Origin of the sequence: Enterococcus sp. SMC-9, from assembly GCF_021011285.1 — a bacterium.
Taxonomy (GTDB): Bacteria; Bacillota; Bacilli; order Lactobacillales; family Enterococcaceae; genus Enterococcus_C; species Enterococcus_C montenegrensis.
This window is the reverse complement of the sequence record NZ_JAILYE010000006.1, coordinates 57672-114656: the sequence shown is the minus strand read 5'-3', so window position 1 is coordinate 114656 and position 56985 is coordinate 57672. Positions and strand designations below refer to the sequence as shown.

Genomic DNA, 56985 nt, shown 5'->3' with positions numbered 1-56985 from the left:
TTGGGCTAATACTTGGTTTGGGTATAAAAAACCATCGGTTGTAATTAGTTGGACATTACGTCTAGGAAATAGCCGCGAAAGTAATGTTTGGACTAGGCGAGCAGTGGTTGATTTTCCCACCGCCACTGAACCTGCAATTCCGATAATAAAAGGTGGTGTTTTGACATAACGATGTAAGAAGAGACCTTTACTTAAGTTGAGTGATTCTGCTTCTTTCATATATAAATGAATCAAATGACACAACGGAATGTAAACATCCTCGACATCTTGCATCGATAGGCGGTCATTTAGACTCTTGATGCCATCCAATTCTTCTTGGGTTAAGGGCATATTGTTACTATTGTAAAATCCCTGCCATTCTTGACGGGAAATTTTGTAGTAATTCATTTTTTCCTCCATGAGCGACTCCTTTTGGCTATTTTTCAGAAAAAGCCAACAACATTTCCATAGCGGATATGACAATATGCGCTAGGACTTCGCGAACATTTTAACACATAATGGTCGCTATTATCAGTAAAAACACAAATAAATGCAGTTTAACGGTCTTTCTGCTAGTATAAAGATGGATGATATTTCAGGGCAAGCTGTAAAATAGGTTTACGTTGAATTTAAAAAAATTTTAAAGGAGCGAGGAACATGAAAAAAATTGTAATAATGGGCGATAGTATCGCAGCCGGTTTTTTTGAAGGGCAAGTCACAGACTTATTAAATGAATATGTGACAGATACACTAACAGGGATGGGCTTTCCAGATTATACGGTAGTTAATTTGGGAGAACGTGGTGCGTCAAGTGCTACAGCTTTGGAACAATTACCTAAAGCAGAAGCTGAAAATCCTGATTTTGTCGCAATTAATGTTGGCATTAATGATGCTATCAACAATCGTGAGAACGTGAAAGAATACGGCGAAAACTTGAAAAAAATGATTACGGCTTTTCCAGCTGAAAAAGTCATTTTAGTTGGCCCAAGCTGGGTAGATCTGACGATTAAAACCGCCGGAAATAAAGAAACACTCGTGAAATATATTGCAATGGCAAAAGATATCGCACAAGAAACTGGTGTGAACTACATTGATATGTATCATCATATGGAAGTTTACCCAGATCCAGCTGAATTTTTACAAAGTGATGGTTTACATCCATCAAAATTCGGGTATCATCTATTAGGAGCGCTAATTGCGCGGGATATTAAAAATAAACTATTAGGATGAAATTATGAGTGATCATTATTATACCAATCAACCCAATGCGGCCCACGACTTTGCTGAATTTGATTTTGAACTAAAAGGGCGCAGATTGCGCTTTGTGACCGATAGCGGCGTTTTTTCCCGCAATACAATCGATTATGGTTCGAGAGTTTTAATTGAAACCTTTACTGCTAATAATTTGCCAGCCGGAGCATTGCTTGATGTCGGCTGCGGCTATGGCCCGATTGGGTTGGCGATAGCGGCGACAACCGATCGCTTTGTTGAAATGGTGGATGTTAACGAGCGGGCAATTGACTTGGCATGTGGCAATGCGAGCCGCAATCAAATTGAAAATGTCGACATTCATGAAAGTGACATTTATGCAGACGTAAAAAAGACAAGCTATGCTGCAATTTTAAGTAACCCGCCAATTCGTGCCGGTAAAAAAGTTGTTCATGCTATCTTAAGCGATGCCTATTCCTTACTTATGCCAGGCGGCACATTGACTGTGGTCATTCAAAAAAAACAAGGTGCTCCTAGCGCCGAGAAAAAAATGCAAGCAGTCTTTGGCAACTGTGAAATTTTAACAAAAGACAAAGGCTACTATATTTTGCAAAGTGTAAAAGAAGATTAATGAATAAAAAGCAACTTTTCCCAGGAAAATTTAAATGGGAAGAGTTGTTTTTTTGCTGTAAAAAAAATAAACTTTTTCCTTGCTCTGAAACGAGTTTCATACATTATGCTCTAAATGTAGTTGGAAGAAAGCAAAGAAAGTGCTTTTTTATAATGTTAAATATGAAACAAAAAATAGGGGGAATGAAAGATGTTTACGTATGTGAAATTAACTAAAAATGGTTGTACCCAGCTTTATTATGTGCAAGTGGAAGTCTCAGCGGGAAAACTTAATTTACATGATGTCAGCGGCCTACAAGCACGCCAAATTTTATCTGAGAAAATTTGTGATTTAGATTGGCAAGTTTTTGATGAATATTATGGGGGACGACGTTTTTCATTTGGCAAAGATGAGATGAGTTGCCAAGTTTATGAAGCGGGGCTTGCTGTGATAGACTATTTATATAATCAATTACAAGTAGCTGTATAACAGGTAAGAGACGAGGTGGGAAAAGTGGCAAACATTCGCGATATTGCAAAACTAACGGGTTATTCGGTGACGACCATTTCACGGGTGATCAACAATCATCCCTATGTGGCCGAAGATAAGCGACAAAAAGTTTTGCAGGTAATGGCAGAGCTGGATTATAAACCGAATCGGACTGCGCAAAATTTAAGTAAAGGCCGGACGCGTAATGTGGGGGTCATTGTCCCTTTTGTAGATCATCCTTTTTATAATCAGTTATTAAAAGGCATTATGCGGGCCGCTTTTGCCCACCAATATAAAATTACATTACTGCCAACTAATTATGATAAAAAGCTAGAAAAAAGTTATTTAGAAGAGTTAGCAGCTAAAAGTTTTGACGGGTTAATCGTGACAACCAGAGCCAATCACATGGATGTTTTTTTACCTTATCTTAAAAAAAATAATATTGTTTTTTGTGAGGCTTCTGGCTTAAAAGAAATCAGTTATGTTGCCATTGATTTGGCTAAATCATTAAAAGAAAGCATCCTCTACTTAAAAGAACAAGGTGTGAAGCGCTTGGGGTTAACGCTAGGGCGCAGTAAGCGCATAAGTGGTAATTCTATTTTAACCATTGAACAAAGCCAAAAATACTTTCCTAATTTTTCAGCAGACAACATTTTTTGGGACTGTATTCATGCTGAAGACGGCATTCAAGCGGCAGAATTTTTTAAAGAGCAAGCAGTGGATGGAATTATCACCAATGGCGATGAAGTCGCTGCGATGATTTTAGCGCAATACCCTTCAGATGCACAGCCTTTGGTCATTGGTCGGGAAAATTTATTGGTGAGCCAACTCCTTCATTTTTCAACCGTTGATCATCAATTAAAGCAATGTGGCAAAGCAGCCTTCCAACTTTTTTATGATGAAAAAAAGCGCAAATAACAATTCCACATCAGTTGATAATTCGATAAAAAAGACCTCTGTAGTTTTTTCTATAGAGGTCTTTTTAGCTGCTGAAAATTTTGGGAAAAGTTTTTCATTACTTTATTTCCATGAGGTAAAAAGACATCAGAAAATTTGTCGCAAGAATAATTCACCCGCTATTTTTTTAAAGTAGATTTTGGTACACTAGGGCTTGTGGGGGGATTAAAATGAAGATGACCATTAAACAAATTGCGGAAATGGCAGGGGTATCTGTGACAACGGTTTCGCAAATTTTAAATAATAAGGGGACGCGCTTTAGTAATGAAACCAGGCAACGGGTTTGGGATATCGTAAATAAATATCACTATAAGCCTGATTTTTTTGCGTCTAATTTGATTAATCGTCGCTCAAAAACAATTGGGATGATTATTCCAGATGTGACAGATTTTTTCTTCTCAAAAGTAGTCGAAGGGGCAGAACGTTATGTTAATCCGCTTGGCTATATGATTATTTTGTGTAACTCCCAGCAAAGCCAAGAAAAAGAGATTACGTATTTAGAAGAACTTAGTCACCGTTCAGTAGACGGGGTTTTGTTTGCAACGCCGCATTTATTGCCAAGTGGCTATGAAATTGGGAGCCCAATTTATCACAACATGCCGACGATTTTAATTGATCGCGGGATTAACCAACGCAGCAATGGCCGTTTAATTGTCAAAGATTACGAAGGTGCTTATCAAGCCGTAAGTTATCTTATCGCACAAGGGCACCAAAACATCGGTATGCTAAAAGAAAGTACCGGCTATTACCAATTGCAAGAGAGGTTTAATGGGTATCGTCATTGCTTAAAAGATCACGGTATCGCCTATAAAGGACGCTATGTGGTAGAAAATGAGTTAACAGTAGCTGGTGGTTACCAAGCTGCTAAGGAACTATTGCGACAAAAAGAATTAACAGCTATTTTTTGTAGCAATGATTCGATGGCAATCGGCTGTTACCAGGCAATTTATGAATTAGGAAAAAAAGTGCCAGAAGATATTTCGGTGATTGGATTTGATGGCTTGAATTTGACGGAATACGTGACACCTCCGTTAACTACCGTTTTGCAACCAGCTTTTGATATTGGTTTTTACGCCGCTAAATTTTTAGTCGACGCAATCGAGTTTCCCAAACGACGAATTCCGAATAAAGTATTTGATACTAAATTAATTATTCGTGAGAGTGTGATGACCTTGACAAGTGAGGAGTAATACAGTATATTGCTCCTGTAAGCGCTTTAACAGGTTGGGGTTTATTAGGTAAACTGTTTTACTAAAGTGGTTTACCAATTGAATTATTGTTGTATAATAACACTGGACTTAAGGAGGAAAAGGCATGCGAATGGTCGATTTAATCGAAAAGAAGCGTGATGGTCAATTGTTATCTAAAGAAGAAATTGACTTTATTATTACAGAATACACAAAAGGTGATATTCCAGATTATCAAATGAGCGCTTTGTTGATGGCGATTTATTTTACAGATATGACAGATGAAGAAATTACGAACTTAACTTTAGCGATGGCACATTCTGGAGAAGTTATCGATTTATCTTCAATTGAAGGAATCAAAGTAGATAAACATTCTACCGGTGGGGTGGGAGATACTACTACTTTGGTGCTCGCACCACTGGTGGCAAGTGTGGGAGTTCCTGTTGCAAAAATGTCTGGTCGTGGTTTGGGCTTTACTGGCGGAACGTTAGATAAATTAGAGGCCATCCCAGGTTTTAAAATTGAAATTTCAGACGAAGAATTTATTAAAATCGTAAACGAAAGTAAAGTGGCTGTGATTGGTCAATCAGGTGATTTGGCGCCAGCGGATAAAAAACTTTACGCTTTGCGGGACGTCACTGCAACCGTCAGCTCGATTCCGTTAATTGCCAGCTCAATTATGAGTAAAAAAATTGCTTCTGGTGCGGATGCCATTGTTTTAGATGTTACGACTGGTGATGGTGCTTTTATGCGGGATATAAAAGACGCACGGCGCTTGGCCCACACGATGGTGCGCATCGGCAATTTAGCCAATCGTCAAGTAATGGCGGTTGTTTCGGATATGTCACAACCTTTGGGTGAGGCAATTGGAAATAGCTTAGAAGTCGTTGAAGCGATTGACACGCTAAAAGGCGCTGGACCGGCTGATTTAGTAGAAATGTGTTATGCATTGGGCAGCCAAATGGTCGTGTTAGCCAAACAAGCTCAGACGCTACAAGAAGCGCGGAAAATGTTAGAAGAAGCACTGACTTCTGGTAAAGCACTAACAAAATTCAAAGAGATGATTAAAAACCAAGGCGGAGATGAAACCGTCGTAGATGAGCCAGAACGTTTACTAACTGCCCAATATGAAATAAAATTGCCAGCTAGAAAAAGTGGTGTTGTCACAAAATTAGTAGCCAATGAAATCGGTATTGCAGCAATGCTTTTAGGGGCAGGTCGTAAGACAAAAGAAGATGAAATCGATTATGCTGTCGGTTTAAAATTGCACAAAAAAATTGGTGATAAAGTTGCAGAAGGTGAGGCACTACTGACCATTTACAGCAATACAGAAGATGTTGCCGCTGTAGAAGCGTTACTTTATCAAAATATTGAAATTGGCGCGACGGCCACTGAACCTCCGCTAATTCACGACATCATCACGAAATGATTGCCTTTTCAAGAATCATTTTTTGAATTGCGAGATACATGGTAAAATAGTCATAATAAAAGTTTTTAATTAAAATTTTGATTTATTTTATAGTTCAAAGAAAATTTAGCAATTAAAATATTTAGGGAGTTGTACAAAACATGGAATTAAATCGCATGATCGATCATACAATTTTAAAAGCAGACGCAACACAAGAAGATGTGTTACGTATTATTGAAGAAGCAAAACAATACCATTTTTATTCTGTCTGCATCAACCCAACTTGGGTAAGTTTTGCGGCAGAACAGTTAAAAGGTGAACCGACAGCTGTTTGTACGGTGATTGGCTTTCCTTTAGGGGCAAACACATCAGAAGTTAAAGCCTATGAAACAACAGATGCCATCAATAATGGTGCAGATGAAGTGGATATGGTAATCAATATTGGTGCGCTAAAATCTGCCCAATTTAAAAAAGTTCAACAAGATATTGAAGCGGTGGTAAAGGCAGCAAAAGATAAAGCATTAGTTAAAGTGATTATTGAAACAGCGCTACTAAATAACGAAGAAATTGTAAAAGCTTGTGAATTAGCTAAAGCAGCGGGAGCAGATTTTGTGAAAACTTCAACTGGTTTTTCAACTGGGGGGGCTGTGGTAGAAGACGTACGCTTGATGCGTCAAACAGTCGGACCAGAAATGGGTGTGAAGGCTTCTGGGGGCATTCATAATGAACAAGAAGCAATGGCAATGGTAGAAGCGGGTGCTAACCGGCTGGGTACTTCGGCTAGTGTAGCAATCGTGACTGGCTCCCAAGGCGGCGGCTACTAAAATTTGGACAAGTGAAACAAGATATTTCGATTGAATTTACTAAACGTCAATTACGATTACAATAGGTAAATTTGAGGTCAGGTGGAAAAATGAAAGCAAAAACAGAATGGATTAACGTGGCAACCGAAGCTTTAGATAAAGCCTACGTGCCTTACTCACATTTTCCGGTGGGTGCGTGTTTAGTCACCAAAGCAGGAAAAATTTATCAAGGTTTGAATATTGAAAATGCTTCTTATGGGCTAGCAAACTGCGCCGAACGGACTGCCTTTTTTAAAGCCGTATCAGAAGGCGAAAGAGAATTTAGTCATTTAGTAGTAGCAGGACATACACCAGAACCAATTTCACCATGTGGCGCTTGTCGGCAGGTGATGGCAGAATTCTGTTCACCAGAGATGCCCGTGACGTTAGTTGGCGATCATGGTGTGACAAAAGAAACCACAGTAGGAGAATTATTACCATATTCTTTTACCGATAAAGATTTTGACTAGTAACAACTGGTCGCTAAAACATGTTCATTCAGTCAATAGACTGTTGAAAAAAACTTACTTTTAGGGGGCTTTACAGAAATGAAAAAAGCAAAATTATTTGGTCTGGCAACAGTTGCGTTAGCATCCATTATGTTGTTAGGTGCCTGCGGTGGCGGCGGAAGTAACAGTACAGACAGCACTGGTGGCGGTTCAGATAAGGGCACAGATGCAAAACATAGTGCTGCAATCGTAACTGACATCGGCGGAATCGATGACCGTTCTTTCAACCAATCAGCTTGGGAAGGTTTACAAGCTTGGGGTAAAGAACACAATTTGAAAAAAGGTGTGGGTGGTTTTAACTATTTCCAATCAAACGACGCATCTCAATACACAACAAACATTGACAATGCCGTTTCAAATGGTTTCAAAACAGTCTTTGGTGTAGGGTATTTATTAACTGATTCAATCGGACAAGCAGCAGATCAAAACCCTGATAATAATTTCGTTATTATTGATAGTGTTATTGATGGCAAAAAGAACGTTGTTTCTGCAACATTTAAAGACAACGAAGCTTCATATTTAGCAGGTTATGCTGCAGCCTATACGACAAAAACAAATAAAGTCGGCTTCATCGGTGGTGAAGAAGGTGCTGTAATCGATCGTTTCGATGCTGGTTTTACGCAAGGGGTTAAAGATGCAGCGAAAAAATTAAACAAAGAAATTACAATCGAAAACGAATACGCTGCTTCATTTAACGATGCCGCTAAAGGTAAAGCTTTAGCAGCAGCAATGTACCGTGACGGCGTAGACGTAATTTTCCACGCTTCTGGCGGTACTGGTGCTGGTGTCTTCTCTGAAGCAAAAGAATTAAACAAAAAATCTACTGAAGCAGAATTAAAAGACAAAAAAGTTTGGGTTTTAGGTGTGGATAGTGATCAAGAAGCAGAAGGTAAATTCCAAACTTCTGATGGTAAAGACGATAACTGTACATTAGCTTCTACACTTAAAGGTGTAGGTGCTGCGGTACAAGATATTTCTAACCGTGCTTTAGAAGACAAATTCCCTGGTGGCGAACACTTGGTATATGGTCTTAAAGACGGTGGCGTTGACTTGACTGAAGGTTTCTTATCAGACGACGCAAAAGCAGCAATTAAAGAAGTTAAAACTGAAGTTGCTGACGGCAAAATCGAAGTACCAGAAGTACCAAAAGACGTTAAATAATTTATTTTTCAGGTCTTGTCTGTTTGACGGGCAAGACCTGATTTTTCAATTGATTTCTTTAAAGGTGAATTTGGCTTTACGTACATGAGGTAAAAAAATTCAAATCCAGCTTTAAGGAAAGCAATTTCCTAGCGGCAGCGCCGCAAAAATTTTTGCATTTATAGATAACGTATTCAATTTTACAAGTTGCGCAAGACGAAAAGTAAGGATGTGAAAAAATTTGGCACAAGAAGAGAAATATGTCATTGAGATGCGGCATATCACCAAAGCTTTCGGCGATTTCAAAGCCAATGACGATATCAATCTACGGGTCAAACCAGGCGAAATTCACGCTCTCTTAGGCGAAAATGGTGCCGGTAAGTCAACATTGATGAATGTTTTGTCAGGATTATTAGAACCAACTTCTGGTGATATTTTCATGAATGGACAAAAAGTAAATATTACCAGTCCGACGGCTGCCAACAAATTAGGTATCGGAATGGTGCACCAGCATTTTATGTTAGTGGATGCTTTTACTGTGACAGAAAATATCATTTTAGGTAGTGAACCAACAAAAGCTGGCGTGATTGACCGCAAAAAAGCGCGAGCAGAAATTATGCGCGTTTCAGAGCAATATGGTTTGGCTGTTGATCCAGACGCTTATGTCAGAGATATTTCGGTGGGGATGCAACAACGGGTGGAAATTTTAAAAACGTTGTATCGTGGTGCCGAAGTATTGATCTTTGATGAACCAACAGCGGTATTAACGCCACAAGAGATTGATGAATTAATTACCATTATGCATGGCTTAGTCAAAGAGGGTAAATCGATTATTCTAATCACCCATAAGTTAGATGAAATTAAAAAAGTGGCGGACCAGTGTACTGTTATTCGTCGTGGTAAAGGAATTGGTACCGTAACAGTTAAAGATGTTACCAGTCAAGAATTAGCTGATATGATGGTAGGCCGCGCAGTTTCCTTTAAAACACCGAAGAAAGATGCCAATCCACAAGAAGTTATCTTGTCGGTTGAAAATCTAGTGGTCAAAGAAAGCCGCGGTTTAGAGGCTGTGAAAAACTTAAGCTTGCAAGTTAGAGCAGGTGAGGTTTTAGGGATTGCTGGTATTGATGGAAACGGTCAATCAGAATTGATTCAAGCGCTAACGGGTTTACGCAAAGTTGAAAGTGGCAAAGTCTTTTTAGACGGCGATGATATCACCAATAAAAAACCGCGCCAAATCGTGGAAAAAGGCGTAGGTCACGTACCTGAAGACCGCCACAAATATGGCTTGGTATTAGAGATGACATTAGCTGAAAATATGGCGTTGCAAACGTATTACCAAGAGCCTTTAAGTAAAAACGGCTTTTTGAATTATGGTGAAATCAATGAAAAAGCGCGAGATTTAATCAAAGAATACGATGTGCGAACGACAAATGAATTGGTTCCAGCCAAAGCATTGTCTGGTGGTAATCAACAAAAAGCCATTATCGCCCGCGAAATTGATCGAAATCCAGACTTGTTAATTGTTGCTAACCCAACGCGCGGTTTGGATGTTGGTGCGATTGAATTTATTCACAAACGCTTAATTGAACAACGGGATAAATTTAAGGCTGTTTTATTAGTTAGCTTTGAACTAGAAGAAATTCTAAATGTTTCCGACCGAATTGTTGTGCTACACGCTGGGGAAATTGTCGGGGAAGTTACACCGCAAGAAACGAGCGAAAAAGAACTTGGTTTATTAATGGCGGGCTATTCTTTAGAAGAAGCACGGGCAGAATTAGCCAAAGAAAGCACACAAGGGCAAACGGAGGAAGTAGGTGAGGCAGTTGAATAATCGTTCTGAAAAAATCAGAAATCTCCTCGTACCGGTTATTGCGGTTTTACTTGGGTTTATCATAGGTGGCATTATTATGGCGGCCTTTGGTTTTAATCCGATTGCCGGTTATAGTCAAATGTTGAAGACCGCCTTTTTAAATCCGCAAACAGGTGCGATTAACCCGCGGAATATTGGGGAAATTTTTGTAACGGCGGGTCCGTTAATCTTCACAGCATTAGGGTTTTCGGTGGCAAATTCAGCCGGCTTTTTCAATATTGGTCTTTCGGGTCAGGCTTTATGTGGCTGGGTTGCTAGTATTTGGGTCGCTTTGGCCCTGCCTGATGCGCCCAAAATCGTAGTTTTACCTTTAGCAATTATTGTTGGGGCTTTAGCTGGTGCAATCGCAGCGGCAATTCCTGGTATTTTACGCGCCTTCTTTGGTACAAGTGAAGTAATTGTAACCATTATGATGAACTATATTTTGCTTTATACAAGTACCCATATTGTCAACAATGTGATGGACGAAAAATTGATGAGTAACAAAGGGGTCACAAAAATGATTGGTGCAAACGGTTCGTTACGAACGGACTTTTTAACCAATATTTCCAATCATTCTCGGTTAAACATGGGGATTTTCTTAGCTTTGATTTTCTTGGTGTTGGTTTATTTCTTAATGAAGAAAACGACATTAGGTTATGAAATTCGCTCGGTTGGTTTGAACCCATTTGCGTCTGAATATGCCGGCATGAGTAGTAAACGGACGATCATTGTTTCAATGGTCATTTCTGGTTGTTTAGCTGGTCTTGGTGGTGTGGTTCAAGGTTTAGGTACATTCCAAAACTTCTTTATTCAAGGAACCTCTCTATCCATTGGTTTTGACGGAATGGCGGTTTCGTTACTAGGAAGCGGCAGTTCAGTAGGGATTTTATTGTCAGCATTACTGTTTAGTGTCTTGAAACTTGGCGGACAAGGGATGCAAGTTGCAGGTATTCCATCAGAATTGGTGGATGTGGATATTGCCATTATCATCTTCTTTGTCGGCATTAGCTTTGTTATTCGCTTTGCATTAGCAAAATTCTTTGGGCCTAAAAAAGAAGTTGCTGTCGTAACTGAAGTGGAAGCTAGTCCAAGCGACCAGGATGAAGAAGGAGGGAAAATCTAATGAGTATTGATTTAATTGCCTCAATTTTAACCCAAACCTTGATTTATTCCGCTCCTTTAATCTTAACTGCATTAGGTGGAGTTTTCTCTGAACGCAGCGGGATTGTAAACGTTGGTTTGGAAGGTATTATGGTAATGGGGGCCTTCACCTCTATTGTCTTTAACTTGGAAATGTACGATCAATTTGGCGCAATGACACCGTGGCTGGGAATTTTAGTCGGAGGGTTAGCAGGGATTGTCTTTTCATTATTACACGCAGTGGCAACGATTAACTTTCGCGCCGACCATATTATCTCTGGTACTGTTATGAACTTAATGGCGCCAGCTTTGGCAGTCTTTTTAGTCAAAGCTATCTATGGTAAAGGACAAACGGATAATATCAGCGGAACACTTGGTTATTATAGTTTTCCAGTCTTAAAAGACATTCCAGTTATTGGAACAATTTTCTTTAAAGATACGTTTTTACCGGCATATGTTGCCATTTTGATTGCTGTTTTAGCTTGGTTTATTATTTTTAAAACAAAATTTGGTTTACGTTTGCGTTCAGTGGGTGAACATCCTCAAGCTGCAGATACGCTAGGAATTAACGTGTATTTAATGCGTTATTCGGGAGTGTTGATTTCTGGCTTTTTAGGCGGAATGGGGGGCGCGGTTTTTGCGCAATCTATTTCTGGTCGTTTTGCCATTACAACAATTGCTGGACAAGGTTTCATTTCCATGGCGGCAATGATCTTTGGAAAATGGAATCCACTGGGTGCGATGGGAGCGGCGTTATTCTTCGGCTTTGCCCAAAACATCAGTATTGCCGGTGCTAAATTGCCGATTATTTCATCAATTCCAGATGTCTATTTGCAGGCAGCACCGTATGTTCTAACAATTTTAGTGTTGGTAATCTTCTTAGGAAAAGCATCAGGTCCCAAGGCCAACGGTACCAATTATATTAAATCAAAATAGTTTGTTTAAGGGTGGGACTAAGGGACATTGTTGCTTTGTCCTGCTCTTTTTCTATGGATTCAAAAAGTTGTTTATAACTGCCAAATAGGGTGACTTCTAGTAAGATAGAGGTAGCTTAAAATTATAGAAAGTAGGGAATAAAATGTTTAAACGTGTACATTTAATCGTCATGGATTCAGTGGGTATCGGTCAAGCGCCGGATGCCGAAAAATTTGGTGATGTTGGAGCAGATACATTAGGCCACATTGCAAAAGAAGCTGGGTTAACTATCCCGCACTTGGAACAATTAGGTTTAGGGAGCATTCGCCCTCTAACAGGTGTTAAAGATGAAAAAGATCATCAAGGTTATGCCACTAAATTAGAAGAAATCTCTGTGGGCAAAGACACAATGACTGGCCACTGGGAAATTATGGGATTAAATATTAAAAAACCATTCCGCGTTTTCCCAAATGGTTTTCCCGATGAATTATTAAAACAAATTGAAGATTTTTCTGGGCGTAAAGTCGTCTGCAACAAACCTTATTCCGGCACAGAAGTAATTAACGACTATGGTGAACACCAAATGAAAACTGGGGATTTAATCGTGTATACTTCTGCAGATCCAGTTTTACAAATTGCAGCCCACGAGGAAATTATTCCTTTAGAAGAATTGTATCGTATTTGCCAATTTACTCGCGATATTACAAAAGATGAACCTTATATGATCGGCCGCATTATTGCACGTCCTTATGTAGGTGAACCTGGTAATTTTACCCGCACAAGTAATCGTCACGACTACGCCTTAGATCCGTTTGGTAAAACGGTCTTAGATTCATTAAAAGATAACGGCAAAGATGTCATTGCTGTGGGTAAAATCAACGATATCTTTAACGGCCAAGGTGTTACAGAAGCAATTCGCACAAAGAGTAATATGGACGGTGTGGATAAATTATTAGAAGTAATGAAAAAAGACTTTACCGGTTTAAGTTTTACAAACTTGGTAGACTTTGATGCGTTGTATGGTCACCGCCGCGATGTCGTGGGGTATGCACATGCCATTGAAGATTTTGATTTGCGGATTCCAGAATTATTGGACAATATGGCCGATGATGATTTGTTGTTAATTACTGCCGATCATGGTAACGATCCAACTTTCCCTGGTACAGATCATACCCGTGAATATGTGCCATTACTTGCTTATAGCAAAAAAATGACCGGAAAAGGCGCATTGCCACAAGGTTTTTATGCTGATATTTCGGCAACTATTGCAGAAAACTTTGCTGTACCGGCAACAGAAAACGGCCAAAGCTTCTTAGCTGCTTTAAAATAAAATTTTTAAGACAAACTGACGGTGGGAAATAGTATTATTTTTTGCTGCTGTCAGTATTGCCTTTGTTAAGTTTTAAAACATTACACAACAGGTTAATGCAATCATGGGAGGTCTTTATGACAGAGATTTTAGCACAATTACAAGAAACGACAGATTTTATCAAAGAACAAGGTGTAAAAACAGTTGAATTTGGCTTGATTTTAGGTTCTGGCTTAGGAGAATTAGCTGAAGAAATTCAAAATCCAGTGGTGATTTCCTATAATGAAATTCCTCATTTTCCAGTTTCAACAGTCGTGGGACATGCTGGTCAGTTGGTTTATGGCGATTTGGCAGGAAAAAAAGTTTTAGCGATGCAAGGGCGTTTTCATTATTATGAAGGCAATTCGATGCAAACAGTCACTTATCCAGTCCGGGTGATGAAAGCACTTGGCGCACATTCTGTGGTTGTGACCAATGCGTGTGGTGGTGTGAACGAAACATTTGCACCCGGGGATTTGATGTTAATTACAGATCATATTAATTTCATGGGGGCAAATCCTTTAGTTGGTCCTAATGAAGAAAGTATGGGACCACGATTCCCAGATATGAGCCAAGCTTATAGCATAGAATATATGACAGTGGCAAAAGAAGTCGCAAAAGCGGCGGGCTTACATTTAAAAGAGGGTGTTTACATGGGCTTTTCTGGTCCAACTTATGAAACACCAGCTGAAATTCGGTTTGCTCGCACAATTGGCGCAGATGCAGTCGGAATGTCAACCGTGCCAGAAGTTATCGTAGCGGCTCATAGTGGCTTAAAAGTATTAGGTATTTCTTGTATCACTAATTTAGCTGCGGGCATGCAAAAAAATCTAAATCATGCAGAAGTGGTGGAAACAACAGAGCGTGTGAAGGCAGAATTTAAAGCGTTAGTGAAAGAAACACTAGCAAAATTATAAAAAAACTGTCAGAATAATTTTAGCAATAAATAATTATCACCAACGAAAAAGGAAAGGAAGTTATTCATGAGCGTTCATATTGAAGCACAGGCCGGTGAAATTGCCGATAAAATTTTATTACCAGGAGATCCATTACGGGCAAAATATATTGCCGAAACTTTTTTAGAAGACCCGATTTGTTACAATAACGTGCGGGGAATGTTAGGTTATACCGGTATTTATAAAGGTGAGCGGGTATCCGTGCAAGGAACTGGCATGGGGATGCCTTCTGCTAGTATTTATGCCCATGAGTTGATTAACTCCTATGGTGTCAAAAAATTAATTCGCGTTGGGACTTGTGGTGCGCTATCAGAAGATGTGCATGTGCGGGATTTGATTATTGCCCAAGCGGCTACGACCAGCTCCTCAATTGTGCAAAAGAATTTTCAATCTTTCCATTATGCACCAATCGCTGATTTTGAATTATTGAAAAATTCTTATGATATTGCAAAAGCAAAAGGTTTTACCACCCACGTTGGGAATATTTTATCAGAAGATACATTTTATAAAGATGATTTGGCTGAAACTTTTGCTTTAGCTGATGTAGGGATTTTAGGCGTGGAAATGGAAGCAGCTGCTCTTTATTATTTAGCAGCGAAATTCCACGTGCAAGCACTTGCTATTTGTACAGTTAGTGATCATATGATTACCGGTGAAGAAACCACCGCAGAAGAACGTCAAATCACATTTAACGATATGATTGAAGTTGGTTTGGAAACGGCAATTAAAGAATAAGTCAAAAGAGGCTAGTTTGAAAAAGATGAATTGTAATGACCTTAAAAAGTTAGAGGAAAAAATCTAATCTTCTAAGGTTGTCAAAAAATTGTCTTTCAAGCAGCCTCTTTTTCTTGTGTAATGCAAGATTTAAGATACCGCTTTCTTTTATAGTAGCTTAGGGGTAAAGTAAGAATGTAGATTAATTTCAAAGGAGTGACAAGTATGAATAATTTTACTTTTAATGTTGCAACAGATATCCGCTTTGGTAAAGATCGGTTGCATGAATTGACCGCAGTGATAGAAAATTTTGGCCAAAGGGTATTACTTGTATATGGTGGTGGCAGTATTAAGAAAAACGGGTTGTATGACCGTGTCTTAAAGGAACTGGCGGACTTTAAAATTGTTGAACTGGCAGGAGTAGAACCAAATCCGCGCATTGAAACTGTGGCAAGAGGCGCAAAATTATGTGCTGAAAATGAAATTGACGTGATTTTAGCAGTAGGTGGCGGGTCGACAATTGATTGTGCCAAAGCCGTCGCAGCTGTCCATGGTAGTCCTAAAGAAGAGCCATGGGCGGTAATTGAAAAAAGAAATTACGCTGGAGCTGCATTACCAATCGTCACGATTTTGACGTTGGCCGCAACTGGTAGCGAGATGAATCGCGGTGCTGTGATTACCAATTGGCAGACCAACCAAAAATTAGGGATGGGAGGAGAAAACTTATTACCTAAAGTCTCCTTTTTAGATCCGCAAAATACGTTTAGTGTAGGGAAATACCAAACCGCAGCCGGTTCAGCAGATATTATGAGCCACTTATTTGAAAACTACTTTAATACAACGCCTGCAACAGACGTGCAAGACGGTATCAGTGAAGGTTTGATGCGGACAGTAACGAAAAATTGCCCAATTGCGTTAGCTACTCCAACAGACTATGATGCACGGGCAAATCTGATGTGGGCCAGCACCTTGGCATTAAACGGCTTAACTGGTAGTGGGAAAGGCGGTAGTTGGTCCTGTCATGCAATGGAACATGAATTGAGTGCCTTTTATGACATTACCCATGGAATTGGCCTAGCCATTTTAACTCCCCGTTGGATGCATCATGTGTTAAATGAAGAGACTGCAGTGAAGTTTGCCCAATATGGCCGCAATGTTTGGCAAATTAATGAAACGGTACCGATGATGGCAGCCCGTATGGCGATTCAAAAAACGTATGATTATTTCAAAGCCTGTGGCATTCCGATGACATTGCCAGAAGTTGGTATTGAAGATGATCGTAAATTTGAAGTGATGGCCAAGCAAGCAGTGGCTTATAGCAAAATTGCAACCGATGCTTTTGTACCCTTACAAGTGGAAGATGTTGTGAAAATTTACCAAGACAGTTTGGTTGAACAAAACTATTTGTAAAAGGAGCTGTGGTGAAATGTTAAAAGAGCAAGAGCTGTTTTTACAGTTCGTTAAAGAGCGGGTAGTTGCAGGTCAAGAAGAACCAGCAACAGAAATTTTAGTAGCGGCTTTTGCCAAATTAGCAACCGATGAGTTTACGGTAAAAGAGTTTGATGCTGTCAGTGAAAAATTAGTCCCGCTGATTGCACCGCAGTACCAACCAGAAGTACAAGCAGCAATGGCCCGTTTTGCTAAAATGCTAAAGTAATTTTGAAAAGTAGAATAGACAACTGTCACTGCTGCGCATTTTGTCCAGACAGGTAAGTGAAAAAAGCGATATCAGCAGTATTTATTTTAAGAAATAAGCTAAAAATTGCAGGTTGGGTATCTGTCTGATTGGTATTTAAAAATACCAGTTATCTGCAAAAAAAGAGGCTGCAACAAAAGTACCGATGCACTTTTGTTGCAGCCTCTTTATATAAATGGCTTATAAGTAGTATTTTTTAGCTACTGATAAATCGTCGTTTAATTCATAAACTAAAGGTTGGCCAGTTGGAATTTCAAGATCCATGATATCATCATCAGAGATGCCTTCAATGTGTTTAGCCAAAGCGCGTAATGAGTTGCCGTGTGCAGCTACTAAGACAGTTTTGTCGTCTTTTAATGCTGGCGCGATTTCATCTTGCCAGAATGGTAAAGCACGTTCTAAAGTAACTTTTAAGTTTTCTCCACCAGGAACGTCCCGTGGATCTAACATAGCGTAACGACGGTCATTTGCTGCAGAACCAGGATCTGTTGCATCCAATAATGGAGGTAATGTGTCGTATGAACGACGCCAGATGTGAACTTGTTCGTCACCGTATTTTTCAGCGGTTTCTTTTTTGTTCAAACCTTGTAATGCACCGTAATGACGTTCGTTTAAGCGCCATGATTTAACTTGTGGCACCCATAATTGGTCAGATTCTTCTAAGATATAGTTACAAGTTTTGATAGCGCGTTTTAATACAGAAGTATAAGCGATATCGAATTCGATGCCGGCTTCTTTAATTTTGCGGCCGCCTTCTTTTGCTTCTTCAACACCTTCTGGAGCTAGGTCTACGTCAACCCAACCAGTAAATTGGTTCAATGCATTCCATTCGCTCAAACCGTGACGAGAAAATACTAATTTTGGCATGAATAACTCTCCTTTGTCATTTGGTTTCTGAAATTTTCAATTCCTTCCACATTGTACACTGTTTTAGTGCATTTTGCCACTAAAAAAAGGCACAGCAACTTGCTCTTTTGAAAAAGACAAGTCGCTGTGCAGCAATTTAATTCGTAATTTTTTCCAATTCTTCAGGGGCTAAATTAATGTATTTATAGCAGGTTCCCACTGATACACCACACTTAGAAGAAATGAATTGAATTGTTTCTTTTTTATCGTAATAAAGCTGGCGAATTTTTTTCACCGTTTTCCCATCGATTTTGGGACGACCGCCAATTTTACCTTTTTGGCGGGCTTTGTTTAGACCGACAAGGGTACGCTCTTTAATCAGCGCACATTCCATTTGTGCTAAGCCTTCCATTAAATTGAAGTAGATGTCACCCATCTGGCTTCTGGTATCAATGCTTTCAGTCAAACTGACTAAATGCAAGTTGCGATTTTTAAATAAGCTGGTTAATTCGGTCAGTTGACGCGTAGAACGGCCCAAACGGTGCAAGTCGCTTACGACTAAGGCGTCACCTGGTTGCATTTGTGCAATCACAGTATCTAAATCGGCGTGATTTTCCTCGTGGTATTTTTGTTCAAAAGTATCTAAAAATACTGGGCCACAGCCATATTCCGTCAAAGACTTCACTTGGGAATCTAAATCATTGTCGTTGATTGTGGTGCGGGCATAGCCAAAAATTGTCATGATAAATCCTCACAGTCTTCATTTTCATTAAGAAAAATGTAGCATAAACTCCGTCAAAATGGTACCGTTTCTTGCAAAAAAACGCAAAAAAGCTTCTGAGAAGAGGAAAGTTCAAAAGTAGATCTTTATAAGGTAAAAGCTTTTTTTAATAGTTACATGTTTTTTTGTTTGGTCAAAAAAAGGTTGGGATAAACACTACCTGTCGTTTATCCCAACCTTGAAATGTTTAATTAAGAAAAAGCGGGGTTGTGTAACGTTTTAGGGCCGTCTTTTTCACCGACAATTACCAACTGCGTCATATCTAAAAACAAGCCATGTTCCACTACACCAGTCATGTGGATTAATTCTTCAGCCAGTGCGTGAGGATCGGCGATTGTCTCTAAATGCAAATCAATAATATAATTGCCGCTATCCGTGTGCAAAAACTCGCCATCGCTCGTTTTACGGAAAGTGGGGTTGTAGCCTTGTTTGGCTAAAATGTTGAAAATTTGTTGGCTGCCAAAAGGAATCACTTCAACTGGTAGGGGAAACTTACCCAATTTTTCGACCATTTTAGAGCTGTCAACAATCCAAATCACTTTATCAGAATACGTGGCAACGATTTTTTCATATAAGAGAGCGGCACCGCCACCTTTAATCCCTAAAAAATTAGGATCAACTTCATCGGCACCGTCAATGGTAATATCAATGTGATCGACTTCATCAATTGAGGCCAATGGGATCCCTAGTTCTCTGGCTTGAATTAAAGTTTGGGTAGAAGTGGTCACACCGGTAATTTGTAAATTCTCTTCTTTAATCATCCGACCCACTTCTGCCACCATGTGATAAGCAGTTGAACCCGTTCCAAGTCCGACTGTCATACCGCTTTTAATATGCTTGCAGGCTTCTTTGCCAACCATTTCTTTTAAGTCCATCGTAATTTTTACCCCTTTACAAACTAATTTGACTTCATTTTAAAGCTTTTTTACGGGAAATGATAGCTTTCTGGCGTTTCTTTTACAGTTAAAAAAACTATAAAGCAACTTTATTCAAAATGGGCTTCATAAAAAATTTTACTTCTATAGATAAATACAAAGAAGGCGTCATGGGAATGAGAAAAATCGGCTGCTTAAAAATTTTTCAAGAAGTTTGCAAAAGCTTTGCGTTTTTTATTGACACCTATTTTCAATCATGCTATTCTAACAAAGGTGCTTTGTCTACAGGTCTCTTAAAACAGACGTGCTGACTGTAAGAAAAGTACAACTGACGATTATGCACAAGGCTGCATTATTTTTTATCGCTGAAAAAGAACCACCTGGATGTGTGGAGCTAGAAAGGCGAATCAAGGAAGGAGGAAAACAAGGGATGCCTACAATTAACCAATTAGTACGTAAACCTCGTAAATCCAAGGTTGAAAAATCAAATTCACCAGCATTGAACAAAGGATATAACAGTTTCAAAAAAGCTCAAACGAATGTGAACTCTCCGCAAAAACGTGGGGTTGCCACTCGTGTGGGTACAATGACACCGAAAAAACCGAACTCAGCTTTGCGTAAATATGCCCGTGTTCGTTTGTCTAACTTGATCGAAGTAACAGCTTATATCCCAGGTATCGGCCATAACTTACAAGAACACAGCGTTGTTTTATTACGTGGTGGACGTGTAAAAGACTTACCAGGGGTACGTTACCATATCGTTCGTGGTGCATTAGATACAGCTGGCGTTAACGACCGTAAACAATCTCGTTCTAAATACGGTACAAAACGTCCTAAAGCTTAATCTAGTTTACAGACTATTATATAGAACACAATACAAAATGACTACGTAAAGGAGGAGTTACGGATGCCTCGTAAAGGTCCAGTTGCAAAACGCGATGTTTTACCAGATCCTATGTATAACTCAAAATTAGTAACCCGTTTGATCAACCGTGTTATGGTTGATGGCAAACGCGGGATTGCTGCAAATATTATCTATAATGCTTTTGACATTATTAAAGAATCTACTGGTAACGATCCATTAGAAGTCTTTGAACAAGCAATGAAAAATATCATGCCTGTCTTAGAAGTTAAAGCTCGCCGTGTCGGTGGTTCTAACTATCAAGTCCCAGTTGAAGTTCGTCCTGAACGTCGTACAACTTTAGGCTTACGTTGGGTTGTTAACTACGCACGTTTGCGTGGAGAACACACAATGGAAGAACGTCTTGCAAAAGAAATCATGGATGCAGCAAACAACACTGGTGCTTCTGTGAAAAAACGCGAAGACACACACAAAATGGCCGAAGCCAACCGTGCTTTTGCCCACTATCGTTGGTAAGATCTTTTTTGCTTTTGCAAAAAAGACAATTCGATTGTTACACCAAGTAAGCGGGCAAAAGATTTCTTTTGCCGCTTTTTAAAGAGAGGAGCACAAGCAAGAAATGGCTAGAGAATTTTCGTTAGAAAAAACTCGTAATATTGGTATCATGGCTCACGTCGATGCAGGTAAAACTACTACGACTGAACGTATCCTTTATTATACAGGTAAAATCCATAAAATTGGTGAAACCCACGAAGGCGCTTCACAAATGGACTGGATGGAACAAGAACAAGAACGTGGTATCACTATCACTTCTGCTGCGACAACTGCTCAGTGGAAAGGTTACCGTGTCAACATCATCGACACACCAGGACACGTGGACTTCACAATTGAAGTACAACGTTCATTGCGTGTATTAGATGGTGCGGTTACTGTCCTTGACTCTCAATCAGGGGTTGAACCACAAACTGAAACTGTTTGGCGCCAAGCAACAGAATACCGCGTACCTCGTGTTGTATTCTGTAACAAAATGGACAAAATCGGTGCAGACTTCTTGTACTCAGTTTCTACATTACACGATCGTTTGGGTGCTAACGCTCATCCAATCCAATTACCAATTGGTGCAGAAGAAGATTTCACCGGTATCATTGACCTTGTGACAATGAAAGCTGAAATCTACACAAACGACTTAGGTACTGAAATTCAAGAAACTGAAATTCCTGAAGAATACCTAGAACAAGCGCAAGAATGGCGCGAAAAATTAGTGGAAGCAGTAGCTGAAACTGATGAAGATTTAATGATGAAATATTTAGACGGCGAAGAAATTACTGAAGCTGAATTAAAAGCTGGTATCCGTCAAGCAACAATCAACGTTGACTTCTTCCCTGTAATGGCTGGTTCAGCCTTCAAAAACAAAGGGGTTCAATTAATGTTGGATGCTGTTCTTGACTACTTGCCTTCACCATTAGATGTTGAAGCAATTAAAGGGATCGATCCGAAGACTGACGAAGAAACAACTCGTCCAGCTGACGACGAAGCTCCATTTGCCTCATTAGCATTTAAAGTTATGACTGACCCATTCGTAGGTCGCCTAACTTTCTTCCGTGTTTATTCTGGTGTCTTAGAAAGTGGTTCATACGTATTGAACGCTTCAAAAGACAAAAAAGAACGTATCGGACGTATCTTGCAAATGCACGCCAACACGCGTAACGAAATCGACCGCGTTTATTCCGGTGATATCGCTGCTGCCGTTGGTTTGAAAGATACAACAACAGGGGACACTCTTTGTGCCTTGGATTCTCCAGTAATCTTAGAATCAATCGAATTCCCTGACCCAGTTATCCAAGTTGCTGTTGAACCTAAATCAAAAGCTGACCAAGATAAAATGGGTATTGCATTACAAAAACTTGCAGAAGAAGATCCATCATTCCGTGTTGAAACAAACGTTGAAACTGGTGAAACTGTTATCTCAGGGATGGGTGAATTGCACTTAGACGTCTTAGTTGACCGTATGCGTCGTGAATTTAAAGTCGAAGCAAACGTTGGTGCTCCTCAAGTTTCTTATCGTGAAACTTTCCGTGCTGCTACTGAAGCAGAAGGTAAGTTTGTACGTCAGTCTGGTGGTAAAGGTCAATACGGTCACGTATGGATTGAATTTACGCCAAACGAAGAAGGTGCCGGTTTCGAATTCGAAAACGCCATCGTTGGTGGTGTGGTTCCACGTGAATACATTCCAGCTGTTGAAAAAGGTTTAGTAGATGCAATGGACAACGGTGTCTTAGCTGGCTATCCATTAGTTGATATTAAAGCAAAACTTTACGACGGTTCTTACCATGATGTCGATTCAAGTGAAACTGCCTTCCGTGTTGCTGCTTCAATGGCATTGCGGGCTGCTGCTAAAAAAGCAAAACCTGCAATCTTAGAACCAATGATGAAAGTTACAATTACTGTTCCAGAAGATTACTTAGGTGATATTATGGGTCACGTAACTGCTCGTCGTGGTCGCGTTGAAGGTATGGAAGCACACGGTAACTCCCAAATCGTTAATGCTATCGTTCCGTTAGCAGAAATGTTTGGTTACGCAACTACATTGCGTTCATCTACACAAGGTCGCGGTACTTTCATGATGGTATTTGACCACTATGAAGATGTACCAAAATCTATTCAAGAAGAAATCATTAAGAAAAACGGCGGCAAAGCTGAATAATTTTTGATGATTAGGATTTTTTTAAAAGAGCTATATTTTTTAAAAAAATTCGTGTACAATAATTAACGATGATAAGGGCAAACTGTCGCTTGCGGCAGTTTACCTATCAAAAAATAAAAACTATTACGTATTTTTAGGAGGAACATTTTAAAATGGCAAAAGAAAAATTTGACCGTTCTAAACCCCATGTAAACATCGGTACTATCGGACACGTTGACCATGGTAAAACTACTCTTACAGCTGCAATTACAACTGTATTATCTAAAAAAGGTCTAGCACAAGCTTCTGCTTACGATCAAATTGATGGTGCACCTGAAGAACGCGAACGCGGTATCACAATTTCAACTGCTCACGTTGAGTATGAAACTGAAAACCGTCACTACGCTCACGTTGACTGCCCAGGACACGCGGACTACGTTAAAAACATGATCACTGGTGCTGCTCAAATGGACGGCGCGATCTTAGTAGTATCTGCTGCTGATGGTCCTATGCCTCAAACTCGTGAACACATCCTATTGTCACGTAACGTTGGTGTTCCTTACATCGTCGTATTCTTGAACAAAATGGACATGGTTGACGACGAAGAATTATTAGAATTAGTTGAAATGGAAGTTCGTGACTTATTGTCAGAATACGACTTCCCAGGCGACGACACTCCAGTTATCGCAGGTTCAGCTTTGAAAGCCTTAGAAGGCGACGCTTCATACGAAGAAAAAATCTTAGAATTAATGGCTGCAGTTGACGAATATATCCCAACTCCAGTTCGTGATACTGACAAACCATTCATGATGCCAGTCGAAGACGTATTCTCAATCACTGGTCGTGGTACTGTTGCAACTGGTCGTGTTGAACGTGGACAAGTTCGCGTTGGTGACGAAGTTGAAATCGTAGGTATCGCTGAAGAAACTGCTAAAACTACTGTAACAGGTGTTGAAATGTTCCGTAAATTGTTGGATTACGCTGAAGCTGGCGACAACATTGGTGCATTATTACGTGGTGTGGCTCGTGAAGACATCCAACGTGGTCAAGTATTGGCTAAACCAGGTTCAATCACTCCACATACAAAATTCGCGGCAGAAGTTTACGTTTTAACTAAAGAAGAAGGCGGACGTCACACTCCATTCTTCACAAACTACCGCCCACAATTTTACTTCCGTACAACTGACGTAACAGGTGTTGTTGAATTACCAGAAGGTACTGAAATGGTTATGCCTGGCGATAACGTTACTATGGACGTTGAATTAATCCACCCAATCGCGATCGAAGACGGTACTCGTTTCTCAATCCGTGAAGGCGGACGTACTGTTGGTTCAGGCGTTGTTACAACAATCGAAAAATAATTCTTGAACTTTAGAAGCAAAATCTTCGGATTTTGCTTCTTTTTTTGACTATAAGAAAAAATGTAAATTTCCTATAGCGGCTTTTTACTGCTAGATTTAAACCGTGCTTTAAAAAATAGATATCTAAGACCATAAGGTGAGAGTTAGCAGTATTCCTGCTTCTTTTTTTTATTATTTACATAGGAGTATCCAGCAATTCACAGCAGCTTTTTTAGTAAAGAGTCTGTTTTTTGCCGCAGTTTATTTCGTAAGCTATCCTTAAAACGAGTACAATAGGCGAAATAAAAGTAAAAAAATCTACAATTTGAAAACAAGCCCTTTGCGTGGCGTCCTCTTCAAATTGTAGGGTTTTTGTGTGAAAGAAATGACGGGTGGTAGTTGATTTTTAAAGTAAATGTTGTTTTTTTAAATAGTCGTTTAAATGAACGTTCCGCGGTTCTTTGTAGTAGTCGGCGAATTTTTTAGTCCAAAGTTTTGTTTCACGGGCCTCGCCGAATTTTTTCATCGTCTGGTCGTAATCTTCGATTAATTGATAGTCATATGCTTGATAAGTGTCGTAATGAATGACGGCTTTTTCTGGTAGACGAGGTTTTACCTGCATTTCAACAGTGGGTTTTCCAATGCTAAGACCAGCGATTGGGTAAACGTAAGGTGGTAAATTGAAAAGTTCACTGACTTGGTCGATTTGATTACGTACACTGCCGACAATCACGCTGCCAAGACCCAATGCTTCTACTGCAGTGACCGCATTTTGCAATGCTAAACTGGCATCTGTCGTTGCAATAATCAAGGGATTCAGACTATCTGTTACGGCATAATCCACGCCTTGTTTTAAAGCAACTAATTGGGTGCGCTGTAAGTCGGCCACAAATAATAAAAAGACAGAGCTGTGGAGCATGTGGGGATTACTAGGATTTAATTCAACTAGTTTTTCCCGCAATTTTTTATTTTTTACCACAATGATCGAGTAGGCTTGGCCATTCATCCAAGACGGTGCTTGGCGACTGGCAGCTAAAATTTCTTGTAGCTGTTCATCTTTTAGCTCGTAGTTTTCGTCAAAGTTGCGATAGCTACGGTGGTTTTTCAATAATGCGATAACGTCCTTCATTTTCTGCCTCCTAAAATTAGAAATTGTTTGTGCTATGCCTTTGTTGAAGGTGTCTTACGTAAAAGCTTGCGAGTAATTCGTTCCATTTTTTCTGCCAGCGTCGTTACCAGCTCCGGCGTTAGCTGGGTATAATTTATTCGCATAGACATTGTATCATTACTAAAGAAAAAAGAGGGTGCGACCAATAAATTTTCCTCGAAAAATAGTTGCCAATCTTTGCGGTTCAAATTTTGGTGTTGCCACGTAAACCAATAATAAAGGCCGCCTTTAATTTTTGTGAATTCCCAATCTGTTTTAAAGGGGGCAAAAGTTTCACACAATAGCTGGCTGCGTTGTTCAAGTTCTTTGATGAGTTGGGCGTGTTGGGTATCGTATTCAGGACTACTTAAGGCAATGTTGGCCAATATTTGGGTGAATAAGTTGGTTTCGCTATCCAATGACTTTTTCGTATTAGCAAGGGATGAAATCAAATTTTTAGGAGCCAACAGCCAGCCAATTTTAATACTGGAACCAAAAATTTTTGACAAAGAACCAAGGTAGAGCACTTGTTCGGGCGCAATTTCCTTTAATTTAGGAATTGGGGTCGTGAAATCTAACTCGCCAAAGATGTCGTCTTCAATAATGGGGACGTAATACTTGCGACAGATTTCAATGATTTTTAGCCGACGTTCATAAGAAAGGCAGCGACTAGTTGGATTTTGAAAAGTAGGGTTTAAATAGAGTAGTTTTACTTTTTTTGCTAAAATCTGCTTTTCTAATTCACTGGGCATAATTCCTTCGTGATCGGTGGCAATGCCTTCTAGCCGCAATCCCAGCGACTGAAAAAGAGGTAGTGCAAATAAAAATGACGGATCTTCTGTGGCAATCACATCACCAGGCTGTAAGAGTGTCTGCAAAATTAGTGAAATTCCCTGCGTCGAGCCAGCAGTAATCAATAAGTCCTGATTTTTTAAGGAGAGCTGGAATTTTTGGGCTAATTTTTTTGTAATTGTAGCCTTTAAGGGCAAATAGCCAGTATCCCGCAAATTTTTTTCTTCTTTAATAATTTGGTCCCAGGATAAAGCCGGAAATTTAAAAGCCGGAATTAAGTCCTGGGGTAGCTCGCCATTGGCTAAATCGATTGTTTGCAAGTTTTTACGCAATTGGTTTTGGGCTTTACTGTAAGGATCTTGCTGACTGCGACTGGCCAATAAATGCTGCCATTGAAATTGTGGTGCTTGCCGCGAGCCCCACCGACCCTTGGCGACTTCGGTTCCGCTGCCTTGTTTGCGGACAAGCCAGCCTAAACTGGTTAACTCTTCTAATGCGTGGTTGACAGTGGAACGGTTAACGTGATAAAAGTCGGCCATTTTTCGCTCGGGCATGAGGCGATCACCAGGGGCTAATTTTCCAGATTCGATTTCTGCGATGATAACTTCCATTAGTTGTTGGAACAAAGGTGTTTTACTTTTACGGTTTAAAGTCATAAATGCTCCTTTGTAAAATTAAGATTTTGCTTTCTAGAAATTATAGTCCAAAAATTAATTGGTTGGTTTCAAAATAAACCAATTGGTCGTTTCCGTCAAGAAGTACAAGCCCTATACTTAAAATTAGTATCCCGCAAAAATGAGTTTAGCAAAAATGGGCTAATAATAGGTATTTAAAAAGGAGTGGTCAAATGAAAAAGGTATTAACAATTGCGGGTTCTGATTCTACCGGTGGTGCCGGATTGGAAGCCGATTTGAAAACCTTCGAGGAATACGGTGTTTTTGGTTTTGCGAGTATTACTTCGATCGTCACAATGGATCCTAAAACAGGTTGGTCCCATGAAGTGACGGAATTACCGGCTGAACTGTTGTTAAAGCAACTTATTTCTGCTTTTGCCGGATCGGGTATGGCAGCTTTGAAAACAGGGATGATGGGAAATGATGCCAATATTTTAGCGGCTGTTGATTTTTTGGACAAGCAGCAGGTGGAAAATATAGTCGTCGATCCAGTTATTGCCTGTAAAGGTACGGCGCAAATTTTGCAACCGGAAGTAGTTACGGCAATCAAAAAATATTTATTACCGCTGGCGACGATTACCACCCCTAATTTAGTAGAGGCCGGAATTTTAGCGGAGCTAGGTGATTTGACTAATCTTGCGGATATGAAAAAAGCGGCCCGGGCCATTTGGCAACAAGGGGCAAAAAACGTTGTCATAAAAGGCGGTCATCGCTTAGGAAGTGATAAAGCTATTGATCTATTTTACGACGGGGCTGAATTTGTTACCTTTGAAAATGAATTGTACCAAACCGATTTCAATCATGGTGCGGGATGTACTTTTGCTGCGGCAGTGACAGCCGGTCTGGCTAAAGGGGCTCCGATGAAACGAGCTGTGGCGATGGCCAAACAATTTGTCGCCGCTGCTATTAAAGAAGGCGTGCAGATTAATCCTTATGTCGGACACGTCTGGCATGGTGCTTACAACAAGGCGCAAAAAAGAATGGAGGCCATCCAATGAAAAAAGATTTTTCCGTCCAAGCAATTGTCTTAGTAGCGTTGTTTACTGCTTTGACTGTAATCGGAACCACGATTAAAATTCCACTACCCACCGGGGCTTTTGTCCATTTAGGCAATGCGGTATTATTATTGGCAGTTTTATTATTAGGCTACTTTAAAGGTTCATTAGCAGGTGGGTTGGGCTTTTTCATCTTTGATATGTTAAACGGCTACGCCACAGAAGCACCGTATTTTATTTTGGAGAGCTTTATTGTTGGTGCAGCAGCCTATGGGGCGTTACTTCTTTTTAAGAAAAAACCAACAGCGCTTTGGCAAGTTGTTGTCATTGGTTGTGTGACAGGGATTGCAAAAGTGGCAATGACCCAAATCAAAAATACAGTGATGTTAGCCATCGCTGGAGCGAACGTACAGGCAGCTTTTGTAGGCGCAACGGCGAAATTACCAGCAACGTTAATCAATGTTAGCATGACTGTTTTGATTGTAGCCTTTTTGTACTTTCCGCTAAGAAAAGCTTTGACTGCTACGATGAAACGTTCTTTTGTTTAATTTAAAAGCTACTGTTTGTAAAAATAGTTTTGGCGAAGTGTTAAGGCGCTAAAACCATAGAATACAGACAGTAGTTTTTTTTACTTGGTGGGGAATGTTCGTGTTTTATCCGGTTTTCAGCGTAGTAAAAAGCGATTATCTCTTAGAAAAAATATTAACAAGCCTTTTTTGGTTATGGTTAGCAATTAAGAAATTTCTTTTCATTATTGAATAATAAAAGTGAAGGGAATCTTTCAAGTATTATTTACCTAAAAACTAGACAAATTCCCTGCCTTTTTTAAAAATATTCGTCTTTTCAAGCAGTTTAAATTATGTTATTATTTGTTCGCAGTGAAATCTGTGCTGTAGTTATTCATTATGGGAGGATATTATGTTTAAAAAAGTTTTGAAAGTGGGTTTGGCAAGTGCGGCAGCGATGCTTTTACTAGCTGGCTGTGGTAATTCTTCATCAAATGATAGCAAAGGTGAAAAAGATGCCGATGGTAACATCAAGTTGGAAAAGCTGACAATTGGTTTTGTACCGTCTCGTGACGCAGATGAAATCGTAACAGCTACTGAACCTTTGAAAAATCTTTTGAAAGACCAAATGAAAAAAGAAGGCTATAACATCGAAAACGTGGATATCTCTGTTGGTACGAGTTATGAAGCGGTTGGTGAATCATTGTCTTCTGGTACGCTTGATGTTGGTTTCATTCCAGGTGGGACGTATGTCTTATACGAAGATGGAACAGACGTATTATTAACTGCAACACGGAAAGGTTTATCCATTGATTCAGACGATGCGAAAGTTTGGAACGATGAAAAACCAACAAAAAACACAGACGAACAAGTTGCTTACTACCGCGCATTGATTATTGCAGGTCCTTCAGCAAAAGGCCAAGCTTTAGCTAAAAAAGTTAACGCTGGTGAAAAATTGACTTGGAATGATTTAAACAGTGCTTCTTGGGCAATGGCAAACTCTTCATCTTCAGCAGGTTACATCTACCCAACCTTATGGATGAACAAAAACTACGATAAAACATTATTAGATTTAAAAGATGCGGTTCAATCTGACTCTTATGCAAGTTCATTTGCCCGTTTAGCAGCTGGTCAAATCGACGTTGTGATGGCCTATGCCGATGCACGTTTAGACTATGTTGACACTTGGACAAAAGAATTTGGTCGTAAAAATGATATTTGGTCTGAAACAAACGTTATCGGTGTAACAGACCCAATCTATAACGACACAATCAGCGTCAGCAAAAATGCACCAAACATGGACGCAAAATTGAAAAAAGCACTAAGCAAAGCTTTTATTGAAATTGGTAAAACAGATGAAGGTAAAAAAGTAATCAGCATTTACAACCACGAAGGTTATAAAGAAGCAAAAGCTTCTGATTACGACGATGAGAAAAAAGCACAAGAATTAATCAAAAAAATTAGCGAATAATCGCGCAACTAGCACGAAAAATAGTAAAGCAGGGGTTGTGTTCATTAACACAATCCCTTCCTTTCTGTTTGCAATGCTGGAAATTTTTACGGGATAAGCCGAAATTTTAATGGTTCTTGCCAAGTAAAAGCTTTTACCTGAGGCAGGATGGCTTTGCAGTGAAATTAAAATTTCGTCTTATTGTGGGAAAAAGTGTTTTTCGACAGTAATTAGTAATTATTAAAACTTCAGTGTGAAAGGATACAGCAATGATTAAATTTGAAGATGTGCAAAAAGTTTATCCTAACGGTACCGTTGCACTAAAAGACATTAATTTAGAAATCCAACAAGGTGAATTCGTGGCAATTATCGGCCTTTCCGGCGCAGGGAAGTCTACTTTAATTCGTTGTATTAACCGCATGCACGACATTAATTCTGGCACGTTACTTGTTAATGATGTCAATGTTAGTCAATTAAAAGGAAAAGAAATTCGTGAATTCCGCAAAAATATTGGGATGATTTTCCAATCTTTTAACTTAGTAACACGTTCTACGGTTTTAAAAAATGTTTTGGTTTCTTCAGTGCCAGACATGCCTTTGTGGCGTCGGACCTTAGGGATTTTCCCCAAAGAAGATAAAATCCGTGCGCTAGAAGCATTAGATAATGTTGGGATCTTAGACAAAGCCTATACTCGAGTAGATCAACTTTCCGGTGGGCAACAACAACGGGTCGCTTTAGCCCGCACGCTAGCCCGCAAGCCAGGCATTATTTTAGCTGACGAACCGGTAGCTTCTCTTGATCCTGTTACAGCAAAATCAGTTATGGAAGATTTACGTCGTATCAATCGAGAAATGAATGTTTCTATTTTGTTGAATATTCACCATGTGGAATTAGCGTTAGAATATTGTGATCGTGTTATTGGGATTCGTCAAGGTGAAATCGTTTATGACGGACCAACCGATGTAGTGAATCAAAGCATCTTGGATGAAATTTACGGCAAAAATCAACCTGTGGAAGCGTAGGTGGTCAGCTTGTTTAAAAAGACATTAACTTTAAGTAATGGCAAACAAGTGACGAGCAAACGGTCATTTTTGCCAATTTATATTTTAATTACAGTAATCTTCATGTTTGTAGCAGCAGACGTAACGAATTTTTCATTTAGCACTTTAATTTTAAGAAGTAAACAGTTCTTTGTTATTATCGGCGACATGATTCCGCCAAATTGGAAATACATGAATCGGGTCTGGGGACCATTATTAGAAACAATTAAAATGTCATTGCTCGGGTCAATTATCGGTTCGCTATTGGCGATTCCTTTTGCGGTATTATCTTCTATTAATATTGTTAAAAATCGGTTCGTTGCCGGTATTTTCAAATTTATTTTGAGCGTATTGCGGACATTGCCAACTTTAGTCGTTGCTTTGATTGCTACTTTCATTTTAGGTTTAGGGGCATTTGCCGGAACGATCGCTATCTTTATGTTTACCATTTCCTATGTTGGTAAAATTATGTACGAACAAATTGAAACAATTGATATGCGAACTTTTGAAGCGATGGAATCTTTTGGTTTAACTAAGATTCAAGCTTTCCGATATAGCATTTTACCAGAAATTTTACCTAATTATTTATCGACTTCAATCTTCTGTTTTGAAGGAAATGTCCGGTATGCGTCTATTTTAGGCTATGTTGGTGCCGGTGGTTTAGGTTTATTGTTAAATGAACGTTTAGGCTGGCGCGATTATGCCAGTGTTGGTTCCATTTTATTGATGTTAATTGTCACTGTTGCGCTAATCGAGATGTTAAGTGAATACTTGCGTCAGAAATTAAAATAGGGGGACGCCATGAATACATTAGTAGAAAAACAATTGGCAAAAGAGCCCAATAAAAAAGTACAATACGCTACGATTGCTTTAATCGTTGTCGGAATGTTTATCTGGTCGTTGACGGCCATTAAAATTAATAAAACCAGTACGGATGGCTCCCAAGTTGCCTTGAATATTTTAAAAGGGATTGTGACACCGGATCTGAATTTTCTTTTTGATTTCTCTAGTACTGGGGTTGCCTATTTATTATTTGAAACAATTTGTATCGGTTTTTTAGGAACTATTTTAGGTTCGATCTTTTCAATTCCGATTGCCTTTTTGATGTCACCTAGTATTATGCCTAAACCAGTTTATATTTTGACGCGCTTTTTGGTGGTCATTATCCGAACTGTGCCGGCTTTGGTTTATGGGTTGATGTTCGTACGGGTAACAGGGACGGGTCCTTTTGCTGGGGTAATGACGATGTCAGTCACTTCGATTGGGATGGTTTCTCGGCTTTATGTTGATGCAATTGAAACAATTGATACTGGCGTTTTGGAATCAATGACCTCGATTGGGGCTACGACCTTCGACAAAATCCGTTTTGGAATTTTACCGCAATTGCTAAGTAACTTTGTTTCGATTACGATTTATCGTTTTGATATGAATTTACGGGATGCGACGATTTTAGGTTTAGTTGGTGCCGGTGGTATTGGTTCACCGTTGATGTTTGCTATTAACGGTTACAAGTGGAATCAAGTTGGCTCAATTTTAATCGGCTTAATCGTTTTAATCTTAATCGTTGAAGTCGTTTCAAATAAAATTCGTGCAAAATTAATTAATGGCTAAAAATTTTATCAAAAAAGGCATCTCTGATTTTTTAGAGGTGCCTTTTTTAAAATCTAAAATGAAAACCTTTACAAATAAAAAGTGGTGAAAAGTGCATGAAATCAATAAAAAATCCTTGCCAACACTACTTAGATATACTATAATCATAAAGGTGCTGCTTACAAATGTGTGAAAAGCACTGGTGGAATAAGGTTTTATTCTACCGGCTACGAAACGAGAGGTTGCGACACGCCCGGACGCTTTGCCATGGACGAGCGTGACGGAAATTTTCGTGGAGCTATGTCTACTTTTCAAAATAGGCGAAGGAGGGAAAACAATGGCAAAACAAAAAATTCGTATCCGTTTAAAAGCGTATGAACATCGTATTTTAGATCAATCAGCGGATAAAATCGTAGAAACTGCAAAAAGAACTGGAGCTTCTGTGTCAGGTCCAATTCCATTACCAACAGAACGCAGCTTGTACACAATTATTCGTGCGACTCATAAATACAAAGATTCTCGCGAACAATTCGAAATGCGTACTCACAAACGTCTAATCGACATTGTGAATCCAACACCGAAGACAGTTGATGCTTTAATGAAGCTAGACTTGCCAAGCGGCGTTAACATTGAAATCAAACTATAATTAATCAAATTAAGATGGAGGTGTAATCATGACCAAAGGAATCTTAGGGAAAAAAGTGGGAATGACTCAAATCTTCACTGAATCTGGTGAGTTAGTACCTGTAACAGTTGTTGAAGCTACTCCAAACGTAGTATTACAACTTAAAACAGTGGAAAACGACGGCTATGAAGCAGTTCAAGTCGGTTACCAAGATATGCGTGAAGTTTTATCAAACAAACCTGCGCAAGGTCATGTTGCAAAAGCAAACACGGCTCCTAAGCGCTTCATTCGCGAATTCAAGGATGTTGAGCTAGAGGGCTTAGAAGTAGGATCAGAAATCAAAGTTGATATTTTCGAAGCTGGAGATGTCATCGATGTAACTGGTACAACTAAAGGTAAAGGATTCCAAGGCGTAATCAAACGTCACGGCCAAAGCCGCGGACCAATGGCTCACGGTTCTCGTTATCACCGTCGTCCTGGTTCAATGGGTCCTGTAGCACCTAACCGGGTATTTAAAGGCAAACGTCTAGCAGGCCGCATGGGTGGCAACCGCGTAACAATCCAAAACTTGGAAGTTGTTCGTGTTGATGCTGAACGTAACGTAATCCTAATCAAAGGTAACGTTCCTGGCGCGAAAAAATCATTGATTACTATTAAATCTGCTGTGAAAGCAAAATAAGTAAACTTAAGGAAGGAGGAACTTAGGAATGCCGAATATTGCATTATTTAAACAAGATGGTAGCCAAAATGGCGAAATCACATTAAACGAAGAAATCTTCGGAATTGAACCAAATGAAAGTGTTGTCTACGATGCAATCATCATGCAACGCGCTTCATTACGACAAGGAACACACGCTGTGAAAAACCGTAGCGCAGTTCGAGGCGGTGGCCGTAAACCATGGCGCCAAAAAGGAACTGGTCGTGCTCGTCAAGGTTCAATCCGTTCACCACAATGGCGTGGCGGTGGCGTTGTCTTTGGACCAACTCCACGTTCATACAGCTACAAACTTCCTAAAAAAGTTCGTCGCTTAGCAATGAAATCTGTTTTATCAGCAAAAGTTGCTGAAAACAAAATGGTTGCAGTTGATGCATTAAGCTTTGACGCACCAAAAACAAAAGAATTCAAACAAGTTTTAGCTAACTTGTCAGTTGATTCTAAAGTATTAGTTGTACTTGAAGCAGACAACGACTTTGCTGCTTTATCAGCTCGTAACTTACCAAACGTGACTGTTGTTACTTCAAACAACGTATCTGTATTGGACGTAGTTTCAAGCGATAAATTGTTAGCAACTCAAGCTGCTCTGACTCAAATTGAGGAGGTGCTTGCATAATGAACTTACTAGACGTTATCAAACGCCCAGTGATCACTGAAAAATCTATGCTTGCCATGGATGACAAGAAATACACTTTCGAAGTGGACACTAAAGCGAACAAAACTTTAGTAAAACAAGCAGTTGAAGCTGCTTTTGACGGTGTTAAAGTGAAAAACGTTAATATCGTGAACGTGCGTCCGAAATTCAAACGCATGGGCAAATATGCAGGATACACAAAGAAACGTCGCAAAGCGATCGTTACTTTAACTGAAGCATCAAAAGAAATTACAATTTTCGAAGCTGAATAAGCATTAAATTCTACTACTAAATAGGAGGGAAACAGGCGTGGCAATTAAAAAGTACAAACCTACCTCAAATGGTCGCCGTAACATGACAAGCTCTGATTTTGCTGAGATTACAACAAGCACTCCAGAGAAAACTTTGTTGGCACCGTTGAAAAACAATGCCGGTCGTAACAACAACGGTCGTATCACTGTACGTCACCAAGGCGGCGGTCACAAGCGTCAATACCGCGTAATCGACTTCAAACGTAACAAAGATAACGTTGTTGCTACTGTTAAAACAATCGAGTATGATCCAAACCGTTCTGCTAACATCGCGTTAGTACATTATTCAGACGGTGTTAAAGCTTACATCTTAGCTCCAAAAGGCTTAGAAGTAGGTATGACAGTGGTTTCTGGTCCAGAAGCTGATATCAAAGTTGGGAATGCATTACCACTTGCAAACATCCCAGTTGGTACTGTTATCCACAACATCGAAATGAAACCAGGTAAAGGCGGACAATTAATCCGTTCAGCTGGTACAAGCGCTCAAGTATTAGGTAAAGAAGGCAAATATGTCTTAATCCGCTTAAACTCAGGCGAAGTACGTATGATCTTAGCAACTTGCCGTGCAACAATCGGTTCTGTTGGTAACGAACAACACGAATTGATTAACATTGGTAAAGCTGGTCGTTCTCGTTGGATGGGTAAACGTCCTACAGTTCGTGGTAGCGTAATGAACCCTAACGATCACCCACACGGTGGTGGTGAAGGTAAAGCTCCAATCGGACGTAAAGCTCCAGTATCACCTTGGGGTCAACCTGCATTGGGTTACAAAACACGTAATAAAAAAGCTGCTTCAGACAAACTTATCGTACGTCGTAGCAAAGCTAAATAAGGTTTTTGACCATGTGGTCTACATTTTGGAAGGAGGTTCACCATGGGTCGTAGTTTAAAGAAGGGGCCTTTCGTCGATGAACACTTGATGAAAAAGGTCGAAGCACAACAAGGTGCCGAAAAGAAAAAAGTCATCAAAACTTGGTCACGTCGTTCAACAATTTTTCCGAATTTTATCGGTTTTACGATTGCTGTCTATGACGGACGCAAACATGTCCCAGTTTACATTCAAGAAGACATGGTAGGACATAAATTAGGTGAATTTGCACCAACCAGAACTTATCGCGGGCACGCTGCCGACGATAAGAAAACAAGACGTTAATATTTGAGGGGAGGATATCATCATGGCAGAACAAATTACAAAAGCTAAAGCAACTGCGAAAACAATTCGCGTATCTCCTCGCAAATCTCGTCTAGTGATTGATTTAATTAGAGGTAAAAGCGTTGCTGATGCAATTGCAATCTTAAAGTTCACACCAAATAAAGCTGCCGGAATCATCGAAAAAGTTTTGATGTCAGCAGTTGCGAATGCAGAAAACAACTTTGACTTAGATGTTGAAAACTTAGTTGTTTCCGAAGCCTTTGTTAACGAAGGACCAACAATGAAACGTTTCCGTCCACGGGCTAAAGGTTCAGCTTCACCAATCAACAAACGTACAAGTCATATCACTGTAGTCGTATCAGAAAAATAAGGAGGGATAATCAGTGGGTCAAAAAGTACATCCAATTGGAATGCGTGTAGGCATCATCCGCGACTGGGATGCAAAATGGTATGCTGAAAAAGAGTATGCTGACTTCTTACACGAAGATTTGAAAATCCGTAAGTTTATCGCGACTAAATTAGCTGACGCTGCAGTTTCTACTGTTGAAATCGAACGTGCTGCTAACCGCGTGAACGTTTCTATCCACACTGCTAAACCAGGTATGGTAATTGGTAAAGGTGGTTCAGAAGTTGAAAACTTACGTAAACAATTAAACAGCTTAACTGGCAAACGTATCCACATCAATATCGTGGAAATCAAAAAACCAGATTTAGATGCAAAATTAGTTGGTGAAGGAATTGCACGCCAATTAGAAAACCGGGTTGCGTTCCGTCGCGCTCAAAAACAAGCGATCCAACGTACAATGCGTTCAGGCGCTAAAGGGATCAAAACAATGGTATCTGGCCGTTTAAACGGTGCTGATATCGCTCGTAGCGAAGGCTACTCAGAAGGTACTGTTCCACTTCATACATTGCGTGCCGATATCGACTACGCTTGGGAAGAAGCAGATACTACCTACGGAAAATTAGGAGTTAAAGTGTGGATCTATCGTGGCGAAATCTTGCCAACGAAAAAGAACGCTCAAGACACTAAGAAAGGAGGGAAATAAACATGTTAGTACCTAAACGTGTAAAACATCGTCGTGAATTCCGTGGTAAAATGCGCGGAGAAGCAAAAGGCGGTAAAGAGATTGCTTTTGGTGAATTCGGCTTACAAGCTGTTGAATCACATTGGATCACCAACCGTCAAATCGAAGCTTCACGTATCGCTATGACTCGTTACATGAAGCGTGGTGGGAAAGTGTGGATTAAAATTTTCCCTCATAAATCATACACATCTAAAGCGATTGGCGTACGTATGGGTAAAGGTAAAGGGGCTCCTGAAGGTTGGGTTTCACCAGTTAAACGCGGTAAAATCATGTTTGAAATCGCCGGTGTTCCTGAAGAAGTTGCTCGTGAAGCATTACGTCTTGCTTCTCACAAATTACCAATGAAAACGAAGATCGTAAAACGTGAGGAAATGGGTGGTGAATCGAATGAAGGTTAAAGAAATCAGAGAATTAACCACTGCCGAAATGCTTGATCAGGAAAAACAATTGAAAGAAGAATTGTTCAACTTGCGTTTCCAATTAGCAACCGGTCAATTAGAAAACACTGCACGTATCAAAGAAGTACGTAAATCGATTGCACGCATCAAAACTGTGTTGCGTGAACAAGCGAAGTAATTGTGGAAGGAGGCCATTAGCGGTATGACTGAAAGAAATCAACGTAAAGTTTACCAAGGTCGCGTGGTATCTGACAAAATGGATAAAACCATTACTGTCGTTGTAGAAACAAAGAAAAACCACCCTATCTACGGTAAACGCATGAACTACTCTAAGAAATACAAAGCGCACGATGAAAACAACGAAGCAAAAGTTGGCGATATCGTGAAAATTATGGAAACTCGTCCATTATCTGCTACTAAACGTTTCCGTCTAGTAGAAATCGTTGAAAAAGCTGTAATTATCTAATTACACTTTGGAACTTGGTAGATAAATAAAGCGATAAAGGAGGATACAACCGTGATCCAATCAGAAAGCCGATTAAAAGTTGCTGATAACTCAGGTGCGCGTGAAATTTTGACGATCAAAGTCCTAGGTGGCTCAGGTCGCAAAACTGCTAACATCGGAGACGTGATCGTTGCTTCAGTTAAACAAGCAACGCCAGGTGGGGTTGTCAAAAAAGGCGACGTTGTCAAAGCGGTCATCGTCCGCACTAAATCAGGTGCGCGCCGTACTGACGGTTCTTATATTAAATTTGATGAAAATGCTGCGGTAATTATCCGTGACGATAAAAGCCCTCGTGGAACTCGGATCTTTGGCCCTGTTGCCCGTGAATTGCGTGAAAACAACTTCATGAAGATCGTTTCCCTAGCACCAGAAGTATTATAAGAAAACCTATTTTAAAAGGAGGTGCGAAACAGTAATGTTTATTAAAAAAGGCGACAAAGTCAAAGTTATCACTGGTAAAGACAAAAACAAAGAAGGCGTTGTTTTAGAAGCTTTCCCGAAAAAAGATAAAGTTGTAGTCGAAGGTGTTAACATCGTGAAAAAACACCAAAAACCTTCTCAAGCTGCTCCGCAAGGCGGAATCGTTGAAATGGAAGCTCCGATTCATGTATCAAATGTCATGATCATCGACCCATCAAACGGTGAAGCTACTCGGGTTGGCTACAAAGAAGTTGACGGTAAAAAAGTCCGCGTTTCCAAGAAAACCGGTGAAGTTTTAGATAAATAATTTAAGGAAGGAGGGGCAACTAAATGAACCGCCTGAAAGAAAAATACTCAAAAGAAGTAGTTCCAGCTTTAATGGATAAATTCAATTATAATTCAGTGATGCAAGCACCAAAAGTTGAAAAGATTGTTATCAACATGGGTGTGGGTGATGCTGTTTCAAATGCGAAAAATTTAGATAAAGCAGTAGAAGAATTAACTTTAATCGCTGGTCAAAAACCATTGATTACAAAAGCTAAAAAATCTATTGCCGGCTTCCGTTTACGTGAAGGTATGCCAATCGGCGCCAAAGTTACTTTGCGCGGCGAACGCATGTATGAATTCTTAGACAAATTGGTAAGTGTTTCACTACCACGTGTCCGTGACTTCCATGGTGTAAGTAAAAAATCATTCGATGGTCGCGGTAACTACACTTTAGGTATCAAAGAACAATTAATCTTCCCTGAAGTTGATTACGATTTGGTCGACAAAGTACGCGGGATGGACATCGTTATTGTGACAACAGCCAACACTGATGAAGAATCACGTGAATTGCTGACACAATTAGGCATGCCATTCCAAAAATAATTAAAGGAGGCGAACTACGTGGCTAAAAAATCAATGATTGCTAAACAACAACGTCCTGCTAAACATTCAACACAAGCTTACACTCGTTGCGAACGTTGCGGACGTCCACATTCAGTTTATCGTAAATTTAAACTTTGCCGTATTTGCTTCCGCGAACTTGCCTATAAAGGTCAAATTCCCGGCGTGAAGAAAGCTAGCTGGTAAACAAATACTCGCATAAAGGAGGTAAAGAACCCATGGTCATGACAGATCCAATCGCAGATTTTCTAACTCGCATTCGTAATGCTAACATGGTTAAGCACGAATCTTTAGAAGTGCCTGCATCAAAAATCAAGCGTGACATCGCTGAAATCTTGAAAAACGAAGGTTTCATCCGTGATGTTGAATATATCGAAGATGACAAACAAGGCGTGATCCGTGTCTTCCTGAAATACGGCAAAAACGGTGAACGTGTTATCACTAACTTGAAACGTATCTCTAAACCAGGCTTGCGTGCTTACGTTAAAGCTGACGAAGTACCAAAAGTATTAAATGGTTTAGGTATCGCCATTATCTCGACTTCTGACGGTGTAATCACTGATAAAGAAGCGCGTCAAAAAAATGTCGGCGGCGAAGTTGTCGCATACGTATGGTAATATAATCTTTTACAAGGAGGTGTCTTTAAGTGAGTCGTATCGGTAATAAAATCGTTGAATTGCCTGCTGGCGTTGAAGTTAAGCAAGATGGCAACAACATTACAGTCAAAGGTCCTAAAGGTGAACTTACACGTACTTTTTCTGCTGACATTACTATGAATGTCGAAGGAAACGTTGTAACTTTCACTCGTCCAAATGACACAAAAGAAATGAAAACAATCCACGGAACAACTCGTGCCAACTTCAACAACATGGTCGTAGGTGTTTCTGAAGGTTTCCAAAAAGCTCTTGAACTTATCGGGGTTGGTTACCGTGCCCAATTACAAGGCAAAAAATTAGTCTTAAACGTGGGTTACTCTCACCCAGTTGAGATCGAAGCGCCAGCTGGCGTTGAAATCGAAGTTCCAGCGAACACACAAGTGATCGTTAAAGGAATCAACAAAGAAGTAGTTGGCGAATTAGCTGCGAACATTCGTGGCGTACGTCCTCCAGAACCTTACAAAGGCAAAGGGATCCGCTATGTTGGCGAATTCGTACGCCGTAAAGAAGGTAAAACTGGTAAATAATAAAGGATATAGCCGAAGCCCGTATGAAAATTACGGCTTCACATCTTCCTTTTTTGAAGATGACTATATACTTTTCGCGGCTTAGGCCAGCAAATAGAAGAGGTGACAATTGTGATTACAAAACCAGACAAAAACAAGACACGTCAAAAGCGTCATCGCCGTGTCCGTAACAAAATCTCTGGTACTGCTGAGTGCCCACGTTTGAACGTATTCCGTTCTAACAAAAACATCTACGCGCAAGTTATTGATGACGTAGCGGGTGTAACGCTAGCAAGTGCCTCTGCCTTGGATAAAGAAATTTCAGGTGGAAATAAAACAGAACAAGCGCAAGCCGTAGGTAAATTGGTTGCTGAACGTGCTGCTGCTAAAGGTGTTAAAGAAGTAGTCTTTGACCGTGGTGGTTACCTTTACCATGGCCGTGTGCAAGCTTTAGCTGAAGCTGCGCGCGAAAATGGACTAGAATTTTAGGAAAAGGAGGAACACCATTCATGACTTACATCGATCCAAATCATTTGGAATTAGAAGACCGCGTTGTTGCGATCAACCGTGTAACAAAAGTTGTTAAAGGCGGACGCCGTTTGCGTTTTGCAGCTTTAGTTGTAGTTGGCGATAAAAACGGACACGTAGGTTTTGGTACAGGTAAAGCACAAGAAGTACCAGAAGCTATCCGTAAAGCGATCGAAAGTGCTAAGAAAAACTTGATTGAAGTACCTATGGTGGGAACAACTATCCCTCATGAAGTTATCGGCGTCTTTGGCGGTGGCCGCATTTTAATGAAGCCAGCTGTTGAAGGTTCTGGGGTTGCTGCAGGTGGACCTGTCCGTGCCGTCTTAGAATTAGCAGGCGTTTCAGATATTACTTCTAAATCATTAGGTTCAAACACACCAATCAACGTTGTTCGCGCAACTGTTGAAGGTTTATCTCAATTAAAACGTGCTGAAGAAGTTGCTGCATTACGTGGCAAATCAGTTGAAGAAATTATCGGATAAGGAGGACAACAATAATGGCTGAATTAAAAATTACTTTAAAACGCAGTGTTATCGGACGTCCTCAAAACCAACGTGATACTGTTAAAGCGTTGGGTCAGGTAAAGTGAATACAACTGTAGTGAAACCTGCTAATGATGCAATCAAAGGTATGGTTAACACTATTTCTCACTTAGTGGACGTTGAAGAAATTTAATCAAACTTAGTTTAACTTGTTAAGGAGGTGCCAACCCTATGAAACTTCATGAATTACAACCTGCAGAAGGATCACGCCAAGTACGCAATCGCGTCGGTCGCGGTACTTCATCTGGTAACGGTAAAACATCTGGTCGCGGACAAAAAGGTCAAAAAGCGCGTTCAGGTGGCGGTGTGCGTTTAGGCTTTGAAGGTGGTCAAACACCATTATTCCGTCGTTTGCCAAAACGTGGTTTTACTAACGTTAACCGTAAAGAATATGCAGTAATCAATTTAGATGTCTTAAATCGCTTTGAAGACGGTACTGAAGTAACACCTGTTACTCTAGTAGAAGCTGGAATCGTGAAAAACGAAAAAGCTGGAATCAAAGTTTTAGGCAACGGTGAATTGACTAAGAAATTAACTGTGAAAGCAGCTAAATTCTCAAAAACAGCCGAAGAAGCTATCACAGCTAACGGTGGGTCAATTGAGGTGATCTAATGTTTAAACTGTTGAAAGACTCTTTTAAAGTTAAAGATATTAGATCAAAGATCTTCTTTACCGTTTTTGCTTTATTCGTCTTTCGTCTAGGAGCACATATCACCGTTCCTGGTGTTGATGCTAGTCGCCTGCAAAGTATCGCAGAACTACCATTTTTAAACATGTTAAACATGGTAAGTGGTAGCGCGATGCAAAATTTCTCAGTCTTTTCAATGGGTGTGTCACCTTATATTACTGCTTCAATTGTGATTCAATTGTTGCAGATGGATATCGTGCCAAAATTTGTTGAATGGTCCAAACAAGGGGAAGTAGGTCGACGTAAATTAAATCAAGCTACGCGCATTTTGACATTGGTGTTAGCCTTTGTTCAATCAGTCGGGATTACAGCTGGATTTAATTCTTGGACACAGCTTGGCTTTGTGGATAACCCAGATGTGATGACTTTTGTTGTAATTGGTTTAATCTTAACTGCCGGTACAATGTTTGTAACGTGGTTGGGAGAACAAATTACTGAAAAAGGTGTCGGCAATGGGGTTTCTATGATCATCTTTGCTGGTATTATCTCTCGTTTGCCTGATGCGATTAAACAATTAGTTGAAGATTACTTCATTAATATCGAATCAAGTGAAATTTGGAAATCGGTATTATTTATGCTTGCTCTGGTAATTGCTGTTTTAGTAATTATCACGTTGGTCACTTATGTCCAACAAGCAGAACGTAAAATTCCGATCCAATATACAAAACGAGTTGCTGGCGCACCAACAAGCAGTTACTTACCGCTTAAAGTTAACGCTGCCGGCGTTATTCCAGTTATTTTCGCCAGTTCTTTCATTGCTACCCCGAATGCCATTTTACAAGCCTTAAGCGGCTCGTATCGTGGTGAAGGTTGGTATGAAGTAATGATGCAAATCTTTAATTATAATACGGTGCCAGGGGCAACGATTTATACATTATTGATTGTAGCATTTACGTTCTTTTACGCTTTCGTGCAAGTTAACCCTGAGAAATTAGCGGAAAACTTACAAAAGCAAGGAAGTTATATTCCATCGGTCCGACCTGGTAAAGGTACTGAAGATTATGTCTCCCGCTTATTGATGCGTTTAAGCGCAGTTGGGGCTTTGTTCTTAGGTCTAGTTGCTTTGTTACCAATCATTGCACAAATGGTCTGGAACTTACCACAATCAATTGGTTTGGGTGGTACAAGTCTATTGATCGTAATCGGTGTTGCACTGGAAACTGCTAAACAGTTAGAAGGTCTAATGCTGAAACGGAAATATACTGGTTTTATCAATTAGAGTGAAGGTGAAGTGTTGAGGGTCTTCCTCAACACCCCCACCATAAACTTACAGGAGGAGTTAGTATGAACCTTGTATTAATGGGATTACCTGGTGCAGGTAAAGGAACGCAAGCTGAAAGAATCGTTGCGGCGTATCAAATTCCTCACATTTCAACAGGTGACATGTTTCGGGCGGCTATGGCCAATGAAACAGCTCTCGGCCTGGAAGCAAAAGCTTATATGGATAAAGGTGAATTAGTGCCTGACGAAGTTACCAATGGTATCGTAAAAGAGCGCCTAGCAGAACCTGATACTGACAAGGGCTTCTTGTTAGATGGTTTTCCTCGGACAATTGATCAAGCAAAAGCATTAGATCAAATGCTTTCAGAACTTGGAAAAAAATTAGATGCCGTCGTTGAAATCCATGTTCCGTCAGAAATCTTAGTTGAACGCTTAGCGGGTCGCTATATGTGTCGCAATTGCGGCGCGACGTATCACAAAATCTTCAACCCAACTAAAGTTGAAGGCACTTGCGATCGTTGTGGAGGCCATGAGTTTTATCAACGAGAAGATGACAAACCTGAAACAGTCAAGAATCGTCTAGCTGTCAACATTAAAAGCAGTGAACCGATCTTAAGTTACTACAAAGATCAAGGTTTATTGCAGTCGATTGATGGAGATCGTGATATCGATGCAGTCTTTGCCGACGTGCAAAAGATCATCGGGTAACACGCGCAAACAGCTACCGACTTGCAAAGAAACTTTCTCTTGCTAAGTGTGATATATTATGATAGAATATGTCAGTCCGCCTTTAGCGTTAAATAAAGGCAAGTTTTGAGAATCTCAGGTGGGAACGCCAAGTTTCCGCCATTTTATCGTGTAAAGCGAAACAAGTACAAGGAGGTACTGTGCGTGGCAAAAGAAGATGTTATCGAAATCGAAGGTACAGTCGTCGAAACTTTGCCGAATGCAATGTTTAAAGTGGAATTGGAAAACGGACACCAAGTGCTCGCTACGGTATCAGGTAAGATCCGTATGCACTACATCCGCATCCTGCCCGGTGATAAAGTGACGGTAGAATTATCGCCATACGATTTATCACGTGGTCGGATCACATACCGTTTTAAATAATTGTACTCCGTAAACTTCAAGGAGGTATTATCATGAAAGTAAGACCATCAGTAAAACCAATGTGTGAACATTGTAAAGTAATTCGTCGTAAAGGACGCGTTATGGTGATTTGCCCAGCAAATCCAAAACATAAACAACGTCAAGGATAATCGGAGGTGTAACAAAATATGGCACGTATTGCAGGAGTAGATATTCCTCGTGATAAACGCGTAGTAGTTTCTTTAACTTACATCTATGGTATCGGAAACACTACTGCGAAAGAAGTGTTAGCTGAAGCTGGCGTATCTGAAGATGTTCGTGTTCGTGACTTAACGAATGAACAAACAGATGCTATCCGTGCAGCAGTTGACAAATTAAAAGTTGAAGGTGACCTTCGTCGTGAAGTCAACTTGAACATCAAACGTTTGATGGAAATCGGTTCTTACCGTGGTATCCGTCACCGTCGTGGTTTGCCAGTTCGTGGTCAAAACACTAAAAACAATGCCCGCACTCGTAAAGGTCCTTCTAAAACAGTTGCAGGTAAGAAAAAATAATAATCTAGTGAAGGAGGTTAAAACTTCATGGTAGCAAAAAAAGTGAATCGTAAACGCCGTGTCAAAAAGAATATTGAAACCGGTATTGCGCATATCCATTCAACATTCAACAATACAATCGTAATGATCACAGATACTCATGGTAATGCTTTAGCATGGTCATCTGCTGGTGCTTTAGGTTTTAAAGGTAGTAAAAAATCAACACCTTTTGCCGCTCAAATGGCAGCTGAAACTGCTTCAAAAGCAGCAATGGAACATGGATTAAGAACAGTTGATGTAACTGTTAAAGGCCCTGGTTCTGGACGTGAAGCAGCAATTCGTTCATTACAAGCAGCAGGTCTAGAAGTGACTGCAATCCGTGACGTGACTCCAGTTCCTCATAATGGATGCCGCCCTCCAAAACGCCGTCGTGTTTAATGAGTGCTGCTCAATTTGAGTTTCTACATTTTTACGTCATTGAACAAGACACTTTTCGTTTTGAAAGGGGTAAAAGATAAGAATGATTGAATTCGAAAAACCAAGAGTTGCAAAAATTGATGAAGAAAAAGATTATGGCAAGTTCATCGTTGAGCCTCTAGAAAGAGGTTATGGGACTACTTTAGGCAATTCCCTACGTCGTATTTTATTATCTTCATTGCCTGGGGCAGCGATCACAAGTATTCAAATTGATGGCGTCTTACACGAATTCTCCACCGTCAAAGGTGTGCGCGAAGATGTCGCACAAATCATTTTGAATATCAAAGGTCTTGCTCTTAAGATGTACACGCAAGAAGAAAAAACCCTTGAAATCGACATTACCGGTCCAGCGACTGTTACTGCTGGTGACATTATCGTTGACAGTGATGTAGAAATTTTAAACAAAGATATGTATATTTGTAGCGTTTCTGAAGGGGCTACTTTTCATGCCCGCTTGACTGTTCGACCTGGTCGTGGTTATGTGCAAGCTGATGAAAACAAACGGGAAGATATGCCAATCGGTGTTATCCCAGTTGATTCAATTTACACACCAGTGAATCGTGTTAACTACCAAGTAGAAAACACACGGGTTGGCCGTCGTGACGATTTTGATAAATTGACGATGGAAATTTGGACTGACGGTTCTATCATGCCGATGGAAGCGATGAGTTTAGCTGCGAAAATCATGACTGAACATTTGGATATTTTTGTGAATCTAACTGATGAAGCTAAAAATGCTGAAATCATGATTGAAAAAGAAGAAACACAAAAAGAAAAAATGTTAGAAATGACAATCGAAGAATTAGACTTGTCTGTTCGTTCATATAACTGTCTGAAACGTGCTGGCATCAATACAGTACAAGAATTAACCAACAAATCTGAACCAGAAATGATCAAAGTGCGTAATTTAGGCCGTAAATCACTTGAAGAAGTGAAAGCTAAATTACACGATCTTGGTTTAGGATTACGTAAAGACGACTAATAGTCGCAGAATCAAAAAGGAGGGAATTCCACGTGAGTTACCGCAAATTAGGACGCACATCTAGCCAACGTAAAGCGATGTTGCGTGATTTAACAACTGATTTATTGATCAACGAACGTATCGTAACGACTGAAGCTCGTGCTAAAGAAGTTCGTTCAACTGCTGAAAAAATGATCACTTTAGGTAAACGCGGCGATTTGCATGCCCGTCGTCAAGCTGCTGCTTTCGTACGTAACGAAGTAGCAAGTGTACGGGAAGAAAACGAAGAAATCGTTATTGAATCAGCTTTACAAAAGCTATTTAACGATATCGCTCCTCGTTACGCAGAACGCCAAGGTGGCTACACTCGCATCTTGAAGACAGAACCAAGACGCGGCGATGCAGCACCAATGGTTATCCTAGAACTTGTTTAATATCACACTTTTCATCACTTTATCGATGTCCTTTAGAGTGTTATGATGTTGGAAGTAAATTCCGAGTCTAGCTCAGCGCCGCCCCTTAGTTTTACTAAGGGGCAGGCACTCATCATAAAGTGCTTTTTTTTTACCCAAAATTTACTGTCAAGACAGTTTTAAAACAGAATGCCTCCTAAATTATTTTTTAACAGTTAAAAAAATGAAAGATTGTTTAGGAGACATTCAGTGATAACAATTTGTATTTGCCCTTATTTTCTGCTAAATTTAGTAGGAAAAGCTTTCAAATCAGCTTTTTTACCAGTAAATGTTCATTTTGTGAACAAGACTAAGGATTAAAGGACAGGAGTCGGCATGGAAGATATTATTGAACTTGTAGATATTAAATTCAGCTACGATCCAGAAGCTGAAAGAAATGCACTAGATGGTGTTAGCTTTAGTATCAAAAAAGGCGAGTGGGTTGCAATCGTGGGCCATAACGGTTCTGGTAAATCTACTTTGGCTAAAACAATTAACGGCTTGCTGTTGCCACAACAAGGAAGCGTTACAGTCGGTAAGAATTTATTAAATGAAGAGAACGTTTGGGACATTCGCCGTATGGTAGGAATGGTTTTTCAAAACCCTGATAATCAATTTGTTGGCTCAACGGTTGAAGACGATGTCGCCTTTGGGCTGGAAAATCAAGGAATTCCTCGTGAAGAGATGTTATTACGGGTAACAGATGCGCTAGAGCAGGTCCGTATGAGCGACTTCAAACAAAGAGAACCCGCACGTTTATCCGGAGGCCAAAAGCAGCGGGTAGCCATTGCTGGTGTGGTAGCACTGCGTCCAGATATTATCATTTTAGATGAAGCGACCAGCATGCTAGATCCAGAAGGTAGAGAAGAAGTTATTGCGACCATCAAAAAAATTAAAGATCAAAATAATTTGACGGTTTTATCCATTACCCATGATATTGACGAAGCGGCCAACGCAAACCGAATTTTAGTAATGCAAGCAGGAAAATTGGTAAAAGAAGGAAGTCCGGCTGAAATTTTTTCTGCTGGCGAAAAATTAATTGAACTAGGTTTAGATTTACCTTTCCCCGAAAAATTAAAAGCGGCCTTAAAAGAGCGGGGCGTTGCTGTACCTGCTGAATACTTGACTGAAGAAGGGATGGTGGATTGGTTATGGACATCCGTTTTGAACAAGTAGGCTTTACCTATCAACCGGGTACACCATTTGAACAACGCGCTTTGTATGATATTGATTTAGAAATTGCCACAGGATCGTATACTGCCATTGTTGGTCATACCGGAAGCGGTAAATCAACTTTATTGCAGCATTTAAATGCCTTATTAAAGCCCACTAGCGGCGCAGTTACAATTGGAGACCGTAAAATTATCGCTACGACAGATAATAAAAATTTAAAACCAATTCGCAAAAAAGTAGGTATAGTTTTTCAATTTCCCGAAGCACAACTCTTTGAAGAAACAGTCGCCAAAGATATTGCTTTTGGGCCGAAAAATTTTGGTGTCTCAGAAGAAGCCGCGAAAGCTTTGGCTGAAGAATACCTCGATTTAGTTGGCTTAGACGCCTCTTACATGGAGCGCTCACCATTTGACCTATCCGGTGGTCAAATGCGGCGGGTGGCAATTGCAGGGGTCTTAGCGATGGAACCAGAAGTCTTAGTCTTAGATGAACCAACTGCAGGGCTTGATCCCAAAGGGCGTAAAGATATGATGGAGATGTTTTTGCGACTACACCAAGAAAAAAATATTGCAATTGTTCTAGTTACCCACTTGATGGATGATGTCGCAAATTTTGCTGATTACGTATATGTATTGGAAAAAGGCGCCTTAGTAAAATCAGGTCGGCCTGTAGATGTTTTTCAAGATGTTAAATGGGTACAAGAAAAACAAATTGGCGTGCCGATGGCGACAGATTTTGCTTTGCGTTTACAAGAAAAAGGGATGCATTTTGATCGTTTGCCAATTACTGCTGAAGAGTTAGCAGATATGCTATTGGCAGGAGGTGGCAAAAAATGATGAATAAACTGATTTTTGGTCGCTATATCCCAGGAGATTCTTTGATTCATCGTTTAGATCCGCGGGCGAAATTAATTGCTAGTTTTTACTTTATCGCAGTTATTTTCTTTGCTAATAATTGGCAGAGCTATGCCTTTTTGGCACTGTTTACCTTAGGCTGTGTTGCGCTTTCCAAAGTTAAGCTTTCCTTTTTTATTCGCGGTGTGAAACCTTTAATTTGGTTGATTTTATTTACTGTCTTGTTGCAAGTCCTATTTACTACGGGTGGGAATGTCTTGTGGCATTGGTGGGTCTTTACGGTGACCGATTACGGATTGCTAAATGGTGCTTTCATTTTCTGCCGTTTTATTTTGATCATTTTTATGTCAACCTTATTGACGTTAACGACAGCGCCGTTGGAGTTATCCGATGCCATTGAATATATTTTGCGCCCTTTAAATGTTGTGCATTTTCCTGTTCATGAAGTTAGTTTAATGCTTTCAATTGCGTTGCGTTTTGTACCAACGTTAATGGACGAGACGGAGAAAATTATGAATGCACAGCGGGCTCGTGGTGTTGATTTTGGCGAAGGCAACTTAGTTCAAAAGATGAAAGCTATTATCCCGCTTTTAATCCCATTGTTTGTTTCTAGTTTTAACCGTGCGGAAGATCTAGCAACTGCCATGGAAGCACGAGGCTACTCTGGGGGCGAAGGTCGGACAAAATATCGGAAATTAGATTGGCATTTGCGCGATACCATGGTGGTAGTCGTCTTTGCAGCAGTTACAGTCTTGTTGATTTTGATTCGGAATTGAGGAAATAAATTTGCGCTATAAAGCTATCATTGCTTATGACGGTACAAACTTTCACGGCTTTCAACGGCAAGTGTCAGGGCGGACTGTCCAAGCAGAATTAGAAAAAACGTTAACGAAAATAAATAACGGCAATTTTGTCGAAGTTCAAGGCTCCGGTCGCACAGATGCTGGAGTACACGCCTTAGGACAAGTCATTCATTTTGACTTTCCCAAAGAGCGGCCTTTAGAAAAAATGCGCTTTGCACTAGATACGCAGTCACCAGCGGATATCGCTTGTAAAAGTGTTGAAATTGTTCCAGACGATTTTCATGTTCGTTATTTAGTTAAGGAGAAAACATATCAATTTAAAGTGGATATCGGTAAACCCCGCAGTCCATTTCGTCGCTTTTATGCCAGCTACTATCCTTATCCACTTGATTTGGCAAAAATTGAAGCAGCGCTGCCGGCATTTTTGGGCACCCATGATTTTACTTCTTTTTGTGCTTCTGGTAGTTCAGTGGAAGATAAAGTTCGCACCATCCGGGTTGCAAAAATGGCCGTCAATGATAGTGGCGATGAATTGACGTTCACTTTTACTGGGGATGGCTTCTTATACAAAATGATTCGGATCATGGTGGGAACGTTATTAAAGATTGGCAATGGCCACATAAAAGCAGATGCTATTCCCGCCATCATTAAAGCTAAAGATCGTAATTTAGCAGGACCAACAGCTCATCCAGAAGGTTTGTATTTGGTTGAAGTGAAATATGACTAAAAAAGCGTTGTTGCGCTGTCTGAATACAGACAGTGTAACAACGCTTTTTATAATGGCCACGTAGTTAAAGTTCCACTAAATTTGAAGAACAATTTAGTGGAATTAAATCTTAATGCTCGTGGGCTAAGCGAGTTTGTTCCGCTTTTCTTTGCTGTCTAGCTACACAAACTAGTCCCCTGCGACATGAAGCTAAAATTCCACAAAATTTGAAGAACAATTTAGTGGAATTAAATCTTAATGCTCGTGAACTGAGCGAGTTTGTTCCGCTTTTCTTTGCTGTCTAGCTACACAAACTAGTCCCCTATGACATGAAGCTAAAATTCCACTAAATTTGAAGAACAATTTAGTGGAATTGAATCTTAATGCTCGTGGACTGAGCGAGTTTGTAAAGCTTTTCTTTGATAAAAGCGGTCAAAGAAGTAAAAGATGATAAGGCAAGTGATAAACAGAACAACACCAAGGATAAAACCTGGTGGTAAGTAGCTTAATGTAATGGTGTGACTTCCTTGTTTTACTTTGACGCTGACAAAAGCATCTTGAAAGGCAGTAACTGGGACTTTCTTGCCATCTATTTTGACTTGCCAGCCTTTATCAAAGGGAATCGTCGTCACGAGTAATTGGTCAGAGGTAGCTGTAAAGTTACCGGTGGCACTGCGATTTCCGGTTTTTAGTGGCACGCCATTAGCTTGCAATTGTTTCATGGCCGTTGTATAAGCAGTCGTATCTAATGTGACGACTTGTGGGTTTTGTAACCCGATGGATTTAGTCCCATAAAAGCTAGCAGTAAAGGTGATCGTGGTCTCTTTGTCGTAATAGCCAAGATCATAATATTGACCGCTAATATTAATTTGCGTTTTGCGCTTTTGCCCGTTGATTAAAATCGTGACAGTCGAGCTTTCTAATTCAGCGAAGTCTTCTGGATAAAGACTTAGGTAAGCTTGCTGGTGGGCTGGTATGGTCACGCTCCAAGTAATATCTTTTGCTAAATTGGCTTTTTGCTCTGTTAGGCGTAAAAAGTTTCCATTATCTGTTACAGTCGCGTTATCGGTTTTGACTAAAGATAAGGGGAGAAAGTCAAAATAACGGAGATTTTCGCCGCTTAATTTATTCACTAAGTTTGTTTGACTTGTCAAATTATCATTGGGCGGTTGGACGATTTTTGCGGCAGTGTCATCCGTTAAAAAGGCTAAAGGTAAGGCATAATCGTTTTCATATAATTGATAGTCAGCATTTTTGGCCTTTTCTTTAAAACCAAACTTATTTAACGGTGTTTTCGTTAAGTTGTATTTGATCCCCGTCAAGCCATCCATTAATAAGGTGTTATTCGTATAGCGGATATTTAGGTTGGTACCACGCGAACGAAAACCCAATTGATCCAAGTAGCTGGAGGAATGACGATTCCGAATGGAAGAAAACATGCTGATCCCACTGTAACCATAATTAAAGCTGTCGTTACTAGAAACAGGATCAAGATTTTCTAAGCGATAAAACGTCTTGTTTGCGGCTTTGGTTTGATCTACAAGATTTTTAATCGCCGGATAAGGTTCAGTATAAAGACTACGGGAAGCGTAATTCCAATCGTTTAAAATGCCGTGGACCATGCCGTTGGTATTAATTGCCGCTTCGCTGCAAACAACTGCCAACAGTAAAATGCGCGCGGTCTTTTTCGTGAAACTATTTTTAGCAGTAAAAGTAAAAACTAAAATGTATAAAAGTAAAAAGCAAATCGTTAAAACAAAAGAACCAAATTTTACATAAGTGTATTCATGATCGCCTCTAAGCCCCATGGCTAAACAGAATACAAGCATCAAACCAATCATGATTGCTACTAGTTTGGGCCAGTGTTGGACCTTGAATTGCTCCCAGCCATAACCGGCTAACATAATCACTAAAAAAGAAAATAAGTAGGCATAACGGAATAAAAACATATTCGGTGCATGCATTCCTTGCCAGAATAAGTTCAATGGGACTAGATAAAAACTGGCAATTAAAATGGCAAATAAAGCAGCAAAAAGAATTTTTTCCTTGCGGGCAACCGCTTTGGTAACAAAATAAAACAAACAAAAGGCTAAAGGCAATAAACCAATGTAGATAAAAGGAATACTCCCGTATTTGGTAGTATCGTAGACCCCAATCATATTTTTCATGATAATATCTAAAAAACTAGTGGCTTCAGTTTTTAATTGGGTAATCTGGGTAAGTTCCTCACCGTTGGTCCGCAAATCCAAAACAGCCGGTAGAATAATAATCATGGCAGCTCCGCCAGCTAATAAAGAAGTTATGCCATAAGGTAGAATTGCATTTTTGTTCTTTTTGAAATTGCCAATAAGGCGTACAAGAAAATAAAGAACAGAAAAAATACCGATCATAAAACCCATGTAAAAGCTGGAAATAAATAAGAGCAGATAACTAAAAAATAAAAGACGCGGTTTCTTCAATAATATGAGTCGATCGATACCCCAAATAATTAAAGGCAGGTATACTAAGGCGTCAATCCACATGATAATTTCAGAATGGGCAACGATAAAAGACATTAAGGCATATGTTGTCGCTAAGGCGACATGAGCCCATTTATCAAGCTTAAAAGTATGTTTGGCATAAAACCAAAAAGCCAAACCGGCACTGCCGACTTTTAATAAAGTTAGAAAGTAGAGGGCGTCTGGCATCAACTGATTTGGAAAAAATAGCACTAAGGGTGTAAAAATTCCACCTAAATAATAGGAGATTAACGAAAGATAATTTAACCCCAAAGAAGTATGCCACGAATACAAAAAGCTCTGTTTGCCGAGCATTGCGTTGCGGAAGCTCGCATGAAAGTTAGAAAACTGCGAAAAAGCATCGCTGGCTAAAATACTCCGGCTGCTACCGGGATAAATCCCGATGGTTAAATAAATAAAGGCCAAAATAAAAAAAGGCAGGCCAAAACTCGCCAACATTAAAAGGCGATTTTCTTTTAGAAAAGACTTCACTTGCTGCATTAGGTCACCAAATTTCTCTAGATTAAAATTAAAACTCGTCTATATTTTATCACAACTCTGTGTCGCTGAAAGCTTTGGTAAAAAAAGAAAAAACTCTTTTAAAATTTGAAGAAGGAACGGGGGGATAAAAAGTGAAATAGTCAAATAAATCAGCAAGAAAAAAGCGAATATGCGAATTGGTATATTCTCATTTTTGGGGGTGAAGCGTCTTGACACTTTACAAAAAATGCAGTATTTTTAGGGTATTAAAAAAACATATTTCGTCTCAATATTACAGGGTTAATATTGGCACATATCTATAAAAAAGACTGGCTTTGTGTCAGTCTTTTTTTGCGTTTTTGTAGGTTGTGATGTTTTTGTTGGTGGGGTTCAAATTTATTTTATAATAACGTTCTTTTTCTATTGGTCACTTTTTGTAAAAAAATTAGGATTTTGCGCAAAAGGATACAAAAAAACCGTCTGAGTTTCCTCAGACGGTGTATTGTAGTCTAGTGTCAATTAAACGCGCTCAACTTTTCCTGATTTCAAAGCACGAGCTGATACCCAAACTTTTTTAGGTTTACCATCGATTAAAACGCGAACTTTTTGTAAGTTAGGTTTAACTGTACGTTTTGTAGCGTTCATCGCATGGGAGCGGTTATTTGCACTTGATGTTTTACGACCTGTAAAATAGCAAACTTTTGCCATGTGACTAGTTCCTCCTTTGCCTTGCTATGGAGCGCATATTAGGGCTCATACTAACTGAATTTACCACAAACGATACAATTATGCAAGCTAAATTTGCCGGCAAATATTGACTTTTATCTTTAAACCATGTAAATTAAACAACGTTGCAGGCTTTATCAAAGTTTTTACTGCCGTTAGCTCTTTCTTTTATTTAAAGGGTAGCTATGATAAAATACTATAGAAGAAAATGGGGGAATTTGTACCCCTCTTTTGTTATATTCAATTGAAGAAATTCAAGGGAACAAATTTTGTAAAGCTTAAATTAAGGGGGCTTATTTTTATGGCTGTAAAAATTAATACTGCATCTGGCACAATCGAAATTACAAACGAAGTGATTGCCACAGTGGTCGGTGGCGCTGCTACTGACGTATTTGGCATTGTCGGCATGGCCAGCAAGAGTCAAATCAAAGATAATATCAATGAAATTTTACGTAAAGAAAATTATTCCCGTGGCGTTATCGTGCGACAAGAAGAAAACGGCGTTGCGGTGGATGTTTACACCATCGTCAGCTACGGAACGAAAATCTCGGAAGTTTCTCGTAATGTACAAGAAAAAGTGAAGTACAATTTGGAAAGTATGTTAGGTGTAACGGCTAATTCCGTTAATGTTTTCGTTCAAGGTGTACGTGTACTGCCAGATTAGGCAGGAGATCAGCTTTTGAGGGATCGATTCTAAGGAGGATTATCAGTGAAAGTAACGGAAATAAGCGCAAGTCAATTCCAGGAAATGGTCCAGGCTGGTGCTAGTCGTCTGCAAGTCAATGCAGAATATGTCAACTCGTTGAATGTTTTCCCGGTGCCAGATGGCGATACCGGAACCAACATGAATATGTCCATGACCAGTGGCGCTAAAGCTGTTTTAGATTCTGCATCAGAAAATGTTGGAGAATTAGCCAATGTTTTAGCTAAAGGATTGTTAATGGGAGCCCGAGGAAATTCCGGTGTTATCTTATCGCAATTGTTCCGCGGTTTTTCAAAACAAATTCCAGATGTGGCCACATTAAATGCCACAGACTTAGCCAAAGCATTTACCCATGGTGTGGAAACGGCGTATAAAGCAGTAATGAAGCCAGTTGAAGGAACCATTTTAACTGTGGCTCGCGTTGCGGCAGAATACGGCGAGAAAAAAGCAGCTGAAACAGATGACTGTGTAGAAGTTTTAAAAGCAGTTGTAAAAGGCGGAAAACGCGCCTTAGCCAAAACACCAGATTTATTGCCAGTCTTAAAAGAAGTTGGCGTAGTGGATAGTGGTGGTCAAGGTTTACTTTATGTTTATGAAGGCTTTTTATCTGCATTAACTGGAGAATATCAAGCGGATGAAACATTTGAACCAACCCCTGCTGCCATGGATGAAATGGTCAATGCCGAACATCACCGTAGCGTGCAAGGGCAATTAGCTACAGCAGATATTAAATTTGGTTATTGTACTGAAATTATGGTAAATATCGGTGAAGGACCAACTGTTGACAGTGAGTTTGACTATGAAACTTTCCGTAATTACCTAGATGGTTTAGGCGATTCATTATTAGTTGTCAATGACGATGAAATCATCAAAGTCCATGTGCATACAGAACATCCTGGTGAAGTCATGAATTATGGTCAAAAATTTGGGGCATTAGTTAAAGTTAAAGTAGACAATATGCGCTTGCAACACGAAACCATTTTAGAACATGACCATCAAGTTGAAGAATTTGCCACTGAACCAGCTAACTTACCACGGGTTCCTTATGCTGTAATCGCTATTGCAGCAGGTGAAGGAGTAGCAGAATTATTCCGGAGCTTAGGAGCAAACTATGTGATTTCAGGCGGTCAAACGATGAACCCAAGCACACAAGATATTTTAGATGCGATAAAAAAAGTTAATGCCGATAAAGTAATTGTGTTGCCAAACAATAAAAACATCTTCATGGCTGCTGATCAAGCAGCAGAAGTTGCAGAAATTCCAGTAGCAGTAATTGCTTCTAAAACTATTCCACAAGGTATGACTGCGATGTTGAGCTTTAACGAACAAGCAGACCTTGAGACTAACAAACAAGCGATGACAGATTCCTTAAAAGATGTTATCTCAGGCTCAGTGACGCATGCAATTCGCGATACCAACATCGATGGGATTGAAATTCATGAAGGCGACTTTTTAGGAATGGTCGACGGTGCAATTGTTATTTCAAATCCAGATCAAATGCAGACAGCTTTGACGACTTTGGAAAAAATGATCACACCAGAGACTGAAATTATTACCATTATTTTTGGTGATGAAGCCAAAGAAAAGGATGCCGAAAAACTGTCCGAAGCATTACTTGCAAAACATGGTGATTTAGAAGTCGAAATTCACGAAGGCAATCAACCGGTATATCCATACCTGTTTGCAGCAGAATAGAAAATAAATTTGACAAATTGCAGGTGAAACCAGCTACTTCCAAAAGATGAGCCTGGTTTCACTTTTTGTTTTCTATAGGAAAGAATAAAATTTCCAGACAGATAATGCAGCAGATCTTACGAGTGAAAGCCAACACATTTTTTTTAAGTCTTTATTTTGGTTTATTGCTAAAAAGTTGCCCAAGTTATTTTGACTTTTTTTATTTTTTACGAAAATTGAGGTGAACAGATGACTGCAGGACTAAAAACAGAAGTTGCTTATTTAAAAGGTGTGGGACCAAAAAGAGCGCAGGATTTAGCTAGCCTTGGGATTGTGACGGTAGAAGATTTACTAAGCTACTATCCTTTTCGCTATGACGACATTAAAGAACGTGACTTAACCGAGCTTTCTGATCAAGAAAAAGTTACCTTAAAAGGTGTCGT

69 protein-coding genes and 2 pseudogenes (2 of these 71 running past the window's edge) are annotated in these 56985 nt (G+C 39.8%); 63 read left to right on the top strand and 8 right to left on the bottom strand.

What is annotated here, in order from left to right:
- Positions 1-399: the beginning of a type I pantothenate kinase gene (gene coaA, locus K4422_RS10550; protein WP_230711082.1), read on the bottom strand. The gene continues 525 nt to the left of window position 1, outside the view; only the first 399 of its 924 coding nucleotides appear in the window; it begins with the start codon at positions 397-399; its stop codon lies beyond the left edge, outside the window.
- 237 nt (positions 400-636) lie between these two features.
- Here coaA and K4422_RS10545 point away from each other — a divergent pair, with 237 nt between their 5' ends.
- The 17 genes and pseudogenes from K4422_RS10545 to K4422_RS10465 all read left to right on the top strand — a co-directional run bounded on the left by K4422_RS10545 (position 637) and on the right by K4422_RS10465 (position 16915).
- Positions 637-1209 (top strand): SGNH/GDSL hydrolase family protein, encoded by a 573-nt coding sequence (locus tag K4422_RS10545; protein WP_230711081.1) that lies wholly within the window; start codon positions 637-639, stop codon positions 1207-1209.
- Between the two features lie 4 nt (positions 1210-1213).
- A complete protein-coding gene (locus K4422_RS10540) occupies positions 1214-1819 on the top strand; it encodes a class I SAM-dependent methyltransferase (RefSeq protein WP_230711080.1) in 606 nt (201 codons plus the stop codon).
- Between the two features lie 189 nt (positions 1820-2008).
- A complete protein-coding gene (locus tag K4422_RS10535) occupies positions 2009-2287 on the top strand; it encodes a hypothetical protein (RefSeq protein WP_206903352.1) in 279 nt (92 codons plus the stop codon).
- A gap of 24 nt (positions 2288-2311) precedes the next feature.
- A pseudogene (locus K4422_RS10530) lies at positions 2312-3234 on the top strand (LacI family DNA-binding transcriptional regulator).
- A 180-nt stretch (positions 3235-3414) separates the two neighbouring features.
- Entirely contained in the window at positions 3415-4434 is a 1020-nt protein-coding gene (locus K4422_RS10525; protein ID WP_230711079.1) for a LacI family DNA-binding transcriptional regulator, read from the top strand.
- A 124-nt stretch (positions 4435-4558) separates the two neighbouring features.
- Positions 4559-5860 (top strand): pyrimidine-nucleoside phosphorylase, encoded by a 1302-nt coding sequence (locus tag K4422_RS10520; RefSeq protein ID WP_230711078.1) that lies wholly within the window; start codon positions 4559-4561, stop codon positions 5858-5860.
- A gap of 140 nt (positions 5861-6000) precedes the next feature.
- Positions 6001-6663 carry a deoxyribose-phosphate aldolase gene (gene deoC, locus K4422_RS10515; RefSeq protein ID WP_230711077.1) on the top strand — a complete coding sequence of 221 codons (663 nt, stop codon included), beginning with the start codon at positions 6001-6003 and terminating at the stop codon, positions 6661-6663.
- A gap of 89 nt (positions 6664-6752) precedes the next feature.
- On the top strand, positions 6753-7151 hold the full coding sequence (locus tag K4422_RS10510) for a cytidine deaminase (protein ID WP_206903357.1): 399 nt from the start codon (positions 6753-6755) through the stop codon (positions 7149-7151).
- A 78-nt stretch (positions 7152-7229) separates the two neighbouring features.
- A complete protein-coding gene (locus K4422_RS10505) occupies positions 7230-8351 on the top strand; it encodes a BMP family lipoprotein (protein ID WP_206903358.1) in 1122 nt (373 codons plus the stop codon).
- Between the two features lie 250 nt (positions 8352-8601).
- Complete coding sequence (locus tag K4422_RS10500) at positions 8602-10164, top strand: ABC transporter ATP-binding protein (protein WP_230711202.1); 1563 nt, start codon at positions 8602-8604, stop codon at positions 10162-10164.
- Entirely contained in the window at positions 10157-11308 is a 1152-nt protein-coding gene (locus K4422_RS10495) for an ABC transporter permease (protein ID WP_242595821.1), read from the top strand. Before K4422_RS10500 ends, K4422_RS10495 begins: the two co-directional genes overlap by 8 nt.
- Positions 11308-12261, top strand: a complete 954-nt coding sequence (locus K4422_RS10490; protein ID WP_230711076.1) for an ABC transporter permease — start codon at positions 11308-11310, stop codon at positions 12259-12261. The genes K4422_RS10495 and K4422_RS10490 overlap by 1 nt, the downstream gene beginning before the upstream one ends.
- Before the next feature lie 142 nt (positions 12262-12403).
- Complete coding sequence (gene deoB, locus K4422_RS10485; protein WP_206903361.1) at positions 12404-13570, top strand: phosphopentomutase; 1167 nt, start codon at positions 12404-12406, stop codon at positions 13568-13570.
- Between the two features lie 116 nt (positions 13571-13686).
- Complete coding sequence (locus K4422_RS10480) at positions 13687-14505, top strand: purine-nucleoside phosphorylase (protein WP_230711075.1); 819 nt, start codon at positions 13687-13689, stop codon at positions 14503-14505.
- 66 nt (positions 14506-14571) lie between these two features.
- Positions 14572-15279 carry a purine-nucleoside phosphorylase gene (gene deoD, locus K4422_RS10475; protein WP_206903363.1) on the top strand — a complete coding sequence of 236 codons (708 nt, stop codon included), beginning with the start codon at positions 14572-14574 and terminating at the stop codon, positions 15277-15279.
- A 204-nt stretch (positions 15280-15483) separates the two neighbouring features.
- Positions 15484-16668, top strand: a complete 1185-nt coding sequence (locus tag K4422_RS10470) for an iron-containing alcohol dehydrogenase (RefSeq protein ID WP_230711074.1) — start codon at positions 15484-15486, stop codon at positions 16666-16668.
- A 16-nt stretch (positions 16669-16684) separates the two neighbouring features.
- Positions 16685-16915, top strand: coding sequence for a hypothetical protein (locus K4422_RS10465; RefSeq protein WP_230711073.1), 231 nt, complete (start codon positions 16685-16687; stop codon positions 16913-16915).
- Between the two features lie 219 nt (positions 16916-17134).
- Here K4422_RS10465 and K4422_RS10460 read toward each other — a convergent pair whose 3' ends face one another.
- The 3 genes from K4422_RS10460 to rpiA form a co-directional block, all read right to left on the bottom strand.
- On the bottom strand, positions 17135-17821 hold the full coding sequence (locus K4422_RS10460; RefSeq protein ID WP_173103883.1) for a 2,3-diphosphoglycerate-dependent phosphoglycerate mutase: 687 nt from the start codon (positions 17819-17821) through the stop codon (positions 17135-17137).
- A 136-nt stretch (positions 17822-17957) separates the two neighbouring features.
- Positions 17958-18542, bottom strand: a complete 585-nt coding sequence (locus K4422_RS10455; protein WP_206903366.1) for a recombinase family protein — start codon at positions 18540-18542, stop codon at positions 17958-17960.
- A gap of 230 nt (positions 18543-18772) precedes the next feature.
- Positions 18773-19456: a ribose-5-phosphate isomerase RpiA gene (gene rpiA, locus K4422_RS10450; protein ID WP_230711072.1), complete on the bottom strand. Its 684-nt coding sequence runs from the start codon at positions 19454-19456 to the stop codon at positions 18773-18775.
- A gap of 430 nt (positions 19457-19886) precedes the next feature.
- On the opposite strand from rpiA, the gene rpsL reads away from it, so the two are divergent.
- From rpsL to tuf, 4 genes are all read left to right on the top strand, one after another.
- A complete protein-coding gene (gene rpsL / locus K4422_RS10445) occupies positions 19887-20300 on the top strand; it encodes a 30S ribosomal protein S12 (RefSeq protein WP_003127956.1) in 414 nt (137 codons plus the stop codon).
- 63 nt (positions 20301-20363) lie between these two features.
- Complete coding sequence (gene rpsG / locus K4422_RS10440) at positions 20364-20834, top strand: 30S ribosomal protein S7 (RefSeq protein WP_071864205.1); 471 nt, start codon at positions 20364-20366, stop codon at positions 20832-20834.
- Between the two features lie 103 nt (positions 20835-20937).
- Entirely contained in the window at positions 20938-23022 is a 2085-nt protein-coding gene (fusA, locus tag K4422_RS10435) for an elongation factor G (protein ID WP_206903368.1), read from the top strand.
- Positions 23023-23174: 152 nt separating this feature from the next.
- A complete protein-coding gene (gene tuf, locus K4422_RS10430; protein ID WP_206903369.1) occupies positions 23175-24362 on the top strand; it encodes an elongation factor Tu in 1188 nt (395 codons plus the stop codon).
- 385 nt (positions 24363-24747) lie between these two features.
- On the opposite strand, the gene K4422_RS10425 is transcribed toward tuf, so the two are convergent.
- Together K4422_RS10425 and K4422_RS10420 are read right to left on the bottom strand one after the other, a co-directional pair.
- Entirely contained in the window at positions 24748-25470 is a 723-nt protein-coding gene (locus K4422_RS10425) for an NADPH-dependent oxidoreductase (protein ID WP_206903370.1), read from the bottom strand.
- A gap of 32 nt (positions 25471-25502) precedes the next feature.
- Entirely contained in the window at positions 25503-26936 is a 1434-nt protein-coding gene (locus K4422_RS10420) for an aminotransferase-like domain-containing protein (RefSeq protein WP_206903371.1), read from the bottom strand.
- Between the two features lie 191 nt (positions 26937-27127).
- Between K4422_RS10420 and thiD the strand changes: the two genes are divergently transcribed.
- From thiD to truA, 39 genes and pseudogenes are all read left to right on the top strand, one after another.
- Entirely contained in the window at positions 27128-27952 is an 825-nt protein-coding gene (gene thiD, locus K4422_RS10415) for a bifunctional hydroxymethylpyrimidine kinase/phosphomethylpyrimidine kinase (RefSeq protein ID WP_230711071.1), read from the top strand.
- Positions 27949-28497 carry an ECF transporter S component gene (locus K4422_RS10410; RefSeq protein WP_230711070.1) on the top strand — a complete coding sequence of 183 codons (549 nt, stop codon included), beginning with the start codon at positions 27949-27951 and terminating at the stop codon, positions 28495-28497. Before thiD ends, K4422_RS10410 begins: the two co-directional genes overlap by 4 nt.
- A gap of 370 nt (positions 28498-28867) precedes the next feature.
- Positions 28868-29926 (top strand): phosphate/phosphite/phosphonate ABC transporter substrate-binding protein, encoded by a 1059-nt coding sequence (locus tag K4422_RS10405; protein WP_206903374.1) that lies wholly within the window; start codon positions 28868-28870, stop codon positions 29924-29926.
- 248 nt (positions 29927-30174) lie between these two features.
- Positions 30175-30927 carry a phosphonate ABC transporter ATP-binding protein gene (gene phnC / locus K4422_RS10400; protein WP_206903375.1) on the top strand — a complete coding sequence of 251 codons (753 nt, stop codon included), beginning with the start codon at positions 30175-30177 and terminating at the stop codon, positions 30925-30927.
- 9 nt (positions 30928-30936) lie between these two features.
- Positions 30937-31737: a phosphonate ABC transporter, permease protein PhnE gene (gene phnE / locus K4422_RS10395; RefSeq protein WP_206903376.1), complete on the top strand. Its 801-nt coding sequence runs from the start codon at positions 30937-30939 to the stop codon at positions 31735-31737.
- Between the two features lie 9 nt (positions 31738-31746).
- On the top strand, positions 31747-32556 hold the full coding sequence (gene phnE, locus K4422_RS10390; RefSeq protein ID WP_206903377.1) for a phosphonate ABC transporter, permease protein PhnE: 810 nt from the start codon (positions 31747-31749) through the stop codon (positions 32554-32556).
- A gap of 316 nt (positions 32557-32872) precedes the next feature.
- A complete protein-coding gene (gene rpsJ / locus K4422_RS10385; protein WP_002290443.1) occupies positions 32873-33181 on the top strand; it encodes a 30S ribosomal protein S10 in 309 nt (102 codons plus the stop codon).
- 28 nt (positions 33182-33209) lie between these two features.
- Complete coding sequence (gene rplC / locus K4422_RS10380; RefSeq protein WP_206903378.1) at positions 33210-33839, top strand: 50S ribosomal protein L3; 630 nt, start codon at positions 33210-33212, stop codon at positions 33837-33839.
- A 28-nt stretch (positions 33840-33867) separates the two neighbouring features.
- Positions 33868-34491, top strand: a complete 624-nt coding sequence (gene rplD, locus K4422_RS10375) for a 50S ribosomal protein L4 (RefSeq protein WP_206903379.1) — start codon at positions 33868-33870, stop codon at positions 34489-34491.
- Positions 34491-34781 (top strand): 50S ribosomal protein L23, encoded by a 291-nt coding sequence (locus K4422_RS10370; RefSeq protein ID WP_173103868.1) that lies wholly within the window; start codon positions 34491-34493, stop codon positions 34779-34781. The genes rplD and K4422_RS10370 overlap by 1 nt, the downstream gene beginning before the upstream one ends.
- 37 nt (positions 34782-34818) lie before the next feature.
- The gene (gene rplB / locus K4422_RS10365; protein WP_173103867.1) at positions 34819-35652 is read left to right on the top strand and encodes a 50S ribosomal protein L2; all 834 of its coding nucleotides are present in this window, start codon (positions 34819-34821) and stop codon (positions 35650-35652) included.
- A 42-nt stretch (positions 35653-35694) separates the two neighbouring features.
- Complete coding sequence (gene rpsS / locus K4422_RS10360; RefSeq protein ID WP_071864217.1) at positions 35695-35973, top strand: 30S ribosomal protein S19; 279 nt, start codon at positions 35695-35697, stop codon at positions 35971-35973.
- A gap of 22 nt (positions 35974-35995) precedes the next feature.
- Complete coding sequence (gene rplV, locus K4422_RS10355) at positions 35996-36343, top strand: 50S ribosomal protein L22 (protein ID WP_173103866.1); 348 nt, start codon at positions 35996-35998, stop codon at positions 36341-36343.
- Positions 36344-36356: 13 nt separating this feature from the next.
- The gene (gene rpsC, locus K4422_RS10350) at positions 36357-37022 is read left to right on the top strand and encodes a 30S ribosomal protein S3 (protein ID WP_206903380.1); all 666 of its coding nucleotides are present in this window, start codon (positions 36357-36359) and stop codon (positions 37020-37022) included.
- A gap of 2 nt (positions 37023-37024) precedes the next feature.
- Positions 37025-37459: a 50S ribosomal protein L16 gene (gene rplP / locus K4422_RS10345; RefSeq protein ID WP_010742757.1), complete on the top strand. Its 435-nt coding sequence runs from the start codon at positions 37025-37027 to the stop codon at positions 37457-37459.
- Complete coding sequence (gene rpmC, locus K4422_RS10340; RefSeq protein WP_002288664.1) at positions 37449-37637, top strand: 50S ribosomal protein L29; 189 nt, start codon at positions 37449-37451, stop codon at positions 37635-37637. Before rplP ends, rpmC begins: the two co-directional genes overlap by 11 nt.
- A 24-nt stretch (positions 37638-37661) precedes the next feature.
- Entirely contained in the window at positions 37662-37925 is a 264-nt protein-coding gene (gene rpsQ / locus K4422_RS10335) for a 30S ribosomal protein S17 (RefSeq protein ID WP_016173527.1), read from the top strand.
- Between the two features lie 51 nt (positions 37926-37976).
- Positions 37977-38345, top strand: coding sequence for a 50S ribosomal protein L14 (rplN, locus tag K4422_RS10330; RefSeq protein ID WP_016173528.1), 369 nt, complete (start codon positions 37977-37979; stop codon positions 38343-38345).
- A 34-nt stretch (positions 38346-38379) separates the two neighbouring features.
- Positions 38380-38691 (top strand): 50S ribosomal protein L24, encoded by a 312-nt coding sequence (gene rplX / locus K4422_RS10325; RefSeq protein ID WP_016173529.1) that lies wholly within the window; start codon positions 38380-38382, stop codon positions 38689-38691.
- A gap of 23 nt (positions 38692-38714) precedes the next feature.
- A complete protein-coding gene (rplE, locus tag K4422_RS10320) occupies positions 38715-39254 on the top strand; it encodes a 50S ribosomal protein L5 (protein ID WP_230711069.1) in 540 nt (179 codons plus the stop codon).
- Between the two features lie 18 nt (positions 39255-39272).
- Complete coding sequence (locus K4422_RS10315) at positions 39273-39458, top strand: type Z 30S ribosomal protein S14 (protein ID WP_016173531.1); 186 nt, start codon at positions 39273-39275, stop codon at positions 39456-39458.
- Between the two features lie 32 nt (positions 39459-39490).
- A complete protein-coding gene (gene rpsH / locus K4422_RS10310) occupies positions 39491-39889 on the top strand; it encodes a 30S ribosomal protein S8 (RefSeq protein WP_173103864.1) in 399 nt (132 codons plus the stop codon).
- A gap of 29 nt (positions 39890-39918) precedes the next feature.
- Positions 39919-40455 carry a 50S ribosomal protein L6 gene (gene rplF, locus K4422_RS10305; protein WP_173103863.1) on the top strand — a complete coding sequence of 179 codons (537 nt, stop codon included), beginning with the start codon at positions 39919-39921 and terminating at the stop codon, positions 40453-40455.
- A gap of 111 nt (positions 40456-40566) precedes the next feature.
- The gene (gene rplR / locus K4422_RS10300; RefSeq protein ID WP_230711068.1) at positions 40567-40923 is read left to right on the top strand and encodes a 50S ribosomal protein L18; all 357 of its coding nucleotides are present in this window, start codon (positions 40567-40569) and stop codon (positions 40921-40923) included.
- Positions 40924-40943: 20 nt separating this feature from the next.
- On the top strand, positions 40944-41444 hold the full coding sequence (rpsE, locus tag K4422_RS10295; protein ID WP_016173535.1) for a 30S ribosomal protein S5: 501 nt from the start codon (positions 40944-40946) through the stop codon (positions 41442-41444).
- 14 nt (positions 41445-41458) lie between these two features.
- Positions 41459-41637, top strand: a pseudogene (gene rpmD, locus K4422_RS10290) (50S ribosomal protein L30).
- 38 nt (positions 41638-41675) lie between these two features.
- Positions 41676-42116 carry a 50S ribosomal protein L15 gene (gene rplO / locus K4422_RS10285; RefSeq protein ID WP_016173537.1) on the top strand — a complete coding sequence of 147 codons (441 nt, stop codon included), beginning with the start codon at positions 41676-41678 and terminating at the stop codon, positions 42114-42116.
- Positions 42116-43411 (top strand): preprotein translocase subunit SecY, encoded by a 1296-nt coding sequence (gene secY, locus K4422_RS10280; protein ID WP_230711067.1) that lies wholly within the window; start codon positions 42116-42118, stop codon positions 43409-43411. The genes rplO and secY overlap by 1 nt, the downstream gene beginning before the upstream one ends.
- 65 nt (positions 43412-43476) lie before the next feature.
- Complete coding sequence (locus K4422_RS10275; RefSeq protein WP_206903383.1) at positions 43477-44121, top strand: adenylate kinase; 645 nt, start codon at positions 43477-43479, stop codon at positions 44119-44121.
- Between the two features lie 183 nt (positions 44122-44304).
- On the top strand, positions 44305-44523 hold the full coding sequence (infA, locus tag K4422_RS10270; RefSeq protein WP_010754744.1) for a translation initiation factor IF-1: 219 nt from the start codon (positions 44305-44307) through the stop codon (positions 44521-44523).
- Between the two features lie 32 nt (positions 44524-44555).
- On the top strand, positions 44556-44672 hold the full coding sequence (rpmJ, locus tag K4422_RS10265; protein WP_002288710.1) for a 50S ribosomal protein L36: 117 nt from the start codon (positions 44556-44558) through the stop codon (positions 44670-44672).
- An 18-nt stretch (positions 44673-44690) separates the two neighbouring features.
- Positions 44691-45056: a 30S ribosomal protein S13 gene (rpsM, locus tag K4422_RS10260; protein ID WP_173103860.1), complete on the top strand. Its 366-nt coding sequence runs from the start codon at positions 44691-44693 to the stop codon at positions 45054-45056.
- Between the two features lie 27 nt (positions 45057-45083).
- Positions 45084-45473 (top strand): 30S ribosomal protein S11, encoded by a 390-nt coding sequence (gene rpsK, locus K4422_RS10255; RefSeq protein ID WP_016173541.1) that lies wholly within the window; start codon positions 45084-45086, stop codon positions 45471-45473.
- Between the two features lie 82 nt (positions 45474-45555).
- The gene (locus K4422_RS10250; protein WP_071864228.1) at positions 45556-46494 is read left to right on the top strand and encodes a DNA-directed RNA polymerase subunit alpha; all 939 of its coding nucleotides are present in this window, start codon (positions 45556-45558) and stop codon (positions 46492-46494) included.
- Positions 46495-46526: 32 nt separating this feature from the next.
- The gene (gene rplQ, locus K4422_RS10245; RefSeq protein ID WP_016173543.1) at positions 46527-46907 is read left to right on the top strand and encodes a 50S ribosomal protein L17; all 381 of its coding nucleotides are present in this window, start codon (positions 46527-46529) and stop codon (positions 46905-46907) included.
- Positions 46908-47261: 354 nt separating this feature from the next.
- Entirely contained in the window at positions 47262-48101 is an 840-nt protein-coding gene (locus K4422_RS10240; RefSeq protein ID WP_230711066.1) for an energy-coupling factor ABC transporter ATP-binding protein, read from the top strand.
- Entirely contained in the window at positions 48077-48934 is an 858-nt protein-coding gene (locus tag K4422_RS10235; protein ID WP_206903385.1) for an energy-coupling factor ABC transporter ATP-binding protein, read from the top strand. The genes K4422_RS10240 and K4422_RS10235 overlap by 25 nt, the downstream gene beginning before the upstream one ends.
- Positions 48931-49728: an energy-coupling factor transporter transmembrane component T family protein gene (locus K4422_RS10230; protein WP_206903386.1), complete on the top strand. Its 798-nt coding sequence runs from the start codon at positions 48931-48933 to the stop codon at positions 49726-49728. Before K4422_RS10235 ends, K4422_RS10230 begins: the two co-directional genes overlap by 4 nt.
- 10 nt (positions 49729-49738) lie before the next feature.
- Complete coding sequence (gene truA / locus K4422_RS10225) at positions 49739-50482, top strand: tRNA pseudouridine(38-40) synthase TruA (protein ID WP_206903387.1); 744 nt, start codon at positions 49739-49741, stop codon at positions 50480-50482.
- A 359-nt stretch (positions 50483-50841) separates the two neighbouring features.
- Here truA and K4422_RS10220 read toward each other — a convergent pair whose 3' ends face one another.
- Together K4422_RS10220 and rpmB are read right to left on the bottom strand one after the other, a co-directional pair.
- Positions 50842-53460 (bottom strand): YfhO family protein, encoded by a 2619-nt coding sequence (locus tag K4422_RS10220; RefSeq protein WP_230711065.1) that lies wholly within the window; start codon positions 53458-53460, stop codon positions 50842-50844.
- A gap of 498 nt (positions 53461-53958) precedes the next feature.
- The gene (rpmB, locus tag K4422_RS10215; RefSeq protein WP_016173549.1) at positions 53959-54147 is read right to left on the bottom strand and encodes a 50S ribosomal protein L28; all 189 of its coding nucleotides are present in this window, start codon (positions 54145-54147) and stop codon (positions 53959-53961) included.
- A gap of 319 nt (positions 54148-54466) precedes the next feature.
- On the opposite strand from rpmB, the gene K4422_RS10210 reads away from it, so the two are divergent.
- The 3 genes from K4422_RS10210 to recG all read left to right on the top strand — a co-directional run.
- Positions 54467-54829 carry an Asp23/Gls24 family envelope stress response protein gene (locus K4422_RS10210; protein WP_206903389.1) on the top strand — a complete coding sequence of 121 codons (363 nt, stop codon included), beginning with the start codon at positions 54467-54469 and terminating at the stop codon, positions 54827-54829.
- A 45-nt stretch (positions 54830-54874) separates the two neighbouring features.
- Positions 54875-56563, top strand: a complete 1689-nt coding sequence (locus tag K4422_RS10205) for a DAK2 domain-containing protein (RefSeq protein WP_206903390.1) — start codon at positions 54875-54877, stop codon at positions 56561-56563.
- Positions 56564-56791: 228 nt separating this feature from the next.
- Positions 56792-56985 carry the start of an ATP-dependent DNA helicase RecG gene (recG, locus tag K4422_RS10200; RefSeq protein WP_230711064.1) on the top strand. The gene runs 1843 nt beyond the window's last position, so 194 of the gene's 2037 nt are visible here — the first part of the coding sequence; its start codon is at positions 56792-56794; its stop codon lies beyond the right edge, outside the window.

Bases quoted from the DNA above. Each gene is read 5' to 3' on its own strand.
- K4422_RS10545 (WP_230711081.1), top strand. From the start codon at position 637: ATGAAAAAAATTGTAATAATGGGCGATAGTATCGCAGCCGGTTTTTTT.
- K4422_RS10540 (WP_230711080.1), top strand. From the start codon at position 1,214: ATGAGTGATCATTATTATACCAATCAACCCAATGCGGCCCACGACTTT.
- K4422_RS10535 (WP_206903352.1), top strand. From the start codon at position 2,009: ATGTTTACGTATGTGAAATTAACTAAAAATGGTTGTACCCAGCTTTAT.
- K4422_RS10525 (WP_230711079.1), top strand. From the start codon at position 3,415: ATGAAGATGACCATTAAACAAATTGCGGAAATGGCAGGGGTATCTGTG.
- K4422_RS10520 (WP_230711078.1), top strand. From the start codon at position 4,559: ATGCGAATGGTCGATTTAATCGAAAAGAAGCGTGATGGTCAATTGTTA.
- deoC (WP_230711077.1), top strand. From the start codon at position 6,001: ATGGAATTAAATCGCATGATCGATCATACAATTTTAAAAGCAGACGCA.
- K4422_RS10510 (WP_206903357.1), top strand. From the start codon at position 6,753: ATGAAAGCAAAAACAGAATGGATTAACGTGGCAACCGAAGCTTTAGAT.
- K4422_RS10505 (WP_206903358.1), top strand. From the start codon at position 7,230: ATGAAAAAAGCAAAATTATTTGGTCTGGCAACAGTTGCGTTAGCATCC.
- K4422_RS10500 (WP_230711202.1), top strand. From the start codon at position 8,602: ATGCGGCATATCACCAAAGCTTTCGGCGATTTCAAAGCCAATGACGAT.
- K4422_RS10490 (WP_230711076.1), top strand. From the start codon at position 11,308: ATGAGTATTGATTTAATTGCCTCAATTTTAACCCAAACCTTGATTTAT.
- deoB (WP_206903361.1), top strand. From the start codon at position 12,404: ATGTTTAAACGTGTACATTTAATCGTCATGGATTCAGTGGGTATCGGT.
- K4422_RS10480 (WP_230711075.1), top strand. From the start codon at position 13,687: ATGACAGAGATTTTAGCACAATTACAAGAAACGACAGATTTTATCAAA.
- deoD (WP_206903363.1), top strand. From the start codon at position 14,572: ATGAGCGTTCATATTGAAGCACAGGCCGGTGAAATTGCCGATAAAATT.
- K4422_RS10470 (WP_230711074.1), top strand. From the start codon at position 15,484: ATGAATAATTTTACTTTTAATGTTGCAACAGATATCCGCTTTGGTAAA.
- K4422_RS10465 (WP_230711073.1), top strand. From the start codon at position 16,685: ATGTTAAAAGAGCAAGAGCTGTTTTTACAGTTCGTTAAAGAGCGGGTA.
- K4422_RS10460 (WP_173103883.1), bottom strand. From the start codon at position 17,821: ATGCCAAAATTAGTATTTTCTCGTCACGGTTTGAGCGAATGGAATGCA.
- K4422_RS10455 (WP_206903366.1), bottom strand. From the start codon at position 18,542: ATGACAATTTTTGGCTATGCCCGCACCACAATCAACGACAATGATTTA.
- rpiA (WP_230711072.1), bottom strand. From the start codon at position 19,456: ATGGACTTAAAAGAAATGGTTGGCAAAGAAGCCTGCAAGCATATTAAA.
- rpsL (WP_003127956.1), top strand. From the start codon at position 19,887: ATGCCTACAATTAACCAATTAGTACGTAAACCTCGTAAATCCAAGGTT.
- rpsG (WP_071864205.1), top strand. From the start codon at position 20,364: ATGCCTCGTAAAGGTCCAGTTGCAAAACGCGATGTTTTACCAGATCCT.
- fusA (WP_206903368.1), top strand. From the start codon at position 20,938: ATGGCTAGAGAATTTTCGTTAGAAAAAACTCGTAATATTGGTATCATG.
- tuf (WP_206903369.1), top strand. From the start codon at position 23,175: ATGGCAAAAGAAAAATTTGACCGTTCTAAACCCCATGTAAACATCGGT.
- K4422_RS10425 (WP_206903370.1), bottom strand. From the start codon at position 25,470: ATGAAGGACGTTATCGCATTATTGAAAAACCACCGTAGCTATCGCAAC.
- K4422_RS10420 (WP_206903371.1), bottom strand. From the start codon at position 26,936: ATGACTTTAAACCGTAAAAGTAAAACACCTTTGTTCCAACAACTAATG.
- thiD (WP_230711071.1), top strand. From the start codon at position 27,128: ATGAAAAAGGTATTAACAATTGCGGGTTCTGATTCTACCGGTGGTGCC.
- K4422_RS10410 (WP_230711070.1), top strand. From the start codon at position 27,949: ATGAAAAAAGATTTTTCCGTCCAAGCAATTGTCTTAGTAGCGTTGTTT.
- K4422_RS10405 (WP_206903374.1), top strand. From the start codon at position 28,868: ATGTTTAAAAAAGTTTTGAAAGTGGGTTTGGCAAGTGCGGCAGCGATG.
- phnC (WP_206903375.1), top strand. From the start codon at position 30,175: ATGATTAAATTTGAAGATGTGCAAAAAGTTTATCCTAACGGTACCGTT.
- phnE (WP_206903377.1), top strand. From the start codon at position 31,747: ATGAATACATTAGTAGAAAAACAATTGGCAAAAGAGCCCAATAAAAAA.
- rpsJ (WP_002290443.1), top strand. From the start codon at position 32,873: ATGGCAAAACAAAAAATTCGTATCCGTTTAAAAGCGTATGAACATCGT.
- rplC (WP_206903378.1), top strand. From the start codon at position 33,210: ATGACCAAAGGAATCTTAGGGAAAAAAGTGGGAATGACTCAAATCTTC.
- rplD (WP_206903379.1), top strand. From the start codon at position 33,868: ATGCCGAATATTGCATTATTTAAACAAGATGGTAGCCAAAATGGCGAA.
- K4422_RS10370 (WP_173103868.1), top strand. From the start codon at position 34,491: ATGAACTTACTAGACGTTATCAAACGCCCAGTGATCACTGAAAAATCT.
- rpsS (WP_071864217.1), top strand. From the start codon at position 35,695: ATGGGTCGTAGTTTAAAGAAGGGGCCTTTCGTCGATGAACACTTGATG.
- rplV (WP_173103866.1), top strand. From the start codon at position 35,996: ATGGCAGAACAAATTACAAAAGCTAAAGCAACTGCGAAAACAATTCGC.
- rplP (WP_010742757.1), top strand. From the start codon at position 37,025: ATGTTAGTACCTAAACGTGTAAAACATCGTCGTGAATTCCGTGGTAAA.
- rpmC (WP_002288664.1), top strand. From the start codon at position 37,449: ATGAAGGTTAAAGAAATCAGAGAATTAACCACTGCCGAAATGCTTGAT.
- rpsQ (WP_016173527.1), top strand. From the start codon at position 37,662: ATGACTGAAAGAAATCAACGTAAAGTTTACCAAGGTCGCGTGGTATCT.
- rplX (WP_016173529.1), top strand. From the start codon at position 38,380: ATGTTTATTAAAAAAGGCGACAAAGTCAAAGTTATCACTGGTAAAGAC.
- rplE (WP_230711069.1), top strand. From the start codon at position 38,715: ATGAACCGCCTGAAAGAAAAATACTCAAAAGAAGTAGTTCCAGCTTTA.
- rpsH (WP_173103864.1), top strand. From the start codon at position 39,491: ATGGTCATGACAGATCCAATCGCAGATTTTCTAACTCGCATTCGTAAT.
- rpsE (WP_016173535.1), top strand. From the start codon at position 40,944: ATGACTTACATCGATCCAAATCATTTGGAATTAGAAGACCGCGTTGTT.
- rplO (WP_016173537.1), top strand. From the start codon at position 41,676: ATGAAACTTCATGAATTACAACCTGCAGAAGGATCACGCCAAGTACGC.
- secY (WP_230711067.1), top strand. From the start codon at position 42,116: ATGTTTAAACTGTTGAAAGACTCTTTTAAAGTTAAAGATATTAGATCA.
- K4422_RS10275 (WP_206903383.1), top strand. From the start codon at position 43,477: ATGAACCTTGTATTAATGGGATTACCTGGTGCAGGTAAAGGAACGCAA.
- rpmJ (WP_002288710.1), top strand. From the start codon at position 44,556: ATGAAAGTAAGACCATCAGTAAAACCAATGTGTGAACATTGTAAAGTA.
- rpsM (WP_173103860.1), top strand. From the start codon at position 44,691: ATGGCACGTATTGCAGGAGTAGATATTCCTCGTGATAAACGCGTAGTA.
- rpsK (WP_016173541.1), top strand. From the start codon at position 45,084: ATGGTAGCAAAAAAAGTGAATCGTAAACGCCGTGTCAAAAAGAATATT.
- K4422_RS10250 (WP_071864228.1), top strand. From the start codon at position 45,556: ATGATTGAATTCGAAAAACCAAGAGTTGCAAAAATTGATGAAGAAAAA.
- K4422_RS10240 (WP_230711066.1), top strand. From the start codon at position 47,262: ATGGAAGATATTATTGAACTTGTAGATATTAAATTCAGCTACGATCCA.
- K4422_RS10235 (WP_206903385.1), top strand. From the start codon at position 48,077: ATGGACATCCGTTTTGAACAAGTAGGCTTTACCTATCAACCGGGTACA.
- K4422_RS10230 (WP_206903386.1), top strand. From the start codon at position 48,931: ATGATGAATAAACTGATTTTTGGTCGCTATATCCCAGGAGATTCTTTG.
- K4422_RS10220 (WP_230711065.1), bottom strand. From the start codon at position 53,460: ATGCAGCAAGTGAAGTCTTTTCTAAAAGAAAATCGCCTTTTAATGTTG.
- rpmB (WP_016173549.1), bottom strand. From the start codon at position 54,147: ATGGCAAAAGTTTGCTATTTTACAGGTCGTAAAACATCAAGTGCAAAT.
- K4422_RS10210 (WP_206903389.1), top strand. From the start codon at position 54,467: ATGGCTGTAAAAATTAATACTGCATCTGGCACAATCGAAATTACAAAC.